Below are 54,367 nucleotides of genomic sequence, written 5' to 3'. Positions count from 1 at the left end.
TAGCATCTTCCCCCATAGCGCAACCGCCCATGAGATGCGCAGAGCCAATACCGGTGCGGAACTTCTCGATGGCAAAGCCGTTGATGGCCGCCTTCGCCGCCGACATGGTGGTGAACGAGCCGCCAGCCAATTGGAATGGCCGCACAGCGCGCGCGCCCGCTGCCAATTGAATCTCTGCCATGGCTAAGAATGAACGACGCAGGCCATCTGCGAGAGAGGCCGACACGTCGTAGTCGAGCACCGCCGAGCCATCTTTACGAATGCTCGTGCGACCGCCCAGCGAGTCTTCAGTAAAGCCGTCACGCAGTAGCGCGATCATGCCGTTGAGATGACCCAGCGACTGCATATCCCGGGCATGATCAAGGCCATGATTACCCAGCAGACCTGCGACAAAACCCGGTTGCATGGGAATGACTTCAATTTTGAAGCCCATCGGCCCGGTCGCACCGTCTTTCCACTGGAAGTGATCGGAGTACACCGATTGCGGCGCCCCGCCCCAGCCCTCGACCTTGCGATCGAACTGGGCAAAGCTGGCATTGACCGGATGAATCATCGTGCGCAGACCAATCTGATCATGCGGATTCGGCACTTTTGAGCGCAGCAGAATGGCGGGGGTATTGATAGCACCGCCTGCTAACACCACATGACGCGCCCGCACCATGAGTATCTTGCCGGTAGGTTGAAGGCCAACTTCAGGCATGCCATCGACCAGCACGCCTCGGACCTTGTCACCGTCCATGATTAATTCGCGTACGCGGGCACGATGATAGAGCGTCGCACCGGCATTGAGTGCCGCTGGAATCGTAGTCACCAACATAGATTGCTTGGCATTGGTCGGGCAACCCACGCCACACATACCAAGGTTCCAACAGCCGCTCACATTGCGCGGAATACTTTGCCAGCTCCAACCCAACTTCTCGCAGCCCTGACGAATGATGTCGTTGTTCTCGTTTGGCGGCACGGGCCAAGGGCCGATTTGCTGACGCTTTTCGGCACGATCAAACCACGGCGCCATCTCGGCATCGGAGATGCCTTTCACGCCGTGGACATCACGCCAGTGTTTCAACGTTTGCGGTGGCGTGCGGAAGCTCGATGTCCAGTTCACAGTAGTGCTGCCGCCCACGGCGCGACCCTGCAAGATGGTCATGCTGCCGTCGCCCGTCGTACGGGCCGCGCCTTCCTGATAGAGATCACGGAAAGCTTCATCTTCGCGCATTTTAAAGTCATCGCTAGAACGCAGCGGACCCTCTTCAAGCATGACTACCTTGAGTCCGGCTTGGGTCAAAATCTCTGCCGCCGTGCCGCCACCAGCGCCTGTGCCCACAATGACAACATCACACTCTACCGTGGTGTTCTGGGTCAGTTCGCCTGTATGAATAACCTTCCAGCCACCGGCGATGCCAGCACGAATGGGATCAGGGATTGCGCCTACTTGAATCGTCATCTCATCGCTCCTTAAATCGTGCGCACGGGAGCGCTATAACCCACGGCGGCGTAACTTTCCGGCAGTAAGTACCATGCGACGTTGATGATTTTGCACAAGCCAAGGTAGGCGCCACGCAAGAGCTCTAAGCGACTATCGCGCCAACGTAATAGGAAGGCTTCGATGTCCTCCGGGCTGGCATCTGGCCAATCCGACCATACGCCGGCCATCGCAATGCGCGTGGGAGCCATGCTGAGCAGCGCAAAGAGCTGATGAATTTGATCGCCAACCGCAACACTGCTGTTAGCGAGGAGCTGATCCAGCGACGCTAGCACCTTGTCGAGCGCGGCAGGCCGTGCCTTACCCTCAGGCAAAGTGCCGGCTAGTACAGAGGGGATCACTGCTCGCAAAACCGTTAATTCGGCTGCGCGAAGATAGACATAACCTGTTGCCGGTTGCGCTTGCGCGCAGCCGGTCAGGAGTGCAGCTGCTGAGCCGGTGACGAGGAGCATGCCGCCCATCGCACCGGTTTTTAAAAAGTGGCGACGGCTGAGCGCCATCGCATGAGTCGTTACTGCTTGCATCCATTCACCCCCTGCTTTTTGTTATTTTCGGGACAGCAGCGCCTCTGGATATTACTTACTCAAAAATAGTTTCTGAATCAGGCCGTGAGCCACGCGACCGAATGGCGGCAGGATGTAACGCACGGAGTAGATGCTCGAGCGCTCCAACACTGCCTTCATGTTCGAGTAGGTTTCAAACCCTTCTTTCGCGTGGTAACGACCCATACCGGATGGGCCAACGCCACCAAATGGCAGATCGTCAACGCCAACATGGGTGACCACATCGTTAATGCCGGTTGCGCCGGAGTGCGTGTGGGTAACCACATAATCGGCACGCGCCGAGTCATTGTCGAAGTAGTACAACGCCAGTGGGCGTGGACGCGCATTCACGAACTCCAGCGCCTGCGACAGCGACTCGCGCTCGATAATCGGCAGGATCGGCCCGAAGATTTCGTTCTGCATGATCAGCATGTCGGGCGTGGCACCAATGACCAGCGTCGGTGGAATTTTGCGGGTATCAATAAAGCGTTCGTTGGCCGGGTTGATTTCGATCACGCGAGCACCTTGTGCACGGGCATCGTCGAGATAGCTCTGAATGCGCGTGTACTGCTTGTCGTTGACGATGCTGGTGTAGTCGGCGTTAGTCACCAGCGTCGGGTACATCTTGCTGACCTGGGCGGTGAAGGCGATAACGAATTCGTCGGTCTTGCCGCGCGGCATCAGCACATAGTCCGGGGCCACACAGGTCTGGCCGGCGTTCCAGCATTTGCCGAAAGCGATGCGCTCAGCGGCATCGGCCATCGGGTAGGACTCGTGCACGATGGCCGGCGACTTGCCGCCCAGCTCCAGCAGTACCGGCGTCAAATTAGCGGCGGCATTCTGCATGATGGTGCGACCAACATTGGTCGAGCCGGTGAAGGTGATCTGGTCAAATGCCATATGGCTGAACGCTTCCGAGACTTCACCGCGACCAGTGATAACGGCCACGGTATCTTCGGTGAAGGCCTCGGCGAGCATGCGCTTCAGCGTCTCACCCAAACGTGGCGTGAAGCTGGAGGTCTTGATCATGACGCGGTTGCCGGCACTGAGCGCGCCAACCAACGGGCCAATGGCGAGGAAAATTGGGTAGTTCCACGGCACCACAACACCCACCAGACCCAGTGGCTGCGGCACTACGCGAGCCTTGGCGGGTGTCGCCAAAATGCCAGGGTGACGCTTCTGTGGCTTCATCCAGTTGGTCAGATTTTTGCTGGCATACTTCACCGCTTCCAGCGAGGTCAGAACCTCAGCAATCTTGGTTTCATCTTTTGAGCGATGGCCGAAATCTTGGCTGACCGCATCGGCCAAATCGTCCTGATACTTGATAATGACGGCGCGCAGACGAGTCAAATGGGCAATACGCTCGCTCGCCGACGGCATAGGACGTAGGTTGTATGCCGAACGCTGAGACTGAAAAATACGCTGCATTTCAGCAACTTGTGGGTTCGATGCAGCGAGCTGAGCGAGATGAGCAACCATAATGACCTCAAAACGAAATTCCTGTGCTACCAAAAGGGTAAACACCTTGTGCGGCGTTTTTAGAGCATTTACTCTAGGCTGTCAATTCAGTGGCCCCGACCCTCAGGACATCCCAACTCTGTGAAAACGCGTGATCGCATCCTGTTAAAAAGTCTTGAGCTGTTCAATGAGCAGGGCGAGCGGCTCATTACCACCAACCATTTGGCGGCTGCCTTGGGCATGAGCCCAGGTAATTTGTATTACCACTTCCCCAACAAAGACGCGATTATCTTTGAGCTGTTTCAGCAATATGCCGACCAGATGCAGTCTACGCTGCACCTACCTAGCGATAGGCCGCTAACGCAGCTCGATAAAGTGCAACTGTTTGAACACATCCTCGATTGCCTATGGCGTTATCGCTTTTTACATCGCGACATGACGCACCTGATCACCGACAACGCGGAACTACGCGAACACTACCGTGAGTTTGCCAAGCGCATGCTCAGCAGCGTGCATTTGCTCTATACGCTGCAGATCAACTCTGGCCTGCTTGAAGCCACCGAGGAAGAAATTGGTGCGCTGCTCGTCAACATCTGGATCATTGCCACCAGCTGGGTCAACTTCCTCAGCACCACGGGCTTCTTCGGCTTTCAGGAACCGCTGACGCAAGCCATGTTGCGTCAGGGGATTTATCAAGTCATTTGCTTGGAAGCGCCTTACTTACGCGGCGAAGCAAGAGAAGGCTTGGTTGAGCTTAAGACTCGTTACGGCCAAGCCTTAAGCATTAACAGCATGACGTAAGCGCGACACTTTCTCGCCCTGCGCCCGAGGGGAAAGCACTTTCGGCACCTGAAAACTCTCGGCTTGTCGCTGCAAAAACTCAGGAATACGGCGCTCTAGATAAAACTGCGGTTCACGCCAGTGCTCACCGGCCTCAATAAATCCAACATGACCACCGCATGGGGCAATTTCCAGATACACCGAGGGCGATAACTCACGCGCCGTGGGAAAACATTCTGGGGTTAAAAACGGATCATCTACCGCTTGCAACAACAGCGTGGGGACGTTGATTTTTGCTAGGCTCTGGCGAGGGCTGCACCGCTGATAATAGTCCTCGCCATTTTTAAAACCATGCAGTCCAGCGACCAAAACATCATCAAAGTGACGGAACGACGTGAATGGCCCTTCAGCCAGGCACTCACGGATGTGCACAGCCACTTCTTCATCCCCTCGTTGCGCAAGATGATCCGCTTTACGCACCCAGGACTGCTGTAACAAGCCCAGTAAATGTTTGCGATACACTCGCGAGAAACCTTGGTCCAACCGATCCGCGCAAGCGCCGAGCAAAAGCGGAACTGAGACGGTACTGGCCGCAAACACATTCGGCGGCGTGCTCTCTTGCGCCAGGTAATTCAACGAAATAGCGCCACCAAGGGAGTAACCAACCAAGCCCAAGGGCACATCGGGATAACGCTCATACAGCGCCGTCATAATGTCGGCGAGATCATCATGCGCACCCGCATGATAGGCACGTGGGGTATCGTTGGGCTCACCCGTGGCTCCCCGACAATTGATCGCGACACTGGCCCAGCCCAAAGCCTCCAAACTACGCTGCAGCCCCACAACGTAGTGAGAGCCGCTGCACCCACTCAATCCATGCACAATGGCAATTAACGGCTTACCACTGCCTATCCACGCTTTCGGCAATCGCCAATCCAAATAAATCCAATCGCCATCTCTCAGCGCGACCCGCTCGCGCACCCTGGGTAGCGGTTCTACACGGCGGAACAGGGAAGGATACAGCGTTTGTAAATGCGCATTGTGTAGCCACCAGGCCGGCTTGAAAGGACTACGATTGATACCGGGGGTGAAGATTTCCTGATCAGAGCGTGTCATGTTCTAGCTCAATAACGTCTTGGATTTGTAGGGCATCGCAACGAAATAAAAACGCATTAACTAAGCCCGCTTTGGTCTGGCGATGCAGCTGAAGTGCTGTCGGCAAATTCAGCTCAGTCAACGCCAACTCGGTTTCAACATACACCCAGCGCGTCTGCGTTAACCAGCCTTTCTGCGCTATACGCTGCAAAATGTCATTTACTAATCCCAAATGGAACGGGGGGTCGAGAAAAATCAGCCCGTACCCCCCCGCTGGCGCTTGGGCATCTTGCAGCCAGCGCAGGCTATCGACACACAAAATTTGGCAGGATGCCGCCTCCAACTTAGCGGCCTGCTCGCGTAAACAGGCCGCCTGCTGTAGGTCGCGCTCCAACAGCGTTAGGCTGGCTGCGCCTCGCGATAACGCCTCAAAGCCCATCGCTCCGCTACCCGCAAAAACATCCAGCACATGCTGGCCCGCGAGCGCTAATTGCAGCCAGTTAAACACGGTTTCACGAACACGATCCGGCGTCGGGCGCAGGCCGGGCAAATCCAGAAATTGAATTTTCCGACTCCGCCAAACACCGCCGATGATGCGCAGATCGCGTCGGCCGGTCTTAGCGGCGGCGGACGTTTTTGCTCGTGTCATCGCGCACCCTGAGTTGCCGAAGACGGGCGCTTTTGACCCGCCGTAATCACGATCATGCGATCCGGGTGGATGCGACGCTTCAAGGCATCACGAACCTGTTCGGGTGTTACCGCAGACAGCTGTTCCACGTACTGCGACAAGTACTCTGGTGGCAGCTGGTAAAAGCCCATCATGCCGAGATAGCTGGCAATGGCATCAGTGCGCACTAAGCTGCGCGGGAAGGCTTGCGTCAGCTGCGCCACCGCATTCGCGACCGCCGCTGCATCCGGCCCCTGGCGCACAAAGTCGCGAAGTATCTGCTGCGTGAGCGCCAGCGCAGCCTCGGCTTGATCAGCACGCGTGGCGAAGCTGATTTGGAATGGCCCAGGTACACGCATCGGCACAAATTGACTGCTGACACTGTAGGTTAACCCCCGCTTCTCGCGCAGCTCTCGCGTCAGCACACTGCCAAACCCACTACCACCAAGAATTTCATTCGCGACGATTAAGGGGAAGAAATCCGCATCCAAACGGCTAAGACCGAGCTCGCCCAGCAACACATACGTCTGTTGTGATGGCATTTCTATGTGTTCGCGCTGACTCCGCTTGACGGCCTTGGGCAGCGGCAACGGTTCTGCGGCGGCCCCCGGCAACAGCGCAACACTGATCTCTCGCGCTATGCGTTCGGCATTCATGCGATCGATGTCGCCGACTAAAACCAGTACGGCATTTTCCACCGTGTAAAAGCGGGCATGGAAGGCTTTGATATCTTTTGTTTTGATGCTCTGCACGCTAGTGGCAAATCCAGCCAGTGGATTGGCATAGGGGTGGCTGCCATACAACGCTTGATAAAATGCTAAGCCGGCTCGCCCCGAAGGCGACTGCAGACGCTGACGCTGGCCAATACGCAGAGATTCCTGCAAGCGCAGCCAGGCCTCTTCGCTAAACGCAGGCTGACTGGCCATTTCAGCAAACAAGGCCAGGGCCTGATCGCGATACTCGGGCTGACTCAGCGTGCGCAGTTGCAGCAAGGCCATGTCGCGGTATGACGACGCAGAAAACTCCGCACCCACGCGCTCAAACCCTTCGGCAACAGCTTGGGCCGAACGCCGCGTCGTACCTTCATCCATCAGGCTGGACACAGCGGATGCAAGGCCGGACATATCACCGTCACGAGCTGCACCGGCATCAAAGACCAAGCGCGTATCCAGCAACGGAATTTGGTCATTCGGCCAGAATAAAACGCGTAAACCTTCTGCCGTTTGCCATTGCTGAACGGGGATATTCAGGCTCAAACGTTGACTACGGGCTTGCTCCAACGCCGCTGCGCTCGATAAGCGCTGCAATGCGGTGAGCGGGCCATCTGGCGTGCTGCTGTGATCGGCACTGGCCTGAATGCCCGTCACGGTCACCAGCGCCACAAATCCCACAGCCATACGCCACAATGATCGTTGTTTCATGCTGCTGCCAACCTTAATCACGGTGTCACCCCAACTGGCTGGGTCGGTGCGGGCGAGTTCGGCGTATACAAAAACAACGTCGCCAATCGCTCGGGTTGTAAATAGCGCCTAGCCACTTCACGAATCGTTTTGGGCGTAATGGCTTTTAGTCGCGCCGGCAACTCGTCGTCCCAGGTTAACGGCAAGCCCAGCGCATCGAGACGGCCAAGTTGCTGAGCACGATCATCCAGCTCGTCACGGCCATAGACCGCTTGCGCACGCACATTCGCCATAACCTTGGCCAGCTCGTCGACACTCACTTCCTCATCGCGTAAGGCATAAACCGATTTCAGGATCGCCTCGCGTAAGGCGGTTAAAGACTGGCCCGCTGCAGGCACGGCCGTAATGATTAACTGCGTATCGCCGCGGGCTAACACGTCATAACCCGACCGTATCGCCGCAGCCTGATTAGTGCGCACCACGTCACGCTCCAAGCGCGCACTGATGCCGCCGTCGAGCACCCCCGATAGCAGCTGCAAGGCATAAGCATCTTGGGGGTCGCGCGCACTCGCCAAACTGGGCAAATTAAAGCCTATATACAAAGAGGGCACCTGCCCCGGCAAGGTCAGACTGAGGCTGCGCTCACCCGGACTGTCGAGCTCACGAATTAACGCGCGGCGAGGGATGCTGACTAACGGTAGTGGAGCAAAATAACGCTCCACTAATTCGCGCACCTGAGCCACGGTGACATCACCCACAACAATCAGCGTGGCATTGGCTGGCGCATACCAGCGCTGATACCACGCTCGCGCGTCTTCCACGGTCAAACGCTCTAAGTCACGCATCCAGCCAATGGTGGGATTTCGCTCGGGGCTGGAGAGCAAAGACAGTGCTTGAAAACGTTCCATCGCCAGTGCCTGGGGATTATCGTCGGTACGCAAGCGACGCTCTTCCATAACAACTTTGAGCTCGCGAGCAAACTCCTCCGCATCGAACGTCAGGCCCATCATGCGATCCGCTTCCAACTCCAATGCAAGCGGCAATCTATCGGCCAGATGTTGCTGAAAATAGACGGTGAAATTGTCATTGGTGTAGGCGTTATCATCGCCACCGGCATAGGCGACCAATCGCGAGAACTCACCCACAGGCACTTTCACCGTGCCTTTAAACATCATGTGCTCCAACACATGCGACAAGCCCGTTAGTCCCGGCGGTTCGTCTGATGAGCCCACTCGATACCAGACCTGCGTCAGCACCACGGGCGCGCGATGGTCTTCTTGCACAATGACGCGCAGGCCATTGGCCAAGTTAAAGCTGACCGGCGCAATCGCTGCCGAAGCCAACGATGCCATGATGAACAGCGGCAAGATCAATACCGTTCTGATCGCCACACCCATGGGAATTCGCTGAACTAGCCGCCGCATAAGACATCACCGCATTAGGAAAACGGGTGGTAGCATAGCGCATCCCGAGCTTGTCGCACTGCAACAAGCTGGCACAGGTTGGACACCCAAATGAGTACAGACCAGACCGCCTCTCACGAGGCTGGCGGCTTCCTTAGTCGCATGAAAAGCGGGCTCTCCAAAACCCGCAAAAGCTTTAGCCAAGGCATGGCGACGCTACTGATCGGCGCCAAAGAAATTGATGATGAGCTGCTGGAGGACATTGAGACTCAGCTGCTCGTTGCCGACGTTGGCATCGATGCCACGAAACGCGTCGTGGATGCGTTGACCGAGCGCGTCTCGCGCAATGAGCTACTGCATTCGCATGCGCTCTACGATGCCCTGAAAAAAGAATTAGCCGAATTACTCGCGCCCCGACAACAGCCTTTGGTCATTCCCAAAGCCGCCACCCCGTTTGTGATTTTAGTGGTGGGCGTCAATGGCGTTGGTAAAACCACGACCATCGGTAAACTGGCTAAGCGTCTGCAGCGTGAAGGTAAGTCCGTCATGCTCGCTGCTGGTGACACGTTTCGTGCTGCTGCGGTCGAACAGCTGCAAGTCTGGGGTGAGCGCAATAATGTTCCGGTAATTGCTCAAGGTAGTGGCGCTGACTCCGCGTCGGTCCTGTTCGATGCCCTGCAAAGCGCGCAAGCCAAGGGCATTGATGTGCTGATTGCTGACACCGCCGGCCGTCTGCATAACAAAAGCCATCTGATGGATGAGCTGAGCAAGGTCGTGCGTGTACTGCAAAAGCTGGATGCCAATGCTCCGCATGAAACGCTACTCGTGGTTGATGCCGGCACTGGCCAAAATGCGCTGAACCAGGTGCAAGACTTCGACCAAGCCGTCAAACTCAGCGGCCTGGTCATTACCAAACTGGATGGCACGGCCAAAGGTGGCGTGCTGTTTAATATTGCTAGCCGAACCCACCTCCCCATTCGCTATGTGGGTGTGGGTGAAGGTGTTGATGACCTGCGGCCTTTTGTGGCTGCCGAATTTGTTGAGGCGCTGTTCGACGAAACGCGTTAAGCGTCGTCGCCGCCCGTTGGAGATCGTTAGATGATCCGTTTTGAATCTGTCAGCAAGCGTTATGCACCGCAATTCGATGCGCTGCGTGAGCTGAGCTTTGAGTTACCGACCGGCGAAATGGCCTTCCTCACCGGCCATTCAGGCGCAGGCAAATCGACGCTGCTTAAGCTCATTATGCTGATCGAGCGCGCCAGCAGCGGACGCGTCATCGTGAACGATCGCGACCACAGCCAGCTTAAGGGCAATCAAATTGCGCTGGCGCGGCGCGACATTGGCATGATCTACCAAGATCACAACCTGCTCGACGATCGCTCGGTTTATGACAACGTGGCGCTGCCGCTAATCATTGCCGGCATGCAACCGCGAGACATCCCTAATCGCGTATACGCCGCACTCGATCTGGTCGGCCTCAAGCATCGCGCAAAATCGCAGCCCTTTGAGCTTTCCGGTGGTGAGCAACAGCGTGTCGGTATCGCCCGCGCCGTGGTCAGCAAACCCGCCGTTATTCTTGCCGACGAACCCACCGGCAACCTCGACCCGCAGTTAGCCGTGGAAGTGATGAATATTTTTGAAGAGCTGTCGCGCGTGGGCGTTAGCATTCTGGTTGCCACACATGATTTGTCCCTGATTGCCCGCTTCCGCCATCGTCTTTTGACCTTGAAGGCCGGTCAGCTGGTCGCCGATACTGGAGCCTCCGTATGAATCAGCCCATTGCTGCTCGCGGTGCTGAGAAACAAACCAGCACCTTTTCATCTCGCGCCACTCATTGGCTGCAACACCATCAGCGCGAAGCCAAAGATAGTTTTGGCCGCCTCGCCCAATCGCCGCTTTCCACGTTGATGACCGTGCTGGTCATGACCATCTCGTTGACCCTGCCCCTGGGTTTAGGCAAGTTACTGGATGACGCCAGCAGTGCAGCCAGTGGCTGGGATGGCGAAGCCAGGCTGTCGATTTATCTGAAGGAAGAGACGCCCGCGGAAGTACAAGCCAGCGTACTGGCACGCGCCCAAGCACTGCCCGGCATTCGCTCGGCGCGCATTATTTCGTCCGATGGGGCTTTAGAAGAGTTCAAGCAGCAGTCGGGTTACGGTCCCGCATTAGATCAGCTCGGCTACAACCCCTTACCCGCCGTGCTCGAAGTGTTTCCGAAGAATGATGCCAGCTCCAGCGAAATGACCACACTGCGGGATCAGTTGGCTCAATGGCCAGAAGTCGCTTTGGCAGAAGTAGACATCGCCTGGGTACAGCGTCTTCAATCCATGCTTGAGTTGGGTCAACGCCTGCTTTGGGCCGTTGGCGGCGCCCTGCTCCTCGGCGGATTGTTGGTAGTGGGCAACACCATTCGCCTGAGCATTGAATCCCGCCGCGATGAAATTCGTGTCATTTCCTTGCTTGGCGGTACCCATGGCTTTGTACGTCGCCCCTTTATCTATATGGGTGTCTGGTGCGGTTTAAGCGCGGGGGTGCTTACCCTCATTGCGGTCAGTAGCTTTACCGCATGGCTCAATGTGCCCGTGACGCAAATGGCCAGCCTCTACAGCAGCAACTTTAGCTTGAGCTACCCCTCTTTTGGCACAAGCTTGGCAGTATTGGCCGGATCGAGCTTCTTAGGTTGGTTGGGTGCCTGGATGGCGGTTGGCCGTCATTTGCGCGAATTAGAGTCCTAATTGCGCTAGACCTTGTCCTGCACGTCAACCGAGCCGCTGCTCGCTCGTCATCTTGCAGGGCAGCATATCGATGCTATTATCTACGGTCGTGATAAACCCAGTGTATGGCTATAGGCCATTGGAGGCGTAAAAAGATGAGTGACTGCAAGCACTTGCAGCCCATCGCAGTGACAGTGCCGGGAGTCAATCTCGGTTCGTATATCCAGTCTGTTAGCCGCGTGGCGGTCTTAACGGCTGATGAAGAGCGCGCGCTTGCCGAGCGTCTACACTTTCACGATGACCTCGATGCTGCACGCCAACTCGTGCTGGCTCACCTGCGTTTTGTCGTTCATATCGCCAAGAGTTATGCCGGTTACGGTCTACCCCAAGCCGACTTAATTCAAGAAGGTAATATCGGCCTGATGAAAGCCGTAAAGCGCTTCGACCCGACCATGGGCGTTCGCTTGGTGTCGTTTGCGGTGCACTGGATCAAAGCCGAAATTCACGAATACGTCATCAAAAATTGGCGCATCGTGAAAGTGGCCACCACGAAGGCGCAACGCAAGCTGTTCTTTAATCTGCGCAGCATGAAAAAATCGTCGCGTGGCTTAACTCAAGCTGAAGCTGCTGCTATCGCCGAAGACCTGAACGTCTCCATGCGTGATGTCTTCGAAATGGAAGGCCGCCTGCTGTCTCACGATACAGCGCTCGAAGGCAGCCTGGATGACGATGATGAAAAAGCGGCGAAAGCCCCGATTCATTATCTCGAAGATCACCGTTACGATCCGGCATTGCTGGTTGAGGCCGACGATACCGAGAGCCGCAACACCGATAACCTGATGGCCGCGATTCACGCGCTCGATACCCGCAGTCAGGCCATTCTGGCTCGACGCTGGCTCAGCGAAGAGAAGGCCACCTTGCATGAGTTAGCGGATGAGTTTGGCGTGTCCGCCGAGCGTATTCGTCAGCTCGAAAAAAATGCCATGGATAAAGTCAGAGCAGCCCTGACGGCCTAATCTGTTCCATCCTTCCCAATTAGGCCCGCCACCGTTGCGGGTCTTTTTATGTGCCGGAGAAACCGCCATGAACTGGCTAGCACTTGCCGCACTGAATATGGCCTTAGCCGTAATGACCGGTGCTTTTGGCGCCCATGCGCTGAAAGCGCGCCTGTCCACTGAGGCCTTAGGCTGGTGGCATACCGCGGTGTCTTATCAGATGTGGCATGCCTTGGGCTTAGTCGCGCTGGGCGTGCTGCTGCGCATGAGTAGCGTAGCCCCGGCGTTGCCCGTCGCAGGCATTCAAACCAGCGCGATACTGTTACAGCTGGGCATTATCATCTTCTCCGGCAGCCTGTACGCCATGGCGCTGGGCGCACCCCGTTGGTTTGGCGCCATTACCCCGATAGGCGGGCTCGCCTTTATCGCGGGCTGGTTATGGCTGGCCTACAGCCTCATGCGGAGTGCGTAAGATGAATATTCGCTTAAATGGAGAGCCCACGGAAGTCGCTGAAGGCTGCACGCTCGCTGAGCTTGTGGCCGCCCAAGGACTGGTCGGCAAGCGCATCGCCATTGAACGCAACGGGGAGATAGTGCCGCGCAGCTTGCATGCACAATGTCTCTGCGCACCAAACGATAACATCGAGATTGTGCATGCGATTGGTGGGGGCTAAGTCAGACCTTGACCGCCCCCGTTTTGCTTAGCGATTTACAATTCGTTCCCACATTTGTAGGTAGGCTTCAGCCGAGTTGTACAGGGCGTCTAGGGCTTCCTGACCACCTTCCAACCGAACTTCCTCTACGTAATCAGCCACCATGCCGTAGTGGGCCGTGCCCACCTCATCAATGTGCCAACTTTTGCCACTTTCAGGTACGGTTTGCAGCTTCACCGAAATGGGCTTAATGCCCGCTTTGGCGTAGCGATCACCCCAGTCTGGGCCACTAAAGAGCGTAAAGGGGTACTTCACGGGCTTGCTACCTGCACCACGCGGCGGCGCACGATCGGCAATGCCATTTGCATCCATGCCATAGCCCACTGCCATGGGTTTGTTGGCCGGCCAAATAGGCTTGAGCTTGTTCATAAACTCAACATGCCCCTTGCCATTGGGCTTAAACGGGTAAATCAATCCGCCGTTATCGAGAATCTCCTTGGCCTGCGCCAGACTGATACCCCCGTGACCACCGTGCGCTGAAATCATCGGATAAGACGGTGTCTGCGCCTTAGCCATGTCTAACATTTTCTGTTTGATGGAGATTTCAGCGTGATCGATGTCGATGATGAATTTTTTCTTCATCAGCTGCTGCATCGCGTACTCACCCAGATCGGTCATGCCACGGGCGTTGCACTGACGACGATCGGGCGGATAAATGGGCGCGGGGCCTTGTAGCAAGCCAATCACCGTCTGACTCAAGGGGTCACTACCCGTACCCGGCACGGCGGTGGTCATAATTGCGCCAGCAGGATAGAAGTACTTAGCTCCTTCGCCGGTATCCGCGCAGTCATAGGTTTTCCAAAACTGGTTGGTGCCAACAAAGCCAACCAAATTCAGGGTATCGCCATTAAAAATACCGGTGCCCCCCAGCGCGCTATTCACATCGTGATAGGGATAAAGCTCTCGCACACCAAGGTTCCAAACCTCTTCAATCTGGCGATCAATGCTTTCCTTTGTACAGCCCCGAGTCTCACCACCGAGCGGATTGAACTTGACGGTGCAGTCAAACAAATTGGCAAACTCTAACCCTGCCACCACGGCCAGTTTGCCTTCGTTAATGACCTCTCGGGCCATTTTCGGACTGGTCACAATACGGAACCAGCCTTTGCCCGGCCCGCCTTCTTGGGCATCCACATAGTTCTGCAAGTCGAACAGGTATTTCACCTGCTTAATACCCAGACTCATGTCGTTGCAATCGGCATCGGGGCGCAAAACCGCAAGACGCCCAACTTCACACAAGGCCGCAATGTTAGTGCCTTCCGACACCATGATTCGCATACCAGCCTTCCATGCACGTTCGACCCACTTGTAGTACATCGCTTGATGCAACTGCGAGTCATACGCCGGCCAAGCAACGAACCCCGGCCAACCACCTGTTTCGTGCGTGGTCAATGGCTTTAGATCAAGCACTAAAGCCTCTGGATCACGAATGCCATTGGGACCATGCCAATCTTCACAGTTGTCCATGGCATGGGGCACGCCAAAGCGATGGAACATTTGCCCGTACATAACGCCGCCAGCCGATGGCCCAACTAACTGACTACCGTCGGACATTTCATGCCCCATGGCCATGTGGGTATGCACTTCAGCAAAGCCGATCACGGGTTTATCAACACCCTGACCACGATAGGTCTCACCGACAATGTCATCGCTAATTTCGGGATAAGGCTTGCAGCCCGTGGCGCCAACAAAATTAAAAATGGTCGGCGCAGCCGCTAAGGAAAGCGCGCCATTCGTTCCAGCGGCTAAAAATTGCCCCGCACTGCTCAGACTCAAGGTGTATTGACCCGGCTTAACGGTAGCCAATGTCCAGTTGGCCGCATCGCTGGCTCGCGCTACAGCACTAATCTGCCCCGACTGGCCCGATAGCATCTGGCTGGAGGTATCAAAAAGCAGGTACTGAGCCAGCGCTGTGGGCTTTAGATAAAACAACGCGGCTTTTGCCGACGTGGCATTGGCCGTCCACGCATTACCAGACTGCCCAACAAAGCCCGAGCCGCCCTGCGGTTGCAAGCGGTAGCAACCATTAGCTAAATCAAATTTGGTGAGAGGTGCAGCGCGTACAGAAGGGCTAGGGGATTTATCTGAGTCGTCCGAGTCTGAAGACCATGGACCACAGGCGCTAAGACTGAATACCGACAAAAAAAGGGCAAGGCGCAAGCGAGCTTGCGTAGTGTAGGTCTGCATGCGTGTTCTCCCGCATTTCACCAAAATATCTCGGCCGAAAAATCATCGGCCAAAAAGAGTTGAACGAAACTAATACAAATGTAGGATTGCGTCCAATAAAAACGAGAGGCATGAAATGACCCATCTGGTAAAAAAAGCCCTTTTAGCCGCTGGGCTGTCTCTATTCGCTGGGCCTGTTTTCGCTCACTCCTTTGGTCGCCTCTACACGCTTCCGGTGCCGTTCTGGCTTTATCTTTATGCAGCGGCAGCGACGCTGCTGATCTCATTTTTGGTCATCGGCTTGCTCGCCACCCAAGCCCGCCCAAGTGCGCTACCCAGTTACCCAGCCGCTTGGCTGACGCAGCTGAGCAAGCGCTTGCGGCCCGGGTTGAGCACCCTCAGTGTCGGGCTTTTATTGCTGTGCATCGTCACTGGCATCTGGGGTGTGCAAGACCCCTATCGCAATTTCAACATGACGTTTTTCTGGATCATCTTTGTTTTAGGTATCGCTTATCTGAGCGCCTTCTTGGGCAATTTTTATGAGGTACTAAATCCCTGGCGTGTCATTAGCCTAGGATTTGGACGCTTCATGGAGGGTCGCTGGCAGTACCCACGCTGGCTCAGTTACTGGCCAGCCCTACTGTTGTTTCAGGGCTTTATTTGGATTGAGCTGTTCAGCTTGACTCGCCCAGAAGCCTTAGCCAAATACTTACTCATCTATTCGGCGATAACGTTGACAGGCATGGCCTGCTTTGGCCGCGATGTCTGGCTCCGGTATGGCGAGTTTTTTTCTGTCTTTTTACGCTTGCTCGCGCTTGCATCCCCACTGTATTACACCGCTAATCAAGGCGTGCGCTGGCGTTTACCGTTTTCTGGCTTACAGCAAGTACGCGCAGAGCACTTGAGTCTGGTCGTGTTCATTCTCTTCATGCTTTCTGCAACTGCGTTTGATGGTCTGCGCGGGACCGTGCCCTGGTATCGCTTATTTTGGACCGACCCCTACGGATTGATATATGCCTGGATAGGCAAACCGCCCATTCACGCATTTGTTGAGCTAAGACCGTTCTATCTCGCCTACGAAACCCTGTGCCTATTCATTTCGCCGTGGCTTTATTTGCTGGTTTTTACCGTCTTTGTTTGGTTTGGCCGATTGCTGACCGGCAGTAAAACACCGTTGTTAAGGCTCCTCGGCGACTTTGGTTTTTCACTGATTCCCATCGCATTGGTGTATCACATTACGCACTACTACACGCTGCTGCTGTCGCAAGGCGTCAAGATCGTCAGCTTATTGTCGGACCCTTTCGGCTGGGGCTGGGACCTGTTTGGAACCGCTCAGCTCTGGCGCGCACCCATCCTGCCCGACATGGGCACTGTCTGGCATACGCAAGTTGCGCTGATCTTGATTGGACATGTGGTGAGTGTTTACTTGGCGCATCAGCAGGCGCTGCGCAGCTTTGGCTCGGCGCGTGCGGCCATGATCAGCCAAATACCTATGTTGGTACTTATGGTGTTGTTCACCACGTCCGGCCTTTGGATTTTAGCGCAGCCGATTCAGGGCTAATTCGACTACCAAAGAATACAGTGGCAATCGCGTGGTTTGCAGTAAGCCTGATCTCTCGTTACTGAGAGACCACGGCTTACTGGATTCACTCAACGCTTACTTTGCCAGACCCATCAGCCCGCCTAACAAACCGCCCAGCAGGCCATCAAGCACGGGGCCGAGCACCGGAATTTGCACCAAGACTGGGCCAAGAATCGGTGTCTTTGCTTCCGTGCTACCACCGCCCAAACCAGCCAACGGATTGCTAGGCTTTGAAGGCGCGGTCACCACCGGCTTAGGTGCAACGGCGGGCGCCTGTGCTGCCAGAGCAGCGCCATAGAAGGGCACATTCGATAAGAACGACTTAACGAATAGCTGGCCTTCATCCAGCGCTTTAATACCGTTCTCAATTTCGAGAGACGTTTGTCCGTTTTCCATGCCGCCTAAGACACCGTTAAGCAAGGCAATGAGCGGTTCTAATGCCTGATCTTTCGTGTTCACCAAGGCATTCACCAGCTGAGTGAGCGGGCTTAAAGGACCACCATCAACGGCAGTCAGCTCATCCAATGGCTTGGTCAGCGGTGACAGCAGGCCAGTCTGAGGACTGAGCAAGCCTTTCAGCAACTCTTGAACGGGGCTAAGCACACTGCCACCCAGCAAGTTTCCTGTTAAGTCCGTCACCGAGGAAATCAAGCCCGACTTGTTAGCCTGTACATACGTTCCATTCAGCAACGGGACTAAGCCGCTGGAAATTTGCTGGGAGGTCATGCCGTTATTCAGGCCGGTTAAAATAATGTTCAGGGTAAACGTCAGAGGCTGCAGATCTTCGCTTTTTTCGTCGTTAATGAGCTCTTGCAGAAAGACGGTAAGCTCACAAAAATTCGCACCATCCAGTGCTACGACGTTATCAATCGCTGTCGTCAACGCCGCCAAAGTTTGCTTTTGAGGGTCAACCAGGGTCAGCACAAGGGCAGACAATTCTTTTGCGACAGGTTTTTGCGCAAAGACTTCAACCATTTGGGCCGGGGTCATGCTTTCTGAGTTGCAAATCGCTACCTTGGGGGCTGTGGGTGGCGTAGTCGTTTCACCACTGGTTTCGTCCCCGCCGCTATTACAGCCTGCTAAAAGCAATGTAGCTGACAGTAATAAAATCGCCTGTTTTTGTGAGGTTTGCATATTCATAGTTAAACTCCGTGGGTTATTGGCTTCGACCGCAATAAAACCATCGGAAAACTATTCATACCGTTTCATTAATGTTTATAAGCGCGAAACAAATCAGGCCTTCGAGCCACACTGTAGTAATTTGTAAAATATTAATGGCTTTTACTTTCAGTGGCTTATGATTTTTCTCGCACAAAGCTTAGGCGTACAAACGGGAATTTAAGGCCATATCCACGCCATTTGGATACGAAATTTAATAAAGACGCCTTATCGCCCTAGCCAGCAGGTATAACTCACCAGAAAATCTATATGACGCAACATGCTGAATTGTTTAATTACATTTCTTCACATAAAAAAACAAAGATTTTCCCTAACAACGGAACGCCGGTCTTTCTCATTCGTTTACCATCTTCATATAAATTTACAAGCCACCAACTTGTGAGTGACACGACCTCTTCACTTCAATTGCCGCAACAGGTATGCCACGTGAATGACGACATCCCCAGCGCAAGCTCATCCGAGACGCCACAGCTTGAAGAGCTGCTAGCACTGAATTACCGCCTGCAAGAAGAAATTGCACTGTTACGCTCAAAGCTCTCTATTGCCCAATTAGCGGCAGATTTTTACTTCAACGAAGCCAATTTAGAGGCTGCAAAACGGCAAGTATCCTAGCTGCGAGCGGGCTGTCCTCGTACAATCGTCCGCATACGCTACTTGCCCGAGCCCTGCCCCATGTCCCATCCAATGACTGATGCTTTTGTTCTTGCCGGCCGAACCTTTCATTCCCGCCTGCTGGTCGGCACCGGCAAATACAAAGACATGAACGAAACGCGTGACGCCATTGCTGCGAGCGGCGCAGAAATTGTCACTGTGGCTGTACGACGCACCAATATTGGCCAGACTAAAGGCGAGCCAAATTTACTCGATGTCATCTCGCCTGATCGCTACACCATTTTGCCGAATACCGCGGGCTGCTATACCGCCGACGAGGCCGTGCGCACCTGCCGCCTCGCGCGCGAACTGCTCGACGACCATAAGCTGGTCAAGCTGGAAGTGTTGGGTGACCAAAAAACGCTGTATCCGAACATGCCAGAGACCCTGAAGGCGGCTGAAACGCTGGTCAACGAAGGCTTCGAGGTGATGGTCTATTGCAACGATGACCCAATTGCCGCGCGCTTGTTCGCGCAGATGGGCTGCGTGGCGGTCATGCCCCTGGGCTCGCTCATTGGCTCCGGCCTAGGCATCGTCAATCCCTACAACCTGCGCATCATTTTAGAAGAGGCCACGGTGCCGGTACTCATTGATGCCGGCGTGGGCACAGCGTCCGATGCTGCCGTGGCAATGGAATTAGGGGCCGCGGGCGTGCTCATGAACACGGCTATTGCTGCTGCCGGCAAGCCAATTCTGATGGCATCGGCGATGCGCAAAGCCGTGGAAGCCGGACGCCAGGCCTATCTTGCTGGACGCATGCCGCGCAAACTCTACGCCACAGCATCCAGCCCGATTGACGGTGTCGCGTTCCGTTAGGAGCGACGACTTAGCTGGGACGATACAGAGCGCACAGTTTGTGGCCATCAGGGTCACGCACATAGGACAAATACAGCTCGCCCAAACTGCTGCTGCGTAAGCCGGGTGGCGATTCGATGGAGGTGCCGCCATGAGCGACCGCGACATCGTGAAACGCCTGCACTTGCTCTGGGGAACTGCATTTGAAACCGATTGTTGCCCCGTTAGCGGCCGTTGCTGGCTCGCCATTGATCGGCTCGGTCACGCAGAAAGTGTTGCCATCGTGGCGATAAAACAGGCGAACATGGCCTGAGTTAGCCAAATTACGCACGGGCGCGCTGGCGCCGAGTAAGCCTAAAACGGCATCGTAAAAGCGCTGAGAGCGCTCGATGTCATTTGAACCCACCATGATGTGATTAAACATTGTGTCTCTCCCTGAACACCAGCGACATGCGGGTGCTTACCTTCAAAAACTAAATGCCGCGGCATTATCGCTGCTGGCCAAACTTTGCATTGAAACGCTCATCACTCATGACCAGCAGTAAGATGGCTTCAATGATGGCGACAAATGCGGGAATGAACGTCCAGCATAACAACAGATAGACGATACCCCAGCCAATCTGACCCAGATAGAACTTGTGAATGCCAAAGCCGCCAAGAAAAAAGGCGAGCAGAATGGCCGCTAATTTACTGCGTCCATTGGGCGCAATAGTACCTAACTGAATGATGCTAGGCGCGGGGATTTGCCGAATGCCGCAGGCCGGGCAAATTTCAGCTCGCGCATTCAGCGGGGCGCCACAATCGCGACAAAATTTCGTTTGCTCATCGTCCTTCATTACCGACTCCTTGAACTTAGTGTGACGCCAGTTTGAGGCCAATAATGCCGGCAAAAATCAGCGCCAGACTCAGGCCTCGCATGAGCGTGGCGGGCTCATTAAACAGCACCATGCCGAGGATGGCTGTGCCAATCGCGCCAATACCGACCCAGACAGCGTAAGCGGTGCCGACCGGTAAAGACTTCATAGCCCAGCCCAGCAGGCCGACACTGATGGCCATAGCCGCCAAGGTGATGACCGAAGGCCAAAAGCGGGAGAAGCCTTCGGTGTACTTAAGCCCAATAGCCCAAACCACTTCAAAAAGACCTGCCGCGATTAAGATGATCCAGTTCATTTAGCTTGCTTCGCCTAAAGATTGAGGTGGCGCATAGCGCGCATCCACATAGACCCAAGCCTGCTGTCCGGATGCCAACATAACCGATACGCGACGATATGCCGCGACTTCATATCGATCAGCTTGGGCGAGCTCATCAGATGAAATGCGAAACACCTGACCCGCAACGCAGTGCTCAGGGTCGCCACTAAAACGCAGAATGGGATGATGAGTCTGCCCGCTCGTAGCCACTACCTCGGCATCCTCAATCAGAACCATCGTCTGCTCGAACCCCGGCAAAGCATCCGCCGAGCCGTCAAGCAACCTGCCAAAGGTGGTTATCTGCACTGAGGGCAGTTGTAGTGTGCCGTAGGAAAACAACCATTCGCTGTACATCAACCGGGCTCCACGACACCACAGGCCATACGTGCACCACCGCCACCCAAGACCGCCGGGTGATCCGCATGATTATCTCCGCCAACATGAATCATTAATGATCGGCCTACGAGGTCTGCGTGCTTTAAACGCGGGGCAAGCACCGGCTGGGATGCAGTGCCATCGCCATCCACAAAAAGGGCGGGCAAGTCGCCAATATGACCATCGCCCCAGGGCTCACCGTGCTTGTTTGCGCCGGTCAAATCCAGGTGGCCACCGGCAGCCAACGCCGCCACAGGCTTGCCGTCTTTCTCCTTAGGCGCACAGCTCGGGTTTTGGTGCACATGGAATCCGTGCAGCCCTGGCGATAACCCTTTCAGAGAGGGGGTAAACACCAAGCCATAGGGTGTATTGGTGATCGTGATGGTGCCAATAGCCGGGCCAATACCCGAGGCGTCGACCAAATTCATCGGGGCATAACTTACCGCCGAGGCGGAAAACGAGGCCGAGGCTAGAATCAAACCCATGACAGACTTCATATCAATGCTCCCTAACAGTACGCGCCATCATGACAAACTCTCTTGCATCCAACAACGACACAGCGCAGCAGATCAGGCTACACCCACTCCCCTGCAGCGCTTACAATTCCCGTCATCAGCCGCCTCTCCGTAGAGCCTTTCATGAGCGACACATCCAGCAAGCGCCCGTTCACCGAGCGCATCAAAACATTCATGCCGCGTACTTCCCCGCTGAATACGTCGCAACAGCGCGGCATGGACGAGTTTGCGTCCCGCTACGAGCTGAAACTATCGGATGGCCTGCTGGACCCCGTTAATGTCTTTGGTCGGCAGGCGCCATTAACACTGGAGATCGGCTTTGGCATGGGTCAGACGCTGATTGCCATGGCGGAAGCCGCTCCGGAGCGCGACTTCATTGGCATTGAAATTCATAAGCCGGGCATCGCACAACTTTGCTTCGATGCCGGCACGCGTGGCCTGACCAACTTGCGCTTTTACGCTGACGATGCCGTGCAAGTGCTGGAGCAAGGCATCATCGATGGCGGCATTGATACGCTGCAATTGTACTTTCCTGACCCCTGGCAAAAGGCCCGACATCACAAACGCCGCTTCGTGCGCCCTGACTTGATTGAGTTAGTGCGACGTAAACTTCGCCTGGGCGGTCGCTTTCACATGGCCACAGACTGGGCGCCCTATGCGGAATGGATGCTTGAGCATATGGAAGCAGCGCCAGGCTTTACCAATGCCTGGGTGAAGGGGGAATATTACCCTCGCCCCGATTGGCGCCCGGTGAGCAAGTTTGAAATGCGCGGCCATATCGCCGGGCATGGTGTTTGGGATCTGATTTACACACGGATGGATTGATATGGCACTTGTGCTCGAGCCGGTAAAACCCGCGAACGAACCTCGCCCCGCCCTGTTTAGCGGCGGTGTGACTGACTGGATCTTGTTTGCCCTGGCCATGCTCTCGCTGGTGTTGCTGGCTTGGCAGAATTTTTTCCACGTCAGTAAGCAAGCCTTATGGTGGATACGCACGGTGGACTACACCGTGTGCAGCATCTTCGCGTTCGAATTCTTTTACCACTGGCGTCAAGACGGTTGGACACGTCATTACCTCGCACGCAACTGGTATGCGTTTCTGGGCATGATTCCGGTGTCGCACGTCATGTTTCATGACTGGCCCATCCTGCGCTTCATCCTCACCATGGCGCGCTTGGGTCGTGCCGTAGATCGCATTCTGGGTGATGGCTTTACGCTGCGCCTGCTCAATCGCGTGAAAGACAGCGTCGTCAATGCCGTGAGCGGCGTCATTACCGTGGCCGTGTTGGATGAGGTCGCTGAAGTCCTTGTGAAGGGCACTTACACGCGCAATATCGCCAATGCACTGGAAGAAAATCAAAGTGAGCTGCGGGATATGGTGCGCGAAAAGCTGCGTAACGACCCGCAAGCGGGCCGCTTTAAGCGCATGCCGTTCTATAACGAGATTATTGAAAACGTGACGGATACCGTGCTGCGAGTCACCGAGCAGGTCTTGCTTGACCCGCGCACCGACGAGTTGGTGGCCGATATGCTGCGCGAAAATATCTCGCAAATTCGCAGCGCCGTCGCGGAGCAGACCCGAAGCCGACGCTAGTAGAACTGGCTTATCGCTTACGCTGGGCCAGCCATTTGTCGAGCTGATTGGCGAAGTTCTGTCGATCCGCTTGCGAAAACGGCGGTGGTCCGCCACGCACCATGCCGGCATCGCGCAAATCACTCATCAGGTCACGGATGGCTAGGCGCTGACCAATCGATTCTTTGGTATGGAATTGTCCACGCGGTGTCACCGCCGCCACACCTTTCTTCACCAGCTCAGCGGCCAATGGGATGTCCTGTGTGATCACTAGGTCATGTACATCGGAGTGCTGCACGATGTAGTTATCTGCCACATCAAAACCGGCAGGCACTTGTACGGCTTTCATGGGCAAGCCAGCGGGCACTCGCACCGGCTGGTTGGCGACAAAGGTAATTGAAATGCCGGTGCGTTCGCAGGCGCGAATCAGCATGTCTTTAATGACGATTGGGCAGGCATCCGCATCGACCCAGATGGCAGAAGGCATGGTTCAGTTACTCATGTTCAGGAAGTGTTACGCCGTAATGAGCGTCGAGTCATAGTAATTCATTCCGGCAAAAATGCCTCGATGACTCGATTCAGGTAGCGCTGCCCCAGCGCTGTTGCAACCAGTGTATTGGCGTCGTTTTGTAGTAAGCCTTTATGCTGTAACGCCGTCACTGTCTCGGCCAGCACCTGCGTACTTAAGCCGGTTCGTTCCGACCACAGCGTCGTGGACACACCCTCTATCAAGCGCAGGGTATTGAGCATGAACTCAAAGGGCAGAGCCTCGGCAGCAATCAAAGTGTCAGCCACGCGAAAGCGCGTCGCAGCGAGATAGTCTTTCGGCACCCGAGTCTTGCTGGTTCGCAGGACATCCAGGCCGGTAGCCGTAACCTGCGTGAGCTTGCCATGCGCGCCCGCGCCGATGCCGAGGTAGTCGCCAAACTGCCAGTAGTTCAGGTTGTGCCGACAACGCTGAACGCGGCGGGCATAGGCCGAAACCTCGTACTGCACATAGCCTTCAGCGGCCAGCAGTGCCTGCCCGGCATCCTGAATGTCGGCGAGCACGTCTTCATCGGGCAAGACGGGCTGTTCGCGGAAAAACACCGTGTTCGGCTCCAGCGTGAGCTGATACCAAGACAGATGCGTAGGCTCGAGCGCGATGGCCTGACGCAAATCATCCAACGCCTGCTCCAGCGTTTGCCCGGGAAGGCCGTGCATGAGATCGAGATTGAAGTTGCTGAAGCCGGCCTCGCGCGCCGACTGCGCTGCGCGCTGCGCTTCATCACCGGAGTGAATGCGGCCGAGCGCTTTCAACTGCGCTGTCTGGAAGGTTTGCACACCAATCGATAAGCGATTGATGCCGACCTCGCGATAGCCCTGGAACAAGCCCTGCTCGACCGTGCCGGGGTTGGCTTCGAGGGTGATTTCGATATCGTCAGCGAAATTCAAGCGCGCACGAAGTCCGTCAAAAAGCGTGGCATAACCCGCCGGTGAAATCAGCGAAGGCGTGCCGCCGCCGATGAAGATCGAGACCAGCTCACGTTCGCCTGCCCGAGCGCTCGGGAAGTCCGCGAGGTCTTGATCGAGATCTTGCAGCAGTGCCGCGATATAGGCCGATTCGGGTACGCCGCCTTGTTCATCGCCGGGTGTGGCATGAGAGTTGAAGTCGCAATACGGACATTTGCGCACGCACCACGGCATGTGCACATAGAGGCTAAGTGGTGGCGGCGAGCTCAAAGCCCGGTCTCGCCCCAGCGCGCCTTCAGCTGCTGCAAAGCCTGGCCGCGATGACTGAGCTGTGCCTTGCGCTCACGCGGCAGCTCGGCGCTGGTCATGCCCTCGCCCGGCACCACGAACAACGGGTCGTAGCCGAAACCGCCAGCACCCGACAGCGCTTGCGCGATTTCGCCTTCCCACACCGCCTGGCAGAGCACCGGTAGCGGGTCATCGGCATGACGCACGAAGGCCAGTACGCAAACGAATCGCGCCGTGCGCGACGTGCCGACGGGCAGCGCAGCCATCGCGGCGAGCAGCTTGGCATTGTTGGCGGCATCGCCCGCCGGTGCGCCCGTGACCGGGTCAGCAGCATAGCGTGCGGAGTAGATACCGGGCGCGCCGAGCAGGGCATCGACCACCAGACCGGAGTCGTCGGCCAAGGCCGGCAGGCCCGTCAGCTGCGCAGCATGGCGCGCCTTCAGGATGGCATTTTCCACGAACGACAGGCCGGTCTCGTCGGCATCCGGCACATCGAACAGCTTCTGAGACAGCACCTCGACGCCACAGTCAGCAAGCAGCGCTTGCAGCTCTTTCAGCTTGCCGGCATTGCCGGTGGCCAAGACCAAACGGGTCATGCCGCACCACCACGCGTGACGCGGAAAATGCCGATCTCGCCGAACAAATTCGGGAACCAGCGCGACAGCACGCTTCCCTGCTGATCCTGATCCACGGCGAGACGGTCAAGCACCTGCAGGCCCTTGTCGCGGCACATCGCCTCAAAGTCACGGAACGTGCAGAGATGGATATTCGGCGTGTCGTACCAGCCGTAGGGCAGCGCACGCGACACCGGCATACGGCCCTTGCGGATCAGGTACCAGCGCGTTTTCCAGTGACCGAAATTGGGGAAGGTGACGATGACTTCGCGTGCCACCCGCACCATATCGTCGAGCAGTTCGTCCGGCCGTTGCACGGCTTGCAGCGCCTGCGCCATGAGCAGGGTATCGAAGCTGTCATCGCTGAAGTTGCTCAGGCCCTTGTTCAGGTCCTGCTCGATGACATTGACGCCACGCGCGATGGCCGCCGTGAGCTTATCCGGGTCAATCTCCAGCCCGTAGCCGCGCACATTCAGCGTATCGCGCAGATGAGCCAGCAGCTCGCCATCGCCACAGCCGAGGTCGAGCACACGCGTGTCGGGCCGCACCCACTGCTTCACCAGCGCCAGATCAAGACGCATGGCAGGCCTCCCGTTCTTCGGCGATACGCCGCATGTAAGCGCCGAACACCGCCAGGTAGCGCGGGTTATCGAGCAGGAAAGAATCGTGGCCCTGCGGCGCATCGATCTCGGCATAGGACACGCACTTGCCGGCCTCGACCAGGGCATCGACGATTTCACGCGAACGCTCGGGAGCAAAGCGCCAATCGGTGCTGAACGAGAGCACGAGGAAACGGCACTGCGCCTTGGCAAAGGTCTTGGCGAGGTCGTGACCGTAGTCGCGCGCCGGATCGAAATAGTCGAGCACGCGCGTCATCAGCAGGTAGGTGTTGGCGTCGAAGCGCTTGGAAAAGACCTCGCCCTGATAACGCAGATAGGACTCGACCTGAAACTCGGCATCGAACCCGTACTGATAGGTCGTGGCGCGCAGATCGCGGCCGAACTTCTGGTGCATGGCATCGTCGGACAGATAGGTGATGTGCCCGACCATGCGTGCCAGCGACAGGCCCACTTCCGGCACCACGCCCTTGGCGTAGTAATGGCCGCCATGAAAATCCGGGTCGCGGCGGATGGCCTGACGCGCGACTTCATTGAAGGCGATGTTCTGCGCCGACAGTTTCGGTGCACTGGCGATGATCACCGCGTTGGCGGTGCGCTCTGGCTGATCGATGCTCCAGCGCAGCACCTGCATGCCACCGAGCGAACCACCGACCACGGCGGCCCAGCACTGAATGCCGAGATAGTCGGAGACCTGCGCCTGCACTTTCACCCAGTCGCGCACCGCCACCAGCGGAAAGTCCGGACCAAACGGCACGCCGGTATCGGGGTTGATGGACGCCGGTCCGGTCGAGCCGTGGCAGCCACCGAGGTTGTTCATAGCCACCACGAAAAAGTGATTGGTATCAATGACCTTACCCGGCCCGATGGCCGCATCCCACCAGCCCGGCTTGGCTTTGGCCGGATCTTCGCCAGCATGGAAGCCGGCGGCATGATGATGCCCGGACAGCGCATGGCAGATCAGCACGGCATTGCTGCGCTCGGCGTTGAGCGTGCCGTAAGTCTCGTAAACGATGTCGTAGGCTTTCAGCACGCGGCCGCTGGCCAGTGTCAGCGGCGTGTCGAAATGCACCGTCTGCGGCGTGGCCAGGCCAACGCTGTCGGCGGGATAGGCGAACGATGCCGCGTCAGACATCAGCCCGCCCCTACCAACGCCAGCGCGGTGGGGTACGCCGACTTCACCAGAATCTCAAAGATCTGAATGGCGAGGAAGGCAATGATTGGCGACAAGTCGAAGCCGCCCATGCTCGGCAATAAACGACGGCAAGGCGCCAAAATGAACTCGGAGAGCTGAAAAATTGGCATCAAGGCCGGGCTAACACCGCCGGACGCCATGCTGACCCAGCTCAGAATCACCATGAGCAAAATCAGCCAGAAAAAGAAGCTCGAGGCCGCCAGCAGCAACCCGAATACTGCCGTCACGGCCAGCAACGCAGGCGTTGCGGCTTGTTCGGTGAGATAGGCCGTGGCCGCCAGTTGCACCAGCTTGACCACAAAAATTAGAACCAGTGCCGCTAAGTCCAAACCAAACACCGACGGAATCACGCGCCGCAGCGGATGCAAAATCGGGCTGGTGGCCTTCACCACAAACTGCGACATCGGGTTGTAGAAATCTGCGCCGGAGGCCTGCAGTAAAAAACGCAACCACACCAGCATCAGAAATACGCTACAGGCGGTGTTGATCAATAACAGGGCTATTTGGCTCAGCGGATCCATCTCAAACACTCCTCAACATTAGTCGGCAGCGCCGAGCTCTAGGGCCATTTGCGCGCCGCGATCGGCACAGGCACGCAAGGCGCGCTCGAAAATGACACTCAGTTCGGCTTGATCAAAAACTTTCACGGCCTGCTCGGTGGTGCCGGCGGGCGACGTGACGCGACGACGCAGTTCAGCGGGAGCGACATCGGCGGTGATGGCCATTTGTGCCGAACCCAGCGCAGTCTGCAACGTCAGGGCACGCGCATCGCGCTCATCCAAGCCCAGTCGCACACCGGCCGCAATCATGGCTTCCATAACATAGAAGAAATAGGCCGGGCCGGAGCCGGACACGGCAGTCACGGCATCGATCAAGTCTTCGTGCTCGACCCACAGGGTAATCCCCACAGCGCCTAAGACTTGTTCGGCTAGGCGGCGTTGTTCGTTACTGACGCGGTCGTTGGCAAACAGGCCGGTAGCGCCCGATTGCACCAGCGCCGGCGTATTCGGCATGGCGCGCACCACAGCCAAGTTGCCCCCGAGCCAGCGAACTAGGCTATCGCTAGGAATCCCCGCCGCAATGGACAATATCAGCGGTTGTTTCGCCTGCACCACAGCGGCCAGGGGACGCAGTACATCGGCCATCACCTGCGGCTTCACGGACAGCACCAGCAAATCCACCGAAGCGGCTAGAACGGCATTATCGGTCACGGTTTTGCAGCCGCGCGCCGCATGCGCCGCCAGTTGCCCAACGTTGGAGTCGGACAACCAGAGATGGCTCGCGGGCCAGCCCTGTGCGAGCAGGCCGCCGACCAGCGCCGACGCCATATTGCCGGCACCGATAAAGCCCAACTGGGGGTACTTTGAATCCGTCATGCTTGTACTCAATTAATCACGCTTAGGCGCCGGTCGCACGCCGAAAATAGCTGTGCCTATACGCACCATGGTGCTGCCGGCGGCCACCGCATCCGTCAAATCGTCAGACATCCCCATCGATAAGGTATCGAAGGGCTGGATGGCTAAAGCCGGCAGTCTAGCGAGTAAATCCGAAGCTGTCTTTGCCAGCTGCGCATGGGCCGCGACATTGCCCGGTTTCGGGATGGTCATGAGCCCGCGCAACCTGACATGGGGTAGCGCCAGCACGGCCTCCGCCAACGCCGGAAGATCCGCCAACGCACAACCGGACTTGCTGTCCTCATCGTCGATATTGACCTGCAAACAGATCTGCAACGGTGGCAATTCGGCGGGTCGTTGAGCCGACAAGCGCTGGGCAATCTTCAACCTGTCCACCGAATGCACCCAGTCAAAATGGGCAGCAACTTGCTGAGTCTTATTACTTTGCAGCGGACCGATGAGATGCCATTGCAGCGGCAAGTCTGCCAGCTCGGCCATCTTGTCTAACGCCTCTTGCACGTAATTCTCGCCAAAGGCGACTTGCCCCGCGCTATGCAAAGTACGGATGGCCTGCGCCGGGTGCAGCTTACTGACGGCCAGCAAGGCCACGCTGGCAGAAGGCCGATCAGCGGCCTGCTCAGCGGCGCGTAACTGCGCGCATACCGCTTGCCATCGCGTTATGAGTGCTTCGGTTGGTTCTTTATTTTCGCAACGCTGCACTAGCGAAACCCCTTCTGCTGATCTTTGCTTATACCGATGGCTTAGCACATCCGCTTAGCCCCACGTTGAGGCGACGAAAATTGCCAACCCCTGCGACCGATGATCGATGGTTTACGCACCTCTGGCTGCAGGCCTTAAACAGCCATGCCGCCGATTTACATTTGGCACCCGGTCTGGCGCCACTCATGCGCGTACGTGGCGAGCTCTTGCCGATGACGAATTGTCCACCCTGCCCAGCATTGCCGTGGTCGGGACTCGCCACCTATTTTAACCATGCCGATGCCCAAGCGCTGCTGCAAGGACAATATCGTGCCGAAGTCGATGGCGCGCTAGAACATCGTGAGTTAGGTCGCGCTCGTTGGAGTCTAGCGCGTTGCGAGCACGGGCTCTTTTGCGTGATGCGTATCATCACGCCCGACCTTCCCAGCCTCAACGACGTACAGCTCGACACCGCCTTAGCTAACCGACTACTCCCCGAACAAGGCTTAGTGCTGATTACTGGGGCAACGGGGTCAGGCAAGTCGAGCACGCTGGCGGCACTGGTGGCTCATCGGCAGGCGTCTTTGGGCGGCCATATCATTACCTTAGAAGACCCCATCGAGTTTCGCTATGGCGAGGGCAACGGTCGAATCAGTCAACGTGAAATAGGGCGCGATAGTCCGAATTTCGCTAGTGCCCTCCGCAGCGCGCTGAGGCAGGATCCCGATGTAATTTTGCTGGGTGAGCTGCGTGACCTAGACAGTGCACGCATTGCCCTTACCGCTGCCGAAACGGGTCACTTAGTACTCAGCACACTACATACCGCTTCGGCTATCGGCGCAATCGATCGCATCCTCGGTTTGTTTCCGGCGGATGAGCAGGCGCTAGCGCGAACGCAACTCGCCGACACCCTGACAGGCGTTATCAGCCAGCAACTGGTTTGGCGGGAGCAAAACGCCACCGTCATTCGCGAAGTGTTATTGGCCACGGCGGCCGTGCGTCACCTCATCCGTGAGCACCGGCTCAATCAAATTGAACACATCATGCAAACCAGTGGCAGTCTGGGCATGCAGACGCTTGCCCAAGCCTGGCAACGCGCGGGACTCAGCCCTTAAAAGGGCAGCCCTGGCAGCCCCGGCAATGGCAGCGCACTATTAGAAACATCGGTGAGTTTGTTGGTGCCCGCTTTAACCTCAAAGGCCTTACGCATCGCCACATTCTCCACCCCAATTTGGGTCGGATCCGTGATGTTTGCGGCATAGCGCCATTCGGCAAGCATGCGTTCCTGGGTGAGATTTACCAGGACATAGCCCTTAGACTTTAATTCGTTGTAACGAATATGCGGATTCGCCACCGGAATAGCTGCCGACACGACTTCAGCAACGCCATCCGGGAAGCCCGGCGAGGTCACCGAAGGCGTTACCAGTTCCACACCAAACGGCTTCTCCAGCGCACCGCCTAACAACAAGAGTGGGTTTTCATACAGCTCAATGGCCCAGCTGGTATGAATATCACCCGTCAGCACCACCAGGTTTTGCAAGCCAATGGCTTTAATGAAATTTCTGACTCGGTCACGCTCCGCCACATAGCCATCCCACTGATCCATGTTCACCGCGGCGATATTTCCCAGCAGCTTCTGACCCAACACCTGTAGCTGCGGCAGCTCTACTAGGTTCAGCTGACCAAACATGACTTGCTGGCCCAAAAAGGTCCAAGCGGCCCCTTCATTTTTAGCCAATAGCAACTGAAGTTGCAGCCACTCTCGCTGAGAGGTGCCCAGCAACGAACGGTTAGGATTGAAGCGGTCTGGATCAACTGCTGGCGTTCCTGCTTGCTTATCACGGCCAACATAGCGGGTATCGAGCATGATCAAATCCATCAAACCCCCGACGCGAATACGACGGTAAATCACTTCGCGTGGATCGGGGCGTAAGCTGGTGCTCAGGCGGCTAAACTGCTCTCGCAAAGGCATCCAATTGAAATACGCACGTAAGCTTGCAGCACTGCGATCGGCCCACGTGCCCTCCTCACCTTCCGTGTGATTTTCGGCGCCATCACGATAGGCATCGTTAGTGAACTCATGATCGTCCCACACGCAAATCATGGGGAACTGGGCATGCAGACGCTGCAACTCAGGATCACGCTTGTACTGCGCGTGACGCAGCATGTAATCCTTGGCCGTAACCATTTCCGTAGGCGGCTCAGGCACACGATCTATGCCATTACGCACGAGCGCAGAGCCATCACCATATTGATCTTCGCCGTACTCATAGAGGTAGTCGCCGAGGTGCAGCACAAAGTCCAAACCATCTTCTTGGCTGATCATGTCATAGACACTGAAAAAGCCTTCCGGCAAGTTCGAGCAGCTGGCAACCGCGAAGTTGGCCGCTAATGTCGATGTAGGCTTAGTCTTGGACGGCTGCGTTTTTGCGCGACCAATACGGGAAACCTGCGAGCCTGCGATAAACCGGTAATAGATGAACTGCTCCGCCGGCAACGCGGCCATCTGGCCTTGTGCAAAACGAACGCCTTCATATAGAGCAACATGGCCGAGGTCGATTTTCACCGTGTAATCACGCGCTTTCAGCGCTAGAAACTCACCCAATAGCTGCGTGGCGTTAACCGTAAAGAGAGCCGCCCACTCCGATTCATTTTTGATTCGGAGCGGACTCAGCACATATTCCAAGCGCAGCGGGATAGCCTCAATGCTGTCATTGGCGGGTTTTACTGCCGTCCACAAAATGACCTTATCGGCTTCGGGATCGCCGCTGGCTACGCCATAAGGAAAGGCTTTTGCTGAAAGTTTAGGATCCACTTCGCGCGCGGGAGTGACCTTCGATTGCACAGCGCCTGCGGGTGAATCTGAGCCATCCTTGCTCATACAGGCCACTAGGCTCGGTAGTGTGGCACCCAAAACCAAGCTTGATTGAATAAATTGACGGCGTTGCATAGGGATGGCTCAAGATAAAATTTGAGCCGCAGATTACGCAAATCGTGTTGCAGTTTTACGACAACAGACGTGCTCGCCCCGTCATCATCTGCCCGGCAAACACGGTATTGCGGCCCACTGACAACCAGTCATCGTCCGTGACTTGCCAGGCCTGTGCCGGATCAATCAGCAACACACCCGACGCAACTTCGCCGAGCGCACCAATCGGCTTTTGCAAGATGCGCGCGGGGGCAGACGTTAGCGCTTCAATTAGGCGACGTGCCGACAACTCGCCATCCGCCACCAGTTTTAGGCCTAGCGGCAGCACGGTTTCCAAAGTGGACATGCCGGGCAGCGCTTCGGCGAACGGAGCCAGCTTGGCGGCGGCGTTCAGCGGTTGGTGATCGGAGCAAATGGCATCTATCACGCCCTCGCGCACACCGGCAATCAGCGCCACGCGGTCGGCTTCGCTGCGCAGCGGGGGCCGCACATGGGCCATGGCGTTGAAGCCGTCAATCGCGGCATCGGTGAGATGCAGCTGGTGCATGGCGACATCGGCGGTGACCGGCAGACCCTTGTCCTTGGCCAGGCGCATGAGCGTGACCGAGCCGGCGCAGGAGAGCTGGCCGAAGTGGGCGCGCACGCCGGTCTGCTCGACCAGCAGCAGCGCGGAGGCCAGCGCTACCGTCTCCGCTGTTTCGGGGATGCCGGTGAGGCCGAGGCGCGCCGCCATGAAGCCATCGTGCGCACAGCCGCTGGCCAGCGCAGCCTCTTCCGGCGAGAAGAACACAGTGAGACCCATGGAGCTGGCGTATTCGAGGCAGCGCAGCAGCGTGTCGAGGCTGGCCACCGGCTGACGCGCCTGACCCACACCGACACAGCCGGCCGCTTTCAGACCACCCATGCTGGCCAGCGATTTGCCTTCCAATCCTTTTGTTAACGCACCAACCGGATAGACCTGGGCATGACCAGCAGCGGCCGCTTTTTCAATGACCTGCAGCGCAACGGCACCATGATCTATGACCGGGTGTGTGTCGGGCGGCAGCACGAGATGTTTGAACCCAGCCGCTGCAGCGGCTCGCGTTTCGCTGGCGATGGTGCCGTGCTGTTTCGGGCCCGGCTCGCGTAAGCGGGCACAGAGGTCAACAAAGGCGGGCGTCAGCCAGCAGCCATCGGCCGCCTGCGTTTCATTCACCACCAGTAAGTCGGCTGCCGAACCCAATGCCACCACCACGCCATCCTGTAGGACGGCGCTTTGCACCGTATCGGTGCCGGTCGCGGGATCGATGACGCGTACGCCGGTGTAGCGAATCAAGGCGCTCATTGCCCGTTCTCCTGAAGCTGCCCTTCCACCGCCATCACCAGTACCGCCATGCGCACGGCGATGCCGTAGTTGACCTGCTTCAGGATCAGCGACTGCGGGCCATCCGCCACTTCCGACTCGATTTCGACGCCGCGATTAATCGGCCCCGGATGCATCACCAGCACCTTCGGGCTGGCCACTTTCAGGCGCTCGCGGGTCAGCCCGAAGAGGCCGTAAAACTCGCTGGAGCCGGGTAACAGTGCCGACTCCATGCGCTCGTTCTGGATGCGCAGCGCGATCGCGACATCAACACCGGCCAGACCGGCCGTCATGTCCTCGAACACCTGCACGCCGAGCAGCTCGAAGTCTTTCGGCAGCAGCGTGCGCGGGCCAATGACGCGAATCTCTTTCGCGCCCAGCGTCTGCAAGGCATGAATTTCCGAGCGCGCCACGCGTGAGTGGCGGATGTCGCCGATGATGGCCACGGTCAGGCTTTCAAAGGCTCCGGCATGGCGGCGGATGGTCAGCATGTCGAGCATGGCCTGCGTCGGGTGCGCGTGACGGCCATCGCCAGCATTGATGACCGCGATCTGCGGCGTGACCTGGCTGGCGATGAAGTGAGGTGCGCCAGACAACCCGTGGCGAACCACGAAGACATCCGCCGTCATGGCCTCCAGATTCCACAGCATGTCGCGCAGGGTTTCGCCCTTGCTGGTCGAACTTTTCGAAATGTCGATGTTAAGCACATCCGCCGACAGGCGTTTGGCCGCGACCTCGAAGGTGGTGCGTGTGCGCGTGGAGGGCTCGAAGAACAGGTTCATCACCGTGCGGCCGGCCAGCAGCGGCACATTGCGGATACCGCCTTGATCATCCAGAAAGCTTTCAGCTCGGTCGAGAATTTCGGTGAGCAGCTCGCGGGATAGACCTTCGGTGCTGAGAAAGTGCTTGAGCTGGCCTCGGCCATTGAGCTGCAAACGACTGGCCTGATGGGCGTGAGATTGGTGCATGGGGCGGCATCCTGAATCAGCGTGCCGCGATTGTAGCTGAACTCGTCGCGCCGATCTTCAGCCTTTTGGCCGCTTACCCGGTGGACGCATGGGGTTGATGAATAGGCGCAAATAACTGCCGATCCACTTGATATACTCCCAGACCTTAATCCAGTGCTCGTTATCGCGCTCACTTTCGAGCAATGAAACATCCGGCGCGCGGCCGGTCAGTGCGGATAGCTCTGCGACAAGCGCATCACGGGCTTCAACACTCAAACGCGGCAATTGGGCATAAGCAGTGCGGTCGCCGAGATGAAAGGCCAAGTAACGCCGGCCGAGCAACTCATACAAGATGTCCCACGAGCTTATCTCCGCCAACGGCACTCGCGTCACGCCACGCAGACCACCCGGCCTCACCACTAACTCTAACCCTTCAATCGCGACTTTCATGCCCTTCTCGCTGACCTTACACCCGAGTCCAATTGGGCTCGGCAAACCATGACGCGACAATATGACAGGCGGCGGTCGAGTCCAGCGACGGCAATTTGCCGCGTCGTTGCTGGCTGACCTCGGCCAACGTTTCGCGCGCAGCCCGCGTACTTAAACGCTCATCCTGGCGATAAACCGGCACTTCGGGATAACGCGCCGCCAGTCGTCGGGCAAATTTCAAGGCACGCAAACTCAACTCCGACACTGTGCCATCCATGTTTAAGGGATTGCCCACAATAAACACCTGCGGACGATGCAGCTTCACCAGCGCATCCACCTGATCCCATTCTGGAATGCCATCACGCGCCGTGACCGGTGCCAAGGGTGAGCCCATGGCCGTAATGGGCTGGCCGCTGGCCACGCCCATGCGCTTGGTGCCGAAATCAAAGGCCAGCACGCGCTCCGGCAGCTCAGGCATGCCCGACCTCGTGCGACAGCAAACGCCAGTCCAAGCCGATTTGCTGAATGGCCGCTTCCCATCGCTGCTCGTAGGGCAAGTCAAAAAGGACGGTTTCATTTGCCGGCAGCGTGAGCCACAAATTATCGGCCAACTCCTGTTCGAGCTGGCCCGGCTCCCAACCGGCATATCCGAGGGACACCAAATACTCACTGGGTCCGTGACCTTGCGAGATGGCATCGAGCACATCACGCGAATGCGTTACCGCAATATTGGCTGCACTGTGCATGGTCGACGTCCACGGGCCATGGTCGCGATGCAAGACAAAACCCAGCTCCGGATGCACCGGACCGCCCACCAGCACCGGCTGATCCGGGCGGCGCAAGGGCTTCAGCGGCGGCAGACGCAAGTCCGTGAGCAAATCGCCAAAGCGCAGCTCACTGGGCTGATTAATGATGAGTCCGGCGGAACCGTCTTCATCACTGCGAAAGAGGTAAATCACCGCGCGATGAAAAATACCATCGGCTAATTCAGGCATGGCGATGAGGAACTGATGGGTAAGAGGCGTGTCTGCAATGCTCATGCCCAGACTATGGGGACTCCGCGCTCAGGAGACAAGGGGCACAGATTAAACAGGCCAAAGATCAAGCATTGACGCTGATGCCGCCACTCCGTATCGTGACCACCCAGTCGTAAACAACCTATTTTGGAGCACTCGCATGGCCCACCGTCTCGCCACCCTCGTTACCGGCGCATCCTCTGGCATTGGCGCAGCACTGGCCGCTAGTTTTGCCCGCGAACCCAGCCGCGTGCTGGTGCTGGTGGCCCGACGCACTGCGCCCATGCATGCCCTTGCGGAAGAACTCAAAAACCGATTTGGTACCGAAACACAGGTGATTGAGGCGGATCTGGAAGCGCCGGGTGCAGCAGCTCAACTACTGGCACAAATTGACCAACTCGGCCTAACCGTCGATACGCTGGTGAATAACGCCGGCTTCGGCCTTAACGGCCCCTTGCAAGATATGACCCTCGCTCGCGTCAGTGGCATGCTACAGCTCAACATCACCGCACTTACCGAACTCACTCACGGTGTAGTGCCGGCCATGCGCGCCCGCCGCAGTGGTCGCATTCTCAATGTCGCGTCGATTGCCGCCTTCCAGCCCTGCCCGAACTTTGCCGCCTATGGTGCGAGCAAGGCCTATGTGCTGTCGTTCAGCGAAGCCCTGGCGATTGAGCTAGAAACCAGCGGCATTACCGTCACGGCAGTTTGCCCCGGCTCAACATCCAGTGGCTTCCATGCCGTGGCTGGCAGCGATCGCTCGCTGGTCGCGAAGTTTATGGACAGGCCGGAAACGGTCGCGGAGCAGGCTTATAAAGCCTTGCAAAGTGGCGATTCCGTGGTGGTGACTGGTTGGGTCAACAAGCCATTACCCATGATGAGCCGTCTCATGCCGCGCACGATGCTGGCGCGGATTACCGGGAAGTTGATGGCGAAGTAATTCGCCTGCTTATACGCCGGTCGCCAGCGTGTCGGCAAAGCGCCAGGTGCGGATGATCTGTAGCACATCAATCTGACCTTGTTGCGAGGCTGGGAAGCGCGCAAAGGGCTCAGCCTGGCGCACCGACTGCTCAGCTGCACGATCTAAAATGGCATGGCCTGAAGACTGCAGAATCTGGATGCGCTGAACTCGGCCATCCGGATAGATCGCGACCAGCAAGCGTACTTGCCCCTGAAGGCGCTGCGCCCGCACCTCAGCAGGGAAGCGAGCATTACCCACCGTCTCAACACGCTGACGGAACTGATCAATGTAACCCGCCCAATCATCCTGACGTGAACTCACCGCCGCCAGCGTACGGATGCGCGGGCGCTTGGCGTAGGCCTGCTTGCTCGCCGATAGCCGCGCTTCGAGGGCAGCGATGTCGGCATCGAGATCGGGAGAGGGTGGCACGGGCGGCGCAAGCGGTGGTGCTGGGGCTTTTGCGGTAGCGACCGGCGTTGAGGGCTGACGTGTACTGATCAATGTCGGTTGCTTCTGTTCGGCCAGCGCCGCAACGGGCTCCGGCGCTTTCGGGGTGACCGGCTGAGCGCCACGACCCTGCCCCGGCAACGGTGTGCGCTCACGTGTGGTCAGCAAGCGTGCTTCCGCTAAAGTGCCGCTGCCCTCCTGCTGTGCCTGCGCGAGGAAGTCCGCTTTGACCGGCGCTTTCTCACTTTTGGCTGGCACCAAGGTTACTTCCATCACCGGCGCAGCCTGCGTTTTCGGTACCACAAAACGGATGCCGAAGAGCACCAGCGCATGCACCAGCAGCGCCATCACCAGAGTGAATGCCAGGCGGTCCGCCGGTGTAATCGGCGACACCGGCGGCAGCTGCCGCTCAGCCGCGCTGGCCACGGTAGACATTCACGCGACGAAACTCGTCGAATTCATTGAGGTCTGGCAGGGTTTCAGCCATAACCGAAGCGACCTGGGTGTAGTGCTCGGCCTGCAGGTTTTTTACCCGTGAATCGGCAAGCCAGACTGTGTTGGCACGATCCAGAAATGCCGGCAAGAAATCGCGATTGGCGCGGTCGTAGAGCACGTCGGCGGCAAACAGCACATCGAAGTGTTCATCGAGCTGGAAAAAGTCACCGGCCAGTTCCAGCTGCACGCCGTTGAGCGCGGCGTTGGCGGCAGTGGCATCCAGCGATGCCGGATCGATGTCGCAAGCAACGACTCGCGCCGCGCCGGCCATCGCTGCCGCAATCGCGACCACGCCGGAGCCGGTGCCGAAATCGAGCACGGACTTGCCGCGCACCAGCTCGGGGCTTTGCAGAATTTGCCGCGCCTGCGCCAGACCAGAAGCCCAGCAGAACATCCAGTAGGCCGGCTCGTTTAGCGCCCAGTCCATTTCCGAAGGGCTGAGTGCGTCGTGCGGGAAATCGTCGTTAAGCAGAAACAGTTGCAGGCCACCACAGTCGGGCAGTGTTTCCGAGGCGATCCTTGCCGCCGACAAATGCGGCTGGATGCGTGCGGTCAGCGCACGCGCCAGCAAGGCTTCGCTGTCGGCATCCAGCGCAGAGGTCAGAGACTGCATTTCGCCAGTGCTTGCTGTTGCTCTTTTTGCTGCTGTCGACACTTTTCCACGGCCTCGATGAGTTTGTCGGCGATGCCGTAGCCGTACTCGCGGTCGATCTCGCGGATGCAGGTCGGGCTGGTCACATTCACTTCCGTCAGGTACGAGCCGATGACATCGAGCCCGACAAACAGCAGGCCGCGCTTCTTCAGCTCCGGGCCGACGCGGGCCGCGATGCGGCGCTCATCATCGTTGATCGGACGCGCTTCGCCGCGACCGCCGGCGGCGAGGTTGCCGCGAATCTCGTCGCCCTGCGGGATGCGCGCGAGCACGAACGGCACCGGCTCGCCGTCAATCATCAGCACGCGCTTGTCGCCGTCCTTGATCTCGGGGATGTAGCGCTGCGCCATGATCGGCCGCGCACCATTGTCGGTGAGCACTTCCAGAGTGGCGCCGATGTTCGGGCCTCCCGCCGTGAGCCGGAAGATGCCAGTGCCGCCCATGCCGTCCAGCGGCTTCACAATCACATCGTGATGCTCGGCGATGAACGCGCGCAGCTCGGCGCTGCGTTGGGTCACAATGGTCGGCACCATGCAATCGGCAAAGGCCGTGGCGAACAACTTCTCGTTGCAGTCACGCAGCGACTGCGGCTTGTTCACCACCAGCACGCCCTCGCTCTCGGCGCGCTCGAGCAAGTAAGTGGCGTAGATGAAATTCATGTCGAAGGGCGGATCCTTGCGCATCAAAATCGCATCCATCTCCGCCAGCGGACGCAGTTCAGCCTCGCCCAGCGCAAACCACTTTGCCGGATCTTCGAACATCTGTAATGGCGCTAACCGACCGTAGGCTCGGCCTTCACGCAGTGACAGGTCCCCCGCCTCCAAATAGAACAGCTCGTGGCCGCGTTTTGCCGCTGCCCAGAGCATGGCCAACGTCGAGTCTTTCTTGTAATTCACCGATGCAATCGGGTCCATGACCACGGCAATACGCATGTGCAGCTCTCCTGTTTGAACCCAGCTAGAAATCAGCGATCAGGCATCCACACCGAATTCGTCGCGGTAGCGGCGCACGGCATCGAGGTGCTCAGCGTGCAGCCCGGTCTCTTCCAGATAGGCAATGATCTGGTTGAGTTTAATAATGGCAATCACCGGAATGCCGAAATCGCGCACCACTTCTTGTATGGCGGACAGCTCGCCCTTACCGCGCTCTTGGCGATCGACCGCGACCACCACGCCGACCGCTGCCGCACGCGCATTCTGCACCAGTGTCATGACTTCGCGGATGGCGGTGCCAGCCGTGATCACGTCATCAATAATGAGCACACGACCCGCTAACGGCGAGCCGACGATCAGGCCACCTTCGCCGTGATCTTTGGCTTCTTTGCGATTGAAGCACCACGGTAAATCGCGATCGAATTCTTCCGCCAGCTGCACCGCAGTAGCGGAGGCAATGGGAATACCCTTGTACGCTGGGCCGAACAACACATCGGCCTCAATGCCGCTATCGACGATCGCGGCCGCATAGAAGCGACCCAGCGCCGCCAAGCGTTTGCCGGTGTTGAACAGGCCGGCATTGAAGAAATACGGGGACTGACGACCGGACTTTAGGGTGAAGCTTCCGAAGCGCAAAACGCCTTGGGCCAGAGCGAATTCAATGAACTCGCGTTGATAATCACGCATGGACGAGACCTAAATAGAGAATGCCTGAGTCGGCGATGATAACGCGACTGTCGCAACAGGCGTATGCCGTGATACAAACTCAGCCGTTGAGATCGCTCCGAACCATCAAAGCCAGTGACTACGTTATGTTCAAAACCTCCACCCTGCTTAGCGCTTTTATTTTTCCCGTGCTGAGCTTGATCGCCACACCGAGCCTTGCCCTTTCACCCGCCAAGCTCAGCGCCAAAGATGCTGCCAATAATGCCGCCAATGATCTGGCACTGAGGCAAGCGCTGCTCGGCACGTGGCAGGCAATGGACGCCCCAACATCACCCACCATTAATGGTGAAGGCACCTTCCTCGCGGATGGCAGCGCGACGGGTTATACCACCGCCACCTATGTCTATAACGATGGCTACACCAGCGATGTGAAAGTCGGCCTAAGCTTTCGTTGGTCCGTTAAAAATGGCGTATTGACGCTGAACGAATTTGTCTCCGACCCTTCTCAGTTCATCAAGCCCAATCACGTGAAACGCTTTGAGGTGATCTCTATCTCACCGGAGGGCATGAATTTGAAGGATCTGTCCGATGGCGAAGTGGTGTATCGCCGCCGCAAAGCCAGCTAAAACATCGAGGCCATCGCATGTCGAGCCCCAAGCATTCTCATCACCGGATAGCCGGGCTCGCCAGCTTTGCCGGCACCACCATTGAGTGGTACGACTTCTTTCTTTATGGCACTGCCGCCGCGCTGGTGTTTAATAAACTGTTTTTCCCCGAAATGGACCCCCTCAGTGGGCTTTTCGCGGCGTTCGCGACCTACGCCGTCGGCTTCATTGGGCGACCGCTCGGTGGCATTGTTTTTGGTCATTTTGGCGATCGCGTCGGCCGTAAGGCCATGCTGATTCTGACATTGCTGATGATGGGCATTCCCACCATCGCCATTGGCTTAATTCCCACCCACGACCAAATTGGCTATTGGGCCGCTGCGCTTCTGGTGCTGCTGCGTTTCTTACAAGGTGTCGCGGTGGGCGGCGAATGGGGCGGCGCCGTTTTGATGGCGGTCGAACATGCCCCGCCAGATCAAAAAGGATTTTATGGCAGCTTGCCGCAAACCGGCGTGGGTGCAGGTTTAGTGCTGTCATCGCTGGCCATGGGCGCAGTCGCCCAACTGCCGGAAGAAGACCTGATGAGCTGGGGCTGGCGCCTGCCCTTTCTGGCCAGCATCGTGCTCTTAGGTGTCGGCTGGCTGATTCGCTCCCGTGTGCCGGAATCACCGGAGTTTGTGTCACTGAAAACTCAGCAGACTGCTGTGCAAGCGCCGCTTGCGGTCATCCTGCGACATCATCGCCGCCCCGTGCTGACCATTATTGGCGCGCGCATGGCGGAGAACGCCTGGTTCTATTTGTCCGCGACATTTGCCTTGGCCTACGCGACAGGCACCTTGGCACTCCCCCGAGCAGAAATACTCAGCGCCATCACCGCCGGGGCGGCATTGTCACTCTTCACCATGCCACTCGCCGGCTGGCTTGCGGACCGCATCGGCGCAAAGCGACTTTATTTAATCGGCCTAAGCATACTGGCGCTTTATGTTTGGCCATTTTTTGCCCTGTTGGGCAGTCGTGAATTAGCGTCAGCTTGGTTGGCGCTGGTGATTGCCATTGGCGTAGTTTTTCCGCTCATGTATGCACCCGAGTCGCTGCTATTTTCCCGACAATTTCCAGCCGCCGTGCGCTACAGCGGCATCTCGCTTGGCGTTCAAATTGCCGGCGTGCTCGGCGGCGGTTTAGCCCCGATGATTGCCACGGCACTTTTGGCCAAGGGTGGCGGCGAGCCACATTTTGTCGTGGACTATTTGTGGCTACTCACAGCCATTGCGCTGGTCTCAGCAGCGATGATGAATAGTGATAAACCACCGCTCAGCAAGGAGTAAACATGCGCATCGTTTCCGCCAACCTCAACGGCATCCGCTCCGCCGCGACCAAGGGCTTCTTTACCTGGCTGGAAACCTCAGGGGTAGACATCGTCTGCATTCAAGAAACCAAGGCCCAAGAGCATCAACTCGCGGCAGAGACCTTCAACCCGACCGGCTGGCATCGCTATTTTTTCGATGCCGTGCGCCCCGGCTATTCCGGCACCGCGATTTATTCACGTCAGAAGCCTGACCGTGTCAGCACCGGTCTCGGCTTTGAACTCTGCGACACCGAAGGCCGCTGGCTGGAGGCTCAATTTGGCGACCTTACCGTGGTCTCGCTCTATTTACCCTCCGGTTCTGCGTCTGATGCCGCGCAAGCCCGAAAAGACGCTTTCTTGCTCGAACTCATGCCCATTTTGAAAGCCCGTCGCACGGCCGGCGAAAAACTGGTGATTTGTGGCGATTGGAACATCGCGCACAAGGAAATCGATCTGAAAAACTGGCGCGGCAATCAGAAGAACTCCGGCTTTCTGCCGCGCGAGCGCGCCTGGCTGACCCAGCTCTTCGACGAAGTCGGCTATGTTGATGCTTTCCGCGTCGTCGATCAGCGCGCCGAGCGCTACACCTGGTGGAGCAATCGCGGCCAGGCCTACGCTAATAATGTGGGATGGCGGATTGATTACCACATCGTGTCGCCCGAACTCACTTCGCTTATTCGCGCTGCTGACATTTACATGGGGGAGAAATTCTCCGACCATGCGCCCCTGATCATTGATTACCACTTGTAAGGACAGGCACGCACGCCATGGCCAACCCCGCCCCCGATAAAGCCACCCTCACGCGCTGGCGCGAAGACATTCGCTTCAGCGACACGCTGCTGGGCGAAACGCTGCAGTTCACCACGACCTGGGGCATTTTTTCGCCCGAGGCCATTGATGCCGGCACGCACATGCTGCTTGAGTATCTGGAGATTGCTGAAGATGCCGACTGCCTCGATATCGGCTGCGGTTACGGCCCGCTCGGCATGGCCATGGCACGTAAAGCGCCTAAGGGCCAAACCCTGATGGTCGATAAAGACTTTATGGCGGTGGAATACGCTAATCGTAACTGCGCCCAAAATCGTATCGGGAACGCGAAAGCACAGCTTTCGAATGGCTTACAGCACATTGATCCCGCGCTGAAGTTCGACCTCATCGTGTCCAATTTGCCCGCCAAGGCCAGCAAAGAGCAACACTACCTGTTTCTCTTCGACAGCCTATCGCGCCTCAAACCCGGTGGCCGCTTCTACGTGGTCACCATTAATGGTTTGCGCGAGTTCATGGGCCGCACGCTGAAGGAAGTGTTTGGCAATTACGACAAGCTCAAGCAAGGCAAGGTGTATACGGTGGCGATGGCGGAGAAAACGGCTTAATGCCCAGGAAGCCTCAACAGAGCCGTGCAAAAGCCACGGTAGATGCCATTCTTGAGGCGGGCTTTAAAGCGGTTGCGTCGCATGGCACGCAAGCCACGACTCGCCAAATCGCTGAGACTGCAGGCATCAGCATCGGCTCGCTCTACGAGTACTTCAGCAATAAAGAAGCGATTTTTGCCGCCATGCATGAACGCTTCATTCAAGACGTGGTGCTGCTGATTCAGGACACGACGCCGACCATCATGCATTTGCCCCCCGATCAGGGCACACGAACGCTGCTAACGCATTTTGGCGCGCTGCTGCAACGCGATGATGGCCGCTATTTGAAAGTCGCCCGCAAGCTAGTCGACAGCGATTCTTTGCTTTACTTAGATCCCATTCGGCAAATGCTGATGCAGCTGGTGACCGCTTTCATCATGAATAAGCCCGAATATGGCGCCATCAAAGACCTGCCCACCATGGCCTACATTATGGTGAACACCGGCATTTATATGATGCTGCATCACCTTTCTGACCCCAAACCACCCATCAGCTTTGAACAGCTCTGTGATGGCTTGGCGGGCATTGTGCGGCGCTATATCGATAGCCCCGCACAATCCGTCTAAGTCACTCAGGCCGACAGCGCCTGCTTAGCCTCCTCATACACCACGTCGTAGTCTTCCAAGTGGAAGGCACTGAGCCGCTTACGCAAGGTCGCTAACGACCATGGCCAGGCTGCAAAGTTGCGACCGTTCTGATCCAAGTAATAGCTACGGCAACCGCCACTGTTAAACACCGTGCCTTGTAGGTGCTTCTGCACTTTTTCGTTGTGCGCCTTCAGTACCGAGGGCTTGATCGTTAGCTTACGAATGCCGCGTGTTTTAATTTGCTTAATGCCATCTACGATGTAGCCCAGTTGCGCTTCCGCCAGGCCAATAAACGAGTCGTAGACCAATACATTGGGGCCCAGCACTAAAAACGCGTTGGGCGTATTGGCCAAGGTTGCGCCTAAATAGGCTTCGGGGGAGCCGCTCACCCAAAGGTCCGACAGTCGCTCACCGTTCGCATTAATGACACGTCGGCCAATGGGCGGATGCGAAACCTCAAAGCCGGTTCCCCAAATAATCACATCCACCTCATGACGCTCACCGTTGGCAGCAATCACGGTATTGCCCTCAACCGCGACTAATCCGTGCGGGATCAAACGGGTGTTGGGAGCTTGCAAAGCCGGGTAGTAATTGTTGGCAAATAATATGCGCTTACAGCCCAAGGTGAAGTCGGGTGTCACGGCTCGGCGAAGATCAGGGTCTTTGATTTGCAGTTTCAGCAGCTGCTTAGCGGCTGTGCTAATAGGTTTCAAGACCGCCGGGTTACGTAGCCCAAAATTCACAGCATTCAACGAGCTGGCCACGGCTTTACGCCAGCCCTGTTGAATCACCGGCATACGTTCGATGAGCTGCTTGGCGCTGTCACCCAGAGGCATATCTGGCTTAGGCAGAACCCACGGAGCGGTGCGCTGAAACACCAACAAGGACTTCACCTTGGGCTGAATTTCCGGCACAAACTGAATGGCCGATGCGCCCGTACCAATAACCGCCACACGCTTACCCGCCAAGTCGTACTCATGATTCCAGCGCGCTGAGTGGAACATTTCACCCGTGAAAGTCTCTAGTCCCGGCAACGCGGGTGTTTTCGACTCTGTAATGGGGCCTGTGGCAAACACCACCGAACGCGCTAAAAATTCGCCTTGATTCGTCACAAGGACCCAAACATGACGAGACTCATCCCACGTGGCACTTTCCAGCGCGGTATTGAAATCGATCAGCGGGGTGATCTGCAGCGCGTCACTCACTTCTTCCAAGTAGCTCAGAATTTCGGGCTGCTTGGCGAAGAGTCGGCTCCACTTACTGCTCAAGAAAAAAGAGTAGGAGTAGAGCGAGGAAGGCACATCGCAGCCACAGCCAGGATACGTGTTCTCACGCCACGTGCCGCCGACTCGAGAAGCCCGCTCAATGATCTTAAAGTCATGAAGCCCTGCTTCACGTAATTTCACGGCAGCGGCAATGCCCGAGATACCGGCACCCACGATAAAGGTGTCATAAATGTGTGCGCTAGGCTTTTTTACGTTTCGTTTAGTGGCTGACACGTGGCATAACCCTTGAGTAATTATTTTAAGAAACGATAAGACAGGCCGAGAAAGTCGGCATACCAATTCGGGGCTAAACGCTTCATTAACCAAAACAGCTTGGCGTCTAGTTGAGGGGTGGTATAGAGCTGGCCTTGATCCAGTCGATCAAGGGTCAGTTTCGCCACCGAGTCGCTGGTGGTCATGGCAAAGTTCATTAGTGCATGATCGGCGAGGCCGGAGTAGCGCCCAGGAATACGGCCATTTTTGATGATGTTGGTCGGCACCAAGGTCGGGCACAACACATTCACGCGAATGTTGTCCGATTTCAGTTCGGCGTATAGCGTTTCGGACAGCGCCCGAACACCCGCTTTAGTGACGTTATAAGCGCTCATTTCCGGCGCCGCCGTATATGAAGCTGCAGACGCTACATTGATGATGGCACCCCGCCCGTTTCGCTTAAATCCCGGCACAAAATAATGGCAGCCATGAATGACGCCCCATAGGTTTACGTGCATGCACCACGTCCAGTCTTCCAAAGACTGCTCATGAAACTTGCCGCCCAGACCCACCCCAGCGTTATTGATGAGCAGCGTGACCGCATGGCCCAGTAACTGCTCTGCGTTTTCCGCCAGCGCGCGCACCGCCTCCGCCTCGCCCACATCACAGCTCACGGCATACGCTCTGCCACCGGCCTGCTCAATCAGCGCGACCGTTTCTTGGGCGGCTGCCAGATTAATGTCGGCACACACCACCACACCCTGACGACGGGCCAACTCCAGCGAAAAGCTACGGCCAATGCCACTGCCGGCTCCCGTAACCACGGCATACGCCGAGTGACTTGGCTTAGCGTCTCGCCCTTTTAAAAAATTCAGCATGACTTAGGTATCTCAGGAGTAATTAAGCTTGCAGGCCAGGGGTAAATTCACGCACGAAATACGGTGCGAGCAATCCTGTTTTGGGGTCTAGCAGGCGCTGTTTGTAATAGGCCAGCCATTCGGAGGTGTCATGATCATTCGGGTGAAAGTCTCGACGTAAATAGTCAAAGATATGGCTCATGCTGCTGCCGTAAACACCGTCCTCACGCCCGAAAATCAGCGCGGCACTGCGTTTCACATCTTTCCAGTAGCTCAGGCTCAATACATTGCTGGGCTTACGAATAACCGGAATGAGCGTGGCGGCTAAAGGTACTAGCACGGTGATGGTGATGAGGGCGATCACGAAGCCCACCACTCGCAGGGGGTAGTTGGCCGATAGAGTCTGGTACACATCGTAGGCGATGTCTTTGTGCTCAGACTCTTCCAGCATGTGCCACATCCACAAGGCCCGCTGCTGCTCGTCGCTAGTTTGGAAAAAATTATCTTCGTGCTTCATCATGAATTCCGCCAGCACCGCCGTGAAGTGCTCGATACCTGCCATCATGGAAAGCTTCAAGGGCTGCGGAAATCGATTAAAGCCGTACTCGAATACCTTGCTGCCCAAGAAGCGGAAGAGCGGGACAGGAAAGCGATGCTGCGCCAACACATCGTTCCATTCATTATGCATTTTTGAATGAATAGCCTCCTGACCAATCAAGGCAGTGACGCGCTGCTTGAGTAACGGGTCGGTGAGGAACTGGCGATGATGACGCGCGGTATCAATGACCAGGTCTTCGCCGTAGGTCAGAAAAATGGACAGGGCTTCAAAGTAGGCGGTAGCCAATTCCGCACGTAAATAAAACTTATCGTCGGCCTGACTGGCATCGAAATTAAACGCCAGATGCCGCACAGGGATAGCCTTATTTTGCACCGGCGTATGGGCAGCGAAATCAAGCACAGTAGCAGTGTTCATGAGGAGACCTCTCTATCCTGATCATCAGATGCCAGCGCCAACCATAAAAAATCAGCAATAACTGTTACATCCTTCAATGGCAGTTTAGTGCCCACTGAGGGTCTGATAAAAGTCGGATATTGAGTCGCCTAAATCCTCGCTGCGAATAGGAATAGGCATTTGTTTTTATTAGTAAAAAATTTCGCCAATAGCATGCTATCAGCGAAATTCTGAGGGATTGTTCAGTATTGTGTCGCTAAGTTAGTGCGCCACACTCAAAACACCAGTAAGAGTGCACCCACAATCTGCAACGTAAAGGTCAGCGCAGCGCCCAGTTGTCGCGCCAAAATATGCGGCTTTAACATGCCCAGCGCATGCACCACGCGGGCAACGCTGAACGTAGCCGCCAGCATCAGAAGCCATTCGGCTGATAGCGCCTGGTAAGTCAGCGCCAGTAGCACCAGCGCAAACACCACCACTTGCTCGACGCCATTAGCATGCGCACGAATGGCTTTTTTCATGGGGATGCTGTTGCCATCCCCATTCGGAATGCGCAGGCCAATGCGAACGCGCGACACATTGAGCGCAAGCAGCGTCAGCAACACCGTATTGAATGCCACAAACAGTGTGAACACGTGAAAATCCGGCATGACTCACCTCTTCTTGTTGTGTTGAGTTAACTCACCCGCTTACCAGTTCAGTGCTTTCTGCTGTGCCTGAACCAGCTCTTTCACACCCTTCTCGGCCAGATCCATGAGCGCATCCACTTCCTTACGCGAGAATGCTGCACCTTCGGCCGTGCCCTGAATCTCAATGATGCCGCCGAGCTGGTTAATGACCACGTTCATATCGGTATCACAGGCTGAATCTTCCGTGTATTCGAGATCGAGCATAGGCTCGCCCTTAACAATGCCCACCGAAATGGCGGCAATCAAGCCAATCAGCGGGTCGTTCTTAATCATTTTCTGGTTCAACATCCAGGTCAAGGCATCGACCAGCGCGACAGCACCACCGGTGATCGCCGCCGTGCGCGTGCCGCCATCCGCCTGAATCACATCGCAGTCGATGGTGATGGTGTTCTCGCCGAGCTTCTTCAGATCGACCATGGCGCGCAGCGACCGGCCGATCAGGCGCTGGATCTCCAGCGTGCGCCCGCCCTGCTTGCCCTTGCTGGCTTCGCGCTGATTGCGCGTGTGTGTGGCGCGCGGCAACATGCTGTATTCAGCGGTGATCCAGCCCTCGCCCTTACCCTTCATAAAGCGCGGCACGCCGGCCTCAACGCTGGCCGTGCACAGCACCTTGGTATTGCCGAACTCGACCAGCACCGAACCTTCGGCATGGCAGGTAAAGTCGCGGGTGATGGTGACGGGGCGAAGCTGATCGAGCTGACGGCCGGAAGCGCGCATGGAAAAATTCCTGAATGATGAGAGATCTGTAATGGCGTGGAGTATAGCCGCTACAATCACCGTCTTCGTCTTTTCTGCCCCGAGAACTGCGCATGAGCCAGCCTATTCACAGCATGACCGCCTTCGCCCGCGCTGAACAACGCAGCGCCTTAGGCCTGCTGGCCATCGAAATTCGCTCCGTCAACAGCCGGCATCTGGAAGCCAATTTTCGTTTGGCCGATGCTGTCCGCGAGCGAGAATTTGCCTGGCGCGATCGCCTGCGCGAAAACATCGCCCGCGGGAAAGTCGAGATCAGCGCGCGCTACGAAGCCGCCGACAGCAGTGAAGCCGTGACCATCAATACCGCACGCGTACAGCAGCTGCTCGGCGCATTACGCGAGATCGATCGGCTCGCTGGTCATTCCGAGGAGAAAGCCCCGCTGAACACGGCAGACCTGCTGCGCCTACCCGGCGTGCTGATGACCCAAGAGGTCGATGCTTCGAGCCTGCTCGCCAGTGCTGACGCTTTGTTTGGGCAGGCGTTAAGCGACTTCATGGCCATGCGCGCGCGCGAAGGTGCCGCACTGCATGAGCTGGTCGAGGCCCGGCTGCAAGGCATCGAGCGCGAGGTCAGTGGCGTACGCGTACGCCTGCCGCAAATCCTTCAGCATTTCCGTACCAAGCTGCTCGCGCGCGTCGCGGAAGCCAAGGCCGATTTGTCCGCTGAAAGGCTGGAGCAGGAGGTGGTGCTGTTCGCGCAGAAGATGGATGTGGCGGAAGAGGTGGACCGCTTGCTTGCGCATGTCACCGAAATTCGCCGAGTACTGGCCAGTGGCGGCGCGGTAGGCCGTCGCCTCGATTTCCTCATGCAGGAGCTCAATCGCGAAGCCAACACCCTGGGGTCAAAATCAGTTAGCGCTGACAGCACCCTCTCTTCCGTGGAGTTGAAGGTGCTGATTGAGCAGATGCGGGAACAGATTCAGAACGTAGAGTGACGCGCTTAAACCCAGACTAACAACGCTCGACGATTTGCTGATTCGCGCTCGACCAAGCCCGCGTAGTTAGCCTCAACGAGGTTGCGTTTCACTTTCAGCGTCGGGGTCAGAAAGCCGTTGTCAATCGTCCAGCTATCACTGGTGATAATGAGCTTAGCGACTTTTTCGTGGTCTTCTAGATCGCTATTGATCGTATCGAGTAGGGTCAATAGCTCGCGCTCAACCGACTGGCGTGGAAGCTCCAAGGCTTCGGCTGTGAGTGTCATGATCATGACCGGCTGCGTCAAATTCATGCCCACTAAGCACAGTTGATCGATCAACGCCGATTTCGCCATGGCACCTTCAATGGGTGCAGGTGCTACATACTTGCCTTTCGCGGTCTTAAATATGTCTTTCACACGACCGGTGATATAGAGGTAGCCATCATGGTCTAGACGGCCTTTATCGCCCGTTTTTAGCCAACCATCGTCGGTAAATGTCTCTAACGTTTTGTCGGGCTCTTTCAGGTAGCCGGCCATCACGCCCGGGTGTTTGACTTGAACTTCGCCTTCGTCTGAGAGTCGGAAACCGGAGTCCGGAAAGGGCTTGCCGACAGAGCCAAAGCGTGTCCGACCGGGCAGGCCTGCGGCAACATAGGCCAAATTTTCGGTCATGCCGTAGCCTTCCAAAATCTCCAAACCGAGCACGCGCTTGTACCACTCCAGCGTGCTCACCGGAATTGGCGCGGCACCGGATAGCGCCATACGAACATTCTGTAAACCCAGGGTTTTCAATAATTTGAAGCGCACCACATCACGCAAAATGGGAATGGCCATAAGGCGATCGAGTTTGCTCTCAGAGAGCTTGCCTAAGATGCCGGCCTTAAAGCGCCCCCACACCAACGGTACGGCAAAGAATCGCGTCGGAGCGACTTGGGGTAATTGTTGCGCCAGCTTGTCCAGTGCTTCCAGAAAATGCACTTCGGCCTGCCAGAGCAAGCTCGCGGTTTCTACGGCCGCGCGCTCCAGCACATGGGCCAAGGGCAAGTAGGAAAACAAGCGCTCTTGAGCGGAAGCGGGTGGCAACTTGGACAAAAAGGCTTGTGCCGTCCACGCCATGGCGCCGTAAGTAATCATGACGCCCTTGGGGTGACCCGTGGTGCCTGAGGTATAAATCAGTGTCATCAGTGTGTCGGGTTCGGGTCTGTCGTATTGGCTGAGTGGAGACTGTGCCTGCGCCATATCGTCCCAATCAATATCCGCATGCGGGGCTTCCACATACGGGAAACGAATGGTGGTCACGCCTTCAGGAATAGCGGCCAGAAAATCCGCACCATCAGGCATGGGCCCGAGAAACACCGCCCGCGCTTCGCAGTGCTGCAGAATGTATTGCGTTGCCGAGGGCGCTTGTTTAGGAAATAAACCAACAGTGACATGCCCTGCCCACTGAATCGCTAAATCGGCAAGAAACCAATGCGCGGTGTTCCGGCCCGAGATCGCAATGGCACTGCCGGCGGGCCAATTCTGTGCCTTCAGGGCAGCTGCCATACGGCCAACTTCGCGCGCCGCTTGCGACCAAGTCCATTGGCGAACGCTGTCACCGGCCGGTTGCACCAACCAGATTTTGTCGGGCGCTTTGCGGGCATGTTCGAGCAAGCGTTGTACCGGGTACTTATCGGCTCGACGCGCGTTTGCTGCTGGCATGGCTTTTATCCTTTCACAAATAAACTTACAGCGTTGGGTCTTCCGCGATGCGGCGTTGACGCGCTTGACGCGCGGTCATGTCGGCGGTACTGCTGCGTTGACGGCCATCCGCTGACCATTGCGAGCGTGACGACAACCACTGCACCGTCGGCTCCCAAACGGACTTCACGGCTTTGCTACCGAGAATCACGCCCATATGCCCACCTGGAGAGACATGGAACTGTTTGTCTTTGGAGGCCACCAATTCAATGCTGCGGCGGGCAATTCCCTCGGGTACCAGCACATCGGTCTTACCGGCAAACACCAGCATATTGGCGGTGATGGTGGTGAGATCCGCCACGGCATCGCGAATTTCAATACGACCGGTGGCCATCTGGTTGTCGATGGCCATCTTCACCATCATGTCCTGAATCACGCCGCCGGGATAATCCAGCATATTGTTCAGGTAGTCGGCCGTGGTCGAATGGCTCTCGACAAAGTCGCGATCCCAGAGCTTGGTCAGCAAATCCCAGTAGGTGGTAATGCTGCCGATGGGGTCAGTGAGCTTAAAGCCCAACGTGGTCATCCAACCCGGCGAATGCAGGCGGCTGGGATTCAGGTTGTGTAAGCGCCAGCCACTGAATTTGCGTACCAATTGAGCGGGCGCATTCATGGCGGTGGCTGCCTTCGCCACAATGCCGCCACCGCGCATGTTAATGGGGCTAGCAATGGTAATCAGATTGCGAATGTGCTGATCCTGCGTCAGACCCATATAGACCAGCGACAGCAGGCCACCCATGCACCAACCCATGAGTGACACATCTTCGCTGCCCGAGTGACGGCGCACCTCAGCTAGGGCATCACTCATCATGTGCTGCGCGTAATCCTGCATACCCAACTGCGCATGGCGACGCTGCGGCTTGCCCCAGTCAATCAGATAGACATGGAAGCCCCGGGCGGCCATATAGCGCACTAGGCTGCGATGCGGCATTAAATCAAACGACTCGGTGGTGACGCCCAGCGGTGGCACTAAAACCAGCGGTACCGGATGCCGCTGATGCTCGACGCGCACGCGTTCGTTATCGGCCATCTCGATGAATTGCTCAGCGGGCGGCGGGTAATAACGCAACGACATCGGATCTGATTCAAAAATCACTTCGTGCGCGGTAAGGCCCGATTGCACCAGCGTTTCGCGCAGAAACAGCCAGTCAAACGCATTGTCCACCACCGAGGCGACACGCGAATTCGCAGACAGTCCGGCATTCAAGGCGCGGCGCATAATCGGGTTCATCACTTAGTCCTTTTCGTTTAACTCGCGCAGCGGAATCGAGAGCCGGCTGGGGTCGGCTGGCACCACGCCACGATACAATCCAATGAGGTACTTTATGTCGGCATCGATATCGCCGGTCGGCGTAAACAAGGGAAAAAACTCCAATTTGCGCTCACCAAAGTTCAGCGCGAATGGCTGGATCGGCACCCCTGCCATCACCGCAATATGGTAGAAACCGGACTTCCACGCCTTAGAGGCATGACGCGTACCTTCAGGCGCAATGCCTAGATACAGCTTGTCGGTGTCGCGATACTGCTGAGCCGACTGCTCGACTAGGCCCATGGATTTGCTGCGATACACCGGGCGCATACCGAACCAGTGAATGAGCTTGCCGAACGGGCCGACAAAGAGCTCGGCCTTGACCATGACATTAATTCGCAAGCGCAACGCTAGCATCACGGCCACTGCAATTAGGGCATCACGATTAGACGTATGTGGGGCGCCAATAAACATGGCCTTGGGCGCCGACAGCGGCACGCCAACGATTTCCCAACGCAACAATTTCAACATTAACTCGCCGACAAATTGGCCGACGGCATTGCCTCTACGCGGCACATCCGGCCCTAAATCTTTTGCCCTAATCGCCATAGCGACCCTCCTACTTTTTATTGATGCCTACGGGTCACGTTAGAGCATGAACTGGATTTGCATTTCGCCGACCAAAAAGCCGAGCACCGCACCGACCGTAATCAGAATCCATTCTTCTTCTTTAAAGGCCGGACGCAGCATGCCTTCGAACTCGGTAGGTGTTAACTGCTTCATACGCGTAATTAGCGTATTGCGCACATCCATGGCATCTTCGGCGTAATTTTCCATGTACTTCATGGTGTCAGGCAGCTTCTCTAAAATACGTTCGGCTACCGTCGCTTTCATTTGAATGTAGCGTTCGGTGCCCACGGCGTAGAGCACCAGCGGGCGCGCAAGACCGGCTTGTTCATCGATGACACGGCGGACATGGCGCTGTAGTAATTGAATCACTCGGTCCGATTTCGGGCCAGTAAACAGCTCCTCCATCATGATGCCGGGCGTGAGAATTTGTTTGGAGATGAGCGCGGCGTAATCGGAAGCCACTTCATTCTGACGCTTCAAAAATAAGCCATGAATCGTGAAGCCCATGAACTTTTTCGGATTGAGCGGGCGGAAGAGCATTTGCAGCGCCAGCCAATCACTCACCAAACCAACAAAACCACCAAAGGCGGGCAACATCCACGGCTGCTTAAAGATAACCCAACACACCATCTGCACCAGGCCGATGGTGAAGCCGAAATAAAAGCCGGCGGTGCAAAAGAACTTCAGCTCCTGCTTACCCACACGCTGGAACACTTCATTCAATAGCGTCTTATCTTTCTGCAGATTGCTGATAACCATGTGGCGAATATCGAAGTAGCGCGACACATCGTGCTGCACC

General features: G+C 56.9%; 60 protein-coding genes and 1 pseudogene (2 of these 61 cut by a window edge). 20 read left to right on the top strand and 41 right to left on the bottom strand.

What is annotated here, in order from left to right:
- The 3 genes in view from AC14IB_RS10735 to AC14IB_RS10725 are tightly spaced (at most 51 nt apart) and all read right to left on the bottom strand, a layout consistent with a single transcriptional unit that may run on beyond the window.
- Nucleotides 1–1,444, bottom strand: partial view of a GMC family oxidoreductase gene (locus AC14IB_RS10735; protein WP_484231861.1) — the 5' portion only. The gene continues 203 nt to the left of window position 1, outside the view; 1,444 of the gene's 1,647 nt are visible here — the first part of the coding sequence; its start codon is at nt 1,442–1,444; its stop codon lies beyond the left edge, outside the window.
- 11 nt (nt 1,445–1,455) lie between these two features.
- Nucleotides 1,456–2,007: a twin-arginine translocation signal domain-containing protein gene (locus AC14IB_RS10730; RefSeq protein ID WP_484231860.1), complete on the bottom strand. Its 552-nt coding sequence runs from the start codon at nt 2,005–2,007 to the stop codon at nt 1,456–1,458.
- Between the two features lie 51 nt (nt 2,008–2,058).
- On the bottom strand, nt 2,059–3,504 hold the full coding sequence (locus tag AC14IB_RS10725) for a coniferyl aldehyde dehydrogenase (RefSeq protein WP_484231859.1): 1,446 nt from the start codon (nt 3,502–3,504) through the stop codon (nt 2,059–2,061).
- Between the two features lie 120 nt (nt 3,505–3,624).
- Between AC14IB_RS10725 and AC14IB_RS10720 the strand changes: the two genes are divergently transcribed.
- A complete protein-coding gene (locus AC14IB_RS10720; RefSeq protein ID WP_484231858.1) occupies nt 3,625–4,284 on the top strand; it encodes a TetR/AcrR family transcriptional regulator in 660 nt (219 codons plus the stop codon).
- Here the strand turns inward: AC14IB_RS10720 and AC14IB_RS10715 are convergent.
- The 4 genes from AC14IB_RS10715 to AC14IB_RS10700 are packed head-to-tail and all read right to left on the bottom strand — an operon-like array spanning nt 4,261 to nt 8,849.
- The gene (locus AC14IB_RS10715) at nt 4,261–5,379 is read right to left on the bottom strand and encodes a hydrolase (RefSeq protein ID WP_484231857.1); all 1,119 of its coding nucleotides are present in this window, start codon (nt 5,377–5,379) and stop codon (nt 4,261–4,263) included. The two genes, AC14IB_RS10720 and AC14IB_RS10715, sit on opposite strands and share 24 nt — an antisense overlap.
- The gene (gene rsmD, locus AC14IB_RS10710; RefSeq protein WP_484231856.1) at nt 5,366–6,007 is read right to left on the bottom strand and encodes a 16S rRNA (guanine(966)-N(2))-methyltransferase RsmD; all 642 of its coding nucleotides are present in this window, start codon (nt 6,005–6,007) and stop codon (nt 5,366–5,368) included. The genes AC14IB_RS10715 and rsmD overlap by 14 nt, the downstream gene beginning before the upstream one ends.
- Complete coding sequence (locus AC14IB_RS10705) at nt 6,004–7,446, bottom strand: M16 family metallopeptidase (protein WP_484231855.1); 1,443 nt, start codon at nt 7,444–7,446, stop codon at nt 6,004–6,006. Before AC14IB_RS10705 ends, rsmD begins: the two co-directional genes overlap by 4 nt.
- Before the next feature lie 17 nt (nt 7,447–7,463).
- A complete protein-coding gene (locus AC14IB_RS10700) occupies nt 7,464–8,849 on the bottom strand; it encodes a M16 family metallopeptidase (RefSeq protein ID WP_484231854.1) in 1,386 nt (461 codons plus the stop codon).
- Nucleotides 8,850–8,975: 126 nt separating this feature from the next.
- On the opposite strand from AC14IB_RS10700, the pseudogene ftsY reads away from it, so the two are divergent.
- From ftsY to thiS, 6 genes and pseudogenes are all read left to right on the top strand, one after another.
- Nucleotides 8,976–9,896 (top strand): annotated as a pseudogene (gene ftsY, locus AC14IB_RS10695) (signal recognition particle-docking protein FtsY); the annotation flags it as partial.
- Between the two features lie 30 nt (nt 9,897–9,926).
- Nucleotides 9,927–10,598, top strand: a complete 672-nt coding sequence (gene ftsE / locus AC14IB_RS10690) for a cell division ATP-binding protein FtsE (RefSeq protein ID WP_068857866.1) — start codon at nt 9,927–9,929, stop codon at nt 10,596–10,598.
- Entirely contained in the window at nt 10,595–11,563 is a 969-nt protein-coding gene (gene ftsX, locus AC14IB_RS10685; RefSeq protein ID WP_484231853.1) for a permease-like cell division protein FtsX, read from the top strand. Before ftsE ends, ftsX begins: the two co-directional genes overlap by 4 nt.
- 134 nt (nt 11,564–11,697) lie before the next feature.
- Nucleotides 11,698–12,558 (top strand): RNA polymerase sigma factor RpoH, encoded by an 861-nt coding sequence (gene rpoH / locus AC14IB_RS10680; RefSeq protein ID WP_068857864.1) that lies wholly within the window; start codon nt 11,698–11,700, stop codon nt 12,556–12,558.
- 67 nt (nt 12,559–12,625) lie between these two features.
- A complete protein-coding gene (locus AC14IB_RS10675; RefSeq protein WP_484231852.1) occupies nt 12,626–13,009 on the top strand; it encodes a DUF423 domain-containing protein in 384 nt (127 codons plus the stop codon).
- 1 nt (nt 13,010) lies between these two features.
- On the top strand, nt 13,011–13,211 hold the full coding sequence (gene thiS, locus AC14IB_RS10670; RefSeq protein WP_484231851.1) for a sulfur carrier protein ThiS: 201 nt from the start codon (nt 13,011–13,013) through the stop codon (nt 13,209–13,211).
- A gap of 27 nt (nt 13,212–13,238) precedes the next feature.
- Here thiS and AC14IB_RS10665 read toward each other — a convergent pair whose 3' ends face one another.
- On the bottom strand, nt 13,239–15,437 hold the full coding sequence (locus tag AC14IB_RS10665) for a hypothetical protein (RefSeq protein ID WP_484231850.1): 2,199 nt from the start codon (nt 15,435–15,437) through the stop codon (nt 13,239–13,241).
- 115 nt (nt 15,438–15,552) lie between these two features.
- Between AC14IB_RS10665 and AC14IB_RS10660 the strand changes: the two genes are divergently transcribed.
- Nucleotides 15,553–16,977 (top strand): hypothetical protein, encoded by a 1,425-nt coding sequence (locus AC14IB_RS10660; protein WP_484231849.1) that lies wholly within the window; start codon nt 15,553–15,555, stop codon nt 16,975–16,977.
- 96 nt (nt 16,978–17,073) lie between these two features.
- On the opposite strand, the gene AC14IB_RS10655 is transcribed toward AC14IB_RS10660, so the two are convergent.
- A complete protein-coding gene (locus AC14IB_RS10655) occupies nt 17,074–18,138 on the bottom strand; it encodes a hypothetical protein (RefSeq protein WP_484231848.1) in 1,065 nt (354 codons plus the stop codon).
- Nucleotides 18,139–18,426: 288 nt separating this feature from the next.
- Here AC14IB_RS10655 and AC14IB_RS10650 point away from each other — a divergent pair, with 288 nt between their 5' ends.
- Both AC14IB_RS10650 and AC14IB_RS10645 read left to right on the top strand, forming a co-directional pair.
- Nucleotides 18,427–18,789 carry a hypothetical protein gene (locus AC14IB_RS10650; RefSeq protein WP_484231847.1) on the top strand — a complete coding sequence of 121 codons (363 nt, stop codon included), beginning with the start codon at nt 18,427–18,429 and terminating at the stop codon, nt 18,787–18,789.
- Nucleotides 18,790–18,849: 60 nt separating this feature from the next.
- Nucleotides 18,850–19,644, top strand: coding sequence for a thiazole synthase (locus tag AC14IB_RS10645; RefSeq protein WP_484231846.1), 795 nt, complete (start codon nt 18,850–18,852; stop codon nt 19,642–19,644).
- 10 nt (nt 19,645–19,654) lie between these two features.
- Here AC14IB_RS10645 and AC14IB_RS10640 read toward each other — a convergent pair whose 3' ends face one another.
- The 5 genes from AC14IB_RS10640 to sodC all read right to left on the bottom strand — a co-directional run bounded on the left by AC14IB_RS10640 (nt 19,655) and on the right by sodC (nt 21,686).
- On the bottom strand, nt 19,655–20,047 hold the full coding sequence (locus AC14IB_RS10640; protein ID WP_484231845.1) for a VOC family protein: 393 nt from the start codon (nt 20,045–20,047) through the stop codon (nt 19,655–19,657).
- A gap of 64 nt (nt 20,048–20,111) precedes the next feature.
- Nucleotides 20,112–20,459: a TM2 domain-containing protein gene (locus tag AC14IB_RS10635; RefSeq protein ID WP_484231844.1), complete on the bottom strand. Its 348-nt coding sequence runs from the start codon at nt 20,457–20,459 to the stop codon at nt 20,112–20,114.
- Between the two features lie 16 nt (nt 20,460–20,475).
- Nucleotides 20,476–20,793: a quaternary ammonium compound efflux SMR transporter SugE gene (gene sugE, locus AC14IB_RS10630; RefSeq protein ID WP_068857854.1), complete on the bottom strand. Its 318-nt coding sequence runs from the start codon at nt 20,791–20,793 to the stop codon at nt 20,476–20,478.
- Nucleotides 20,794–21,168, bottom strand: a complete 375-nt coding sequence (locus AC14IB_RS10625; RefSeq protein WP_484231843.1) for a gamma-glutamylcyclotransferase family protein — start codon at nt 21,166–21,168, stop codon at nt 20,794–20,796.
- Nucleotides 21,168–21,686 carry a superoxide dismutase [Cu-Zn] SodC gene (gene sodC / locus AC14IB_RS10620; RefSeq protein WP_484231842.1) on the bottom strand — a complete coding sequence of 173 codons (519 nt, stop codon included), beginning with the start codon at nt 21,684–21,686 and terminating at the stop codon, nt 21,168–21,170. The genes AC14IB_RS10625 and sodC overlap by 1 nt, the downstream gene beginning before the upstream one ends.
- A gap of 141 nt (nt 21,687–21,827) precedes the next feature.
- On the opposite strand from sodC, the gene trmB reads away from it, so the two are divergent.
- Both trmB and AC14IB_RS10610 read left to right on the top strand, forming a co-directional pair.
- Nucleotides 21,828–22,529 (top strand): tRNA (guanosine(46)-N7)-methyltransferase TrmB, encoded by a 702-nt coding sequence (gene trmB / locus AC14IB_RS10615; RefSeq protein ID WP_484231841.1) that lies wholly within the window; start codon nt 21,828–21,830, stop codon nt 22,527–22,529.
- A 1-nt stretch (nt 22,530) separates the two neighbouring features.
- Nucleotides 22,531–23,298 (top strand): ion transporter, encoded by a 768-nt coding sequence (locus tag AC14IB_RS10610; RefSeq protein ID WP_484231840.1) that lies wholly within the window; start codon nt 22,531–22,533, stop codon nt 23,296–23,298.
- A gap of 10 nt (nt 23,299–23,308) precedes the next feature.
- Here the strand turns inward: AC14IB_RS10610 and AC14IB_RS10605 are convergent, their stop codons facing one another.
- Genes AC14IB_RS10605 through AC14IB_RS10570 form a run of 8 tightly spaced genes read right to left on the bottom strand, consistent with a single transcriptional unit; the run spans nt 23,309 to nt 29,518 of the window.
- Nucleotides 23,309–23,764 (bottom strand): YaiI/YqxD family protein, encoded by a 456-nt coding sequence (locus AC14IB_RS10605; protein ID WP_484231839.1) that lies wholly within the window; start codon nt 23,762–23,764, stop codon nt 23,309–23,311.
- 59 nt (nt 23,765–23,823) lie between these two features.
- Nucleotides 23,824–25,017, bottom strand: coding sequence for a radical SAM family heme chaperone HemW (gene hemW, locus AC14IB_RS10600; RefSeq protein ID WP_484231885.1), 1,194 nt, complete (start codon nt 25,015–25,017; stop codon nt 23,824–23,826).
- On the bottom strand, nt 24,996–25,613 hold the full coding sequence (rdgB, locus tag AC14IB_RS10595) for an RdgB/HAM1 family non-canonical purine NTP pyrophosphatase (RefSeq protein WP_484231838.1): 618 nt from the start codon (nt 25,611–25,613) through the stop codon (nt 24,996–24,998). The genes hemW and rdgB overlap by 22 nt, the downstream gene beginning before the upstream one ends.
- Entirely contained in the window at nt 25,610–26,212 is a 603-nt protein-coding gene (metW, locus tag AC14IB_RS10590) for a methionine biosynthesis protein MetW (RefSeq protein WP_484231837.1), read from the bottom strand. Before metW ends, rdgB begins: the two co-directional genes overlap by 4 nt.
- Nucleotides 26,202–27,383, bottom strand: a complete 1,182-nt coding sequence (gene metX / locus AC14IB_RS10585; RefSeq protein WP_484231836.1) for a homoserine O-succinyltransferase MetX — start codon at nt 27,381–27,383, stop codon at nt 26,202–26,204. The genes metW and metX overlap by 11 nt, the downstream gene beginning before the upstream one ends.
- Nucleotides 27,383–27,964, bottom strand: a complete 582-nt coding sequence (locus tag AC14IB_RS10580) for a YggT family protein (RefSeq protein WP_484231835.1) — start codon at nt 27,962–27,964, stop codon at nt 27,383–27,385. Before AC14IB_RS10580 ends, metX begins: the two co-directional genes overlap by 1 nt.
- A gap of 18 nt (nt 27,965–27,982) precedes the next feature.
- Nucleotides 27,983–28,819 carry a pyrroline-5-carboxylate reductase gene (gene proC / locus AC14IB_RS10575; protein WP_484231834.1) on the bottom strand — a complete coding sequence of 279 codons (837 nt, stop codon included), beginning with the start codon at nt 28,817–28,819 and terminating at the stop codon, nt 27,983–27,985.
- 12 nt (nt 28,820–28,831) lie between these two features.
- Complete coding sequence (locus AC14IB_RS10570) at nt 28,832–29,518, bottom strand: YggS family pyridoxal phosphate-dependent enzyme (RefSeq protein WP_484231884.1); 687 nt, start codon at nt 29,516–29,518, stop codon at nt 28,832–28,834.
- A gap of 119 nt (nt 29,519–29,637) precedes the next feature.
- On the opposite strand from AC14IB_RS10570, the gene AC14IB_RS10565 reads away from it, so the two are divergent.
- Nucleotides 29,638–30,651 carry a type IV pilus twitching motility protein PilT gene (locus tag AC14IB_RS10565; protein WP_484231833.1) on the top strand — a complete coding sequence of 338 codons (1,014 nt, stop codon included), beginning with the start codon at nt 29,638–29,640 and terminating at the stop codon, nt 30,649–30,651.
- On the opposite strand, the gene AC14IB_RS10560 is transcribed toward AC14IB_RS10565, so the two are convergent.
- The 6 genes from AC14IB_RS10560 to AC14IB_RS10535 are packed head-to-tail and all read right to left on the bottom strand — an operon-like array spanning nt 30,648 to nt 36,223.
- Nucleotides 30,648–32,486, bottom strand: a complete 1,839-nt coding sequence (locus tag AC14IB_RS10560) for an alkaline phosphatase D family protein (protein WP_484231832.1) — start codon at nt 32,484–32,486, stop codon at nt 30,648–30,650. The genes AC14IB_RS10565 and AC14IB_RS10560 overlap by 4 nt on opposite strands.
- A 55-nt stretch (nt 32,487–32,541) precedes the next feature.
- On the bottom strand, nt 32,542–33,789 hold the full coding sequence (locus AC14IB_RS10555) for a dihydroorotase (RefSeq protein ID WP_484231831.1): 1,248 nt from the start codon (nt 33,787–33,789) through the stop codon (nt 32,542–32,544).
- Nucleotides 33,786–34,775, bottom strand: a complete 990-nt coding sequence (locus AC14IB_RS10550) for an aspartate carbamoyltransferase catalytic subunit (RefSeq protein ID WP_484231830.1) — start codon at nt 34,773–34,775, stop codon at nt 33,786–33,788. Before AC14IB_RS10550 ends, AC14IB_RS10555 begins: the two co-directional genes overlap by 4 nt.
- Before the next feature lie 57 nt (nt 34,776–34,832).
- A complete protein-coding gene (locus tag AC14IB_RS10545) occupies nt 34,833–35,204 on the bottom strand; it encodes a hypothetical protein (RefSeq protein WP_484231829.1) in 372 nt (123 codons plus the stop codon).
- 16 nt (nt 35,205–35,220) lie between these two features.
- The gene (gene ruvX / locus AC14IB_RS10540; RefSeq protein WP_484231828.1) at nt 35,221–35,661 is read right to left on the bottom strand and encodes a Holliday junction resolvase RuvX; all 441 of its coding nucleotides are present in this window, start codon (nt 35,659–35,661) and stop codon (nt 35,221–35,223) included.
- Nucleotides 35,654–36,223 carry a YqgE/AlgH family protein gene (locus AC14IB_RS10535; protein WP_484231827.1) on the bottom strand — a complete coding sequence of 190 codons (570 nt, stop codon included), beginning with the start codon at nt 36,221–36,223 and terminating at the stop codon, nt 35,654–35,656. Before AC14IB_RS10535 ends, ruvX begins: the two co-directional genes overlap by 8 nt.
- A gap of 136 nt (nt 36,224–36,359) precedes the next feature.
- On the opposite strand from AC14IB_RS10535, the gene AC14IB_RS10530 reads away from it, so the two are divergent.
- A complete protein-coding gene (locus tag AC14IB_RS10530) occupies nt 36,360–37,139 on the top strand; it encodes an SDR family NAD(P)-dependent oxidoreductase (RefSeq protein WP_484231826.1) in 780 nt (259 codons plus the stop codon).
- Nucleotides 37,140–37,148: 9 nt separating this feature from the next.
- Here the strand turns inward: AC14IB_RS10530 and AC14IB_RS10525 are convergent, their stop codons facing one another.
- The 4 genes from AC14IB_RS10525 to pyrE are packed head-to-tail and all read right to left on the bottom strand — an operon-like array spanning nt 37,149 to nt 40,373.
- On the bottom strand, nt 37,149–38,033 hold the full coding sequence (locus AC14IB_RS10525) for an energy transducer TonB (RefSeq protein ID WP_484231825.1): 885 nt from the start codon (nt 38,031–38,033) through the stop codon (nt 37,149–37,151).
- The gene (locus AC14IB_RS10520) at nt 38,017–38,715 is read right to left on the bottom strand and encodes a class I SAM-dependent methyltransferase (RefSeq protein ID WP_484231824.1); all 699 of its coding nucleotides are present in this window, start codon (nt 38,713–38,715) and stop codon (nt 38,017–38,019) included. The genes AC14IB_RS10525 and AC14IB_RS10520 overlap by 17 nt, the downstream gene beginning before the upstream one ends.
- On the bottom strand, nt 38,703–39,692 hold the full coding sequence (gshB, locus tag AC14IB_RS10515) for a glutathione synthase (protein ID WP_484231883.1): 990 nt from the start codon (nt 39,690–39,692) through the stop codon (nt 38,703–38,705). The genes AC14IB_RS10520 and gshB overlap by 13 nt, the downstream gene beginning before the upstream one ends.
- A gap of 33 nt (nt 39,693–39,725) precedes the next feature.
- On the bottom strand, nt 39,726–40,373 hold the full coding sequence (gene pyrE, locus AC14IB_RS10510) for an orotate phosphoribosyltransferase (protein WP_484231823.1): 648 nt from the start codon (nt 40,371–40,373) through the stop codon (nt 39,726–39,728).
- A 35-nt stretch (nt 40,374–40,408) separates the two neighbouring features.
- Here pyrE and AC14IB_RS10505 point away from each other — a divergent pair, with 35 nt between their 5' ends.
- The 5 genes from AC14IB_RS10505 to AC14IB_RS10485 are packed head-to-tail and all read left to right on the top strand — an operon-like array spanning nt 40,409 to nt 44,280.
- Entirely contained in the window at nt 40,409–40,978 is a 570-nt protein-coding gene (locus AC14IB_RS10505) for a lipocalin-like domain-containing protein (RefSeq protein WP_484231822.1), read from the top strand.
- A gap of 17 nt (nt 40,979–40,995) precedes the next feature.
- On the top strand, nt 40,996–42,282 hold the full coding sequence (locus AC14IB_RS10500; RefSeq protein WP_484231821.1) for an MFS transporter: 1,287 nt from the start codon (nt 40,996–40,998) through the stop codon (nt 42,280–42,282).
- Nucleotides 42,283–42,284: 2 nt separating this feature from the next.
- Complete coding sequence (locus tag AC14IB_RS10495; RefSeq protein WP_484231820.1) at nt 42,285–43,052, top strand: exodeoxyribonuclease III; 768 nt, start codon at nt 42,285–42,287, stop codon at nt 43,050–43,052.
- Between the two features lie 17 nt (nt 43,053–43,069).
- Complete coding sequence (locus AC14IB_RS10490) at nt 43,070–43,675, top strand: class I SAM-dependent methyltransferase (RefSeq protein WP_484231819.1); 606 nt, start codon at nt 43,070–43,072, stop codon at nt 43,673–43,675.
- Nucleotides 43,675–44,280: a TetR/AcrR family transcriptional regulator gene (locus AC14IB_RS10485; RefSeq protein WP_484231818.1), complete on the top strand. Its 606-nt coding sequence runs from the start codon at nt 43,675–43,677 to the stop codon at nt 44,278–44,280. Before AC14IB_RS10490 ends, AC14IB_RS10485 begins: the two co-directional genes overlap by 1 nt.
- A gap of 5 nt (nt 44,281–44,285) precedes the next feature.
- Here AC14IB_RS10485 and AC14IB_RS10480 read toward each other — a convergent pair whose 3' ends face one another.
- From AC14IB_RS10480 to rph, 5 genes are all read right to left on the bottom strand, one after another.
- Nucleotides 44,286–45,800: a flavin-containing monooxygenase gene (locus tag AC14IB_RS10480; protein WP_484231817.1), complete on the bottom strand. Its 1,515-nt coding sequence runs from the start codon at nt 45,798–45,800 to the stop codon at nt 44,286–44,288.
- Nucleotides 45,801–45,820: 20 nt separating this feature from the next.
- On the bottom strand, nt 45,821–46,657 hold the full coding sequence (locus AC14IB_RS10475; protein WP_484231816.1) for an SDR family NAD(P)-dependent oxidoreductase: 837 nt from the start codon (nt 46,655–46,657) through the stop codon (nt 45,821–45,823).
- Between the two features lie 22 nt (nt 46,658–46,679).
- Nucleotides 46,680–47,609, bottom strand: a complete 930-nt coding sequence (locus tag AC14IB_RS10470) for a metal-dependent hydrolase (protein WP_484231815.1) — start codon at nt 47,607–47,609, stop codon at nt 46,680–46,682.
- Between the two features lie 254 nt (nt 47,610–47,863).
- A complete protein-coding gene (locus tag AC14IB_RS10465) occupies nt 47,864–48,238 on the bottom strand; it encodes an MAPEG family protein (protein ID WP_068857819.1) in 375 nt (124 codons plus the stop codon).
- 39 nt (nt 48,239–48,277) lie between these two features.
- Nucleotides 48,278–48,994, bottom strand: a complete 717-nt coding sequence (gene rph / locus AC14IB_RS10460) for a ribonuclease PH (protein ID WP_068857818.1) — start codon at nt 48,992–48,994, stop codon at nt 48,278–48,280.
- A gap of 92 nt (nt 48,995–49,086) precedes the next feature.
- On the opposite strand from rph, the gene AC14IB_RS10455 reads away from it, so the two are divergent.
- Nucleotides 49,087–49,968, top strand: a complete 882-nt coding sequence (locus AC14IB_RS10455; protein WP_484231814.1) for a YicC/YloC family endoribonuclease — start codon at nt 49,087–49,089, stop codon at nt 49,966–49,968.
- Nucleotides 49,969–49,973: 5 nt separating this feature from the next.
- Here the strand turns inward: AC14IB_RS10455 and AC14IB_RS10450 are convergent, their stop codons facing one another.
- The 4 genes in view from AC14IB_RS10450 to AC14IB_RS10435 are tightly spaced (at most 39 nt apart) and all read right to left on the bottom strand, a layout consistent with a single transcriptional unit that may run on beyond the window.
- A complete protein-coding gene (locus AC14IB_RS10450) occupies nt 49,974–51,650 on the bottom strand; it encodes an AMP-binding protein (protein ID WP_484231813.1) in 1,677 nt (558 codons plus the stop codon).
- Nucleotides 51,651–51,675: 25 nt separating this feature from the next.
- Entirely contained in the window at nt 51,676–52,920 is a 1,245-nt protein-coding gene (locus tag AC14IB_RS10445) for an alpha/beta fold hydrolase (protein WP_484231812.1), read from the bottom strand.
- A 3-nt stretch (nt 52,921–52,923) separates the two neighbouring features.
- The gene (locus tag AC14IB_RS10440; RefSeq protein WP_484231811.1) at nt 52,924–53,547 is read right to left on the bottom strand and encodes a 1-acyl-sn-glycerol-3-phosphate acyltransferase; all 624 of its coding nucleotides are present in this window, start codon (nt 53,545–53,547) and stop codon (nt 52,924–52,926) included.
- Nucleotides 53,548–53,586: 39 nt separating this feature from the next.
- Nucleotides 53,587–54,367, bottom strand: partial view of a DUF445 domain-containing protein gene (locus AC14IB_RS10435; RefSeq protein WP_484231810.1) — the 3' portion only. Its footprint extends 440 nt past the window's final position; only the last 781 of its 1,221 coding nucleotides appear in the window; its start codon lies beyond the right edge, outside the window; the stop codon is at nt 53,587–53,589.

The organism is Perlucidibaca sp., assembly GCF_057084925.1.
This window is presented reverse-complemented; position numbering and strand designations above follow the sequence as displayed.

What these genes read in the sequence shown, in the direction of transcription:
- AC14IB_RS10730 (WP_484231860.1), bottom strand. Translation starts at nt 2,007, where the DNA reads ATGCAAGCAGTAACGACTCATGCGATGGCGCTCAGCCGTCGCCACTTT.
- AC14IB_RS10725 (WP_484231859.1), bottom strand. Translation starts at nt 3,504, where the DNA reads ATGGTTGCTCATCTCGCTCAGCTCGCTGCATCGAACCCACAAGTTGCT.
- AC14IB_RS10715 (WP_484231857.1), bottom strand. Translation starts at nt 5,379, where the DNA reads ATGACACGCTCTGATCAGGAAATCTTCACCCCCGGTATCAATCGTAGT.
- rsmD (WP_484231856.1), bottom strand. Translation starts at nt 6,007, where the DNA reads ATGACACGAGCAAAAACGTCCGCCGCCGCTAAGACCGGCCGACGCGAT.
- AC14IB_RS10705 (WP_484231855.1), bottom strand. Translation starts at nt 7,446, where the DNA reads ATGAAACAACGATCATTGTGGCGTATGGCTGTGGGATTTGTGGCGCTG.
- AC14IB_RS10700 (WP_484231854.1), bottom strand. Translation starts at nt 8,849, where the DNA reads ATGCGGCGGCTAGTTCAGCGAATTCCCATGGGTGTGGCGATCAGAACG.
- ftsE (WP_068857866.1), top strand. Translation starts at nt 9,927, where the DNA reads ATGATCCGTTTTGAATCTGTCAGCAAGCGTTATGCACCGCAATTCGAT.
- ftsX (WP_484231853.1), top strand. Translation starts at nt 10,595, where the DNA reads ATGAATCAGCCCATTGCTGCTCGCGGTGCTGAGAAACAAACCAGCACC.
- rpoH (WP_068857864.1), top strand. Translation starts at nt 11,698, where the DNA reads ATGAGTGACTGCAAGCACTTGCAGCCCATCGCAGTGACAGTGCCGGGA.
- AC14IB_RS10675 (WP_484231852.1), top strand. Translation starts at nt 12,626, where the DNA reads ATGAACTGGCTAGCACTTGCCGCACTGAATATGGCCTTAGCCGTAATG.
- thiS (WP_484231851.1), top strand. Translation starts at nt 13,011, where the DNA reads ATGAATATTCGCTTAAATGGAGAGCCCACGGAAGTCGCTGAAGGCTGC.
- AC14IB_RS10665 (WP_484231850.1), bottom strand. Translation starts at nt 15,437, where the DNA reads ATGCAGACCTACACTACGCAAGCTCGCTTGCGCCTTGCCCTTTTTTTG.
- AC14IB_RS10660 (WP_484231849.1), top strand. Translation starts at nt 15,553, where the DNA reads ATGACCCATCTGGTAAAAAAAGCCCTTTTAGCCGCTGGGCTGTCTCTA.
- AC14IB_RS10655 (WP_484231848.1), bottom strand. Translation starts at nt 18,138, where the DNA reads ATGAATATGCAAACCTCACAAAAACAGGCGATTTTATTACTGTCAGCT.
- AC14IB_RS10650 (WP_484231847.1), top strand. Translation starts at nt 18,427, where the DNA reads ATGACGCAACATGCTGAATTGTTTAATTACATTTCTTCACATAAAAAA.
- AC14IB_RS10645 (WP_484231846.1), top strand. Translation starts at nt 18,850, where the DNA reads ATGTCCCATCCAATGACTGATGCTTTTGTTCTTGCCGGCCGAACCTTT.
- AC14IB_RS10640 (WP_484231845.1), bottom strand. Translation starts at nt 20,047, where the DNA reads ATGTTTAATCACATCATGGTGGGTTCAAATGACATCGAGCGCTCTCAG.
- AC14IB_RS10635 (WP_484231844.1), bottom strand. Translation starts at nt 20,459, where the DNA reads ATGAAGGACGATGAGCAAACGAAATTTTGTCGCGATTGTGGCGCCCCG.
- sugE (WP_068857854.1), bottom strand. Translation starts at nt 20,793, where the DNA reads ATGAACTGGATCATCTTAATCGCGGCAGGTCTTTTTGAAGTGGTTTGG.
- AC14IB_RS10625 (WP_484231843.1), bottom strand. Translation starts at nt 21,168, where the DNA reads ATGTACAGCGAATGGTTGTTTTCCTACGGCACACTACAACTGCCCTCA.
- sodC (WP_484231842.1), bottom strand. Translation starts at nt 21,686, where the DNA reads ATGAAGTCTGTCATGGGTTTGATTCTAGCCTCGGCCTCGTTTTCCGCC.
- trmB (WP_484231841.1), top strand. Translation starts at nt 21,828, where the DNA reads ATGAGCGACACATCCAGCAAGCGCCCGTTCACCGAGCGCATCAAAACA.
- AC14IB_RS10610 (WP_484231840.1), top strand. Translation starts at nt 22,531, where the DNA reads ATGGCACTTGTGCTCGAGCCGGTAAAACCCGCGAACGAACCTCGCCCC.
- AC14IB_RS10605 (WP_484231839.1), bottom strand. Translation starts at nt 23,764, where the DNA reads ATGCCTTCTGCCATCTGGGTCGATGCGGATGCCTGCCCAATCGTCATT.
- rdgB (WP_484231838.1), bottom strand. Translation starts at nt 25,613, where the DNA reads ATGACCCGTTTGGTCTTGGCCACCGGCAATGCCGGCAAGCTGAAAGAG.
- metW (WP_484231837.1), bottom strand. Translation starts at nt 26,212, where the DNA reads ATGCGTCTTGATCTGGCGCTGGTGAAGCAGTGGGTGCGGCCCGACACG.
- metX (WP_484231836.1), bottom strand. Translation starts at nt 27,383, where the DNA reads ATGTCTGACGCGGCATCGTTCGCCTATCCCGCCGACAGCGTTGGCCTG.
- AC14IB_RS10580 (WP_484231835.1), bottom strand. Translation starts at nt 27,964, where the DNA reads ATGGATCCGCTGAGCCAAATAGCCCTGTTATTGATCAACACCGCCTGT.
- proC (WP_484231834.1), bottom strand. Translation starts at nt 28,819, where the DNA reads ATGACGGATTCAAAGTACCCCCAGTTGGGCTTTATCGGTGCCGGCAAT.
- AC14IB_RS10560 (WP_484231832.1), bottom strand. Translation starts at nt 32,486, where the DNA reads ATGCAACGCCGTCAATTTATTCAATCAAGCTTGGTTTTGGGTGCCACA.
- AC14IB_RS10555 (WP_484231831.1), bottom strand. Translation starts at nt 33,789, where the DNA reads ATGAGCGCCTTGATTCGCTACACCGGCGTACGCGTCATCGATCCCGCG.
- AC14IB_RS10550 (WP_484231830.1), bottom strand. Translation starts at nt 34,775, where the DNA reads ATGCACCAATCTCACGCCCATCAGGCCAGTCGTTTGCAGCTCAATGGC.
- AC14IB_RS10545 (WP_484231829.1), bottom strand. Translation starts at nt 35,204, where the DNA reads ATGAAAGTCGCGATTGAAGGGTTAGAGTTAGTGGTGAGGCCGGGTGGT.
- ruvX (WP_484231828.1), bottom strand. Translation starts at nt 35,661, where the DNA reads ATGCCTGAGCTGCCGGAGCGCGTGCTGGCCTTTGATTTCGGCACCAAG.
- AC14IB_RS10535 (WP_484231827.1), bottom strand. Translation starts at nt 36,223, where the DNA reads ATGAGCATTGCAGACACGCCTCTTACCCATCAGTTCCTCATCGCCATG.
- AC14IB_RS10530 (WP_484231826.1), top strand. Translation starts at nt 36,360, where the DNA reads ATGGCCCACCGTCTCGCCACCCTCGTTACCGGCGCATCCTCTGGCATT.
- AC14IB_RS10520 (WP_484231824.1), bottom strand. Translation starts at nt 38,715, where the DNA reads ATGCAGTCTCTGACCTCTGCGCTGGATGCCGACAGCGAAGCCTTGCTG.
- pyrE (WP_484231823.1), bottom strand. Translation starts at nt 40,373, where the DNA reads ATGCGTGATTATCAACGCGAGTTCATTGAATTCGCTCTGGCCCAAGGC.
- AC14IB_RS10505 (WP_484231822.1), top strand. Translation starts at nt 40,409, where the DNA reads ATGATAACGCGACTGTCGCAACAGGCGTATGCCGTGATACAAACTCAG.
- AC14IB_RS10500 (WP_484231821.1), top strand. Translation starts at nt 40,996, where the DNA reads ATGTCGAGCCCCAAGCATTCTCATCACCGGATAGCCGGGCTCGCCAGC.
- AC14IB_RS10495 (WP_484231820.1), top strand. Translation starts at nt 42,285, where the DNA reads ATGCGCATCGTTTCCGCCAACCTCAACGGCATCCGCTCCGCCGCGACC.
- AC14IB_RS10490 (WP_484231819.1), top strand. Translation starts at nt 43,070, where the DNA reads ATGGCCAACCCCGCCCCCGATAAAGCCACCCTCACGCGCTGGCGCGAA.
- AC14IB_RS10485 (WP_484231818.1), top strand. Translation starts at nt 43,675, where the DNA reads ATGCCCAGGAAGCCTCAACAGAGCCGTGCAAAAGCCACGGTAGATGCC.
- AC14IB_RS10475 (WP_484231816.1), bottom strand. Translation starts at nt 46,657, where the DNA reads ATGCTGAATTTTTTAAAAGGGCGAGACGCTAAGCCAAGTCACTCGGCG.
- AC14IB_RS10470 (WP_484231815.1), bottom strand. Translation starts at nt 47,609, where the DNA reads ATGAACACTGCTACTGTGCTTGATTTCGCTGCCCATACGCCGGTGCAA.
- AC14IB_RS10465 (WP_068857819.1), bottom strand. Translation starts at nt 48,238, where the DNA reads ATGCCGGATTTTCACGTGTTCACACTGTTTGTGGCATTCAATACGGTG.
- rph (WP_068857818.1), bottom strand. Translation starts at nt 48,994, where the DNA reads ATGCGCGCTTCCGGCCGTCAGCTCGATCAGCTTCGCCCCGTCACCATC.
- AC14IB_RS10455 (WP_484231814.1), top strand. Translation starts at nt 49,087, where the DNA reads ATGAGCCAGCCTATTCACAGCATGACCGCCTTCGCCCGCGCTGAACAA.
- AC14IB_RS10450 (WP_484231813.1), bottom strand. Translation starts at nt 51,650, where the DNA reads ATGCCAGCAGCAAACGCGCGTCGAGCCGATAAGTACCCGGTACAACGC.
- AC14IB_RS10445 (WP_484231812.1), bottom strand. Translation starts at nt 52,920, where the DNA reads ATGAACCCGATTATGCGCCGCGCCTTGAATGCCGGACTGTCTGCGAAT.
- AC14IB_RS10440 (WP_484231811.1), bottom strand. Translation starts at nt 53,547, where the DNA reads ATGGCGATTAGGGCAAAAGATTTAGGGCCGGATGTGCCGCGTAGAGGC.